Source organism: Bacillus cereus group sp. BfR-BA-01383 (assembly GCF_022663495.1).
Lineage (GTDB): Bacteria > Bacillota > Bacilli > Bacillales > Bacillaceae_G > Bacillus_A > Bacillus_A cereus_AU.
Map to the genome: position 1 here is coordinate 1 of NZ_JAKUFP010000018.1, position 57,671 is coordinate 57,671.

Consider the following 57,671-nt stretch of genomic DNA (forward strand, 5'->3'; position numbering starts at 1 on the left):
ATCAAACTCTCCAATAAAGTTAGTTTGTCTAGCATCTAAAAATAAAAATTGACGTTTCACGTTGTTTGTTTCGTTCAGTTTTCAAAGAACTTGTCCACCGCTTCAAAAGCGACTTCATCATATTAACATCTTCATTTTTCGATGTCAACTATGTTTTTTTAATTTCTTTTTTGTCGTTTTCTGCGTTTCCGCATCAGCGACGTTTATTAATATACCATCATGGTTTTGAAATAACAAGTGCTTTTTATAAAAAAATACAAAAAAATAATCTATCCTGCTTTCTTCTATAGAAGGACTCCTTATCCTTTCTACTGAAAACAGGTATTTTAATTGTATACCAACACATTCAGATCAACCAAATTGTATTTCACAATAACCTCCTAGATTTTCATTCTCTTCTATATTAAAGTTCATAATCATTTACCTCTCTATAGACTAACGATATAAATTAGCCGTAAGAAACGAATCCCTCACACATTAAAAAGCAACTCGAATGAACACTTTCCTTGCCTCTCCAATCCGCCATTTCACTTTCTACAAATAATGAAATCTCAACAAAAACATTAACTTAAGATTATTGTTAGAATTTTTTTACATTTAATTAATGAAAGATATCCATTTTTTGTTATATAGTAAGAAAGTGCCCACAAAACTATAAATACTAATGGAGGAATTATCTTATGGATAGGTTAACAAAGTTTTCATTAAAAAACCGCGCTGCTATTATCATCATGGTTTTTCTCATTTCCATACTCGGCGTTTATTCCGGTTCTAAATTACCTATGGAATTTTTACCAAGCATCGATAACCCCGCAATAACTGTCACGACATTATCTCAAGGGCTCGATGCTGAAACGATGACCAAGGACGTAACTGATCCCCTTGAAAAACAATTTCGTAATTTAGAACATATTGATGGCATCACTTCTTCCACACACGAGGGATTATCACGCATCGACATTGCATATACATCTAAGGCAAATATGAAAGACGCGGCACGTGAAGTCGAAAAAGCAATTAATACGATTAAATTACCTAAAGATGTGACTAAGCCTGTAGTTAGCCAATTAAATACTTCTATGATTCCACTCGCTCAAATTACCATCCAAAAACAAAACGGATTTTCAAAAGCTGACGAAAAACAAATCGAGAAAGAAATCGTACCACAACTCGAAAGCATTGATGGCGTTGCCAATGTCATGTATTTCGGAAAGTCAACTTCCGAATTATCCATCTTACTCGACCCTAACCAATTAAAAGATAAAAATGTAACATCAGAGCAAGTACTAAAAGTTTTACAAGGAAAAGAAACTTCCACTCCCGCTGGAGCGATTACCGTTAATAACGACGAATACAATCTTCGCGTCATCGGAGATATAAAAAATGTAAATGCCATTAAAAACATCACCATTACACCACAAGTAAAATTACAAGATGTCGCTCAAGTTGAACTAAAACAACATTACGATACAATCTCGCATATAAACGGGGAAGAAGGAACAGGATTAGTCATCATGAAAGAGCCGAGTAAAAACGCGGTGACAATCGGAAAAGAAATTGATAAAAAGGTTAAGGATATAAGCAAGGAATATAAAGATCAGTTTTCTATTAAACTTTTAGCCTCAACTCACGAGCAAGTCGAAAATGCTGTTACTAGTATGGGGAAAGAAGTAATCCTGGGGGCAATTGCTGCAACTCTAATTATCTTAATCTTTTTACGTAACTTCCGAACGACACTCATCGCTGTCGTCAGTATTCCATTATCTATTTTATTAACACTCTTTTTACTACATCAATCTAACATCACACTTAACATTTTAACTCTTGGTGGTTTAGCCGTTGCAGTTGGACGTCTCGTCGATGATAGTATCGTTGTCATAGAGAATATTTTCCGCCGTTTACAAAAAGAATCTTTCTCTAAAGATATCATTCTAGATGCAACGAAAGAGGTCGCCGTTGCAATTACCTCTTCTACTTTAACAACAGTCGCTGTTTTTTTACCTATCGGTCTCGCATCGGGAGTAATCGGAAAATTAATGTTACCTATGGTATTAGCAGTTGTATATTCTATTCTATCATCCTTAATCGTTGCACTAACAGTTGTTCCACTTATGGCTTTTTTACTACTCAAAAAAACAAAGCATCGCAAGACGAGTTCTTCACCACGATATGTCGCTACATTAAAATGGGCTCTTTCTCATAAATTTATCATTCTACTTACTTCTTTTTTATTATTTGCAGGATCAATCGCGGCCTACATAGTACTACCAAAAGCGAACATAAAGTCTGAAGACGATACAATGCTATCCGTTAATATGACATTTCCAGCCGATTATGATTCTGAATCTCAAAAACAAAAAGCCTTTGATTTCGAGAAAAAACTACTCTCTAATTCTGATGTCACAGATGTTATTTTACGAATGGGATCAAGCGCAGAAGATGCACAATGGGGGCAAACGACTAAAAATAATCTTGCTAGTATATTTGTAGTCTTCAAAAAAGGTTCTGACATCGATCAATATATTAAAGAATTTAAAAAAGAGCAAAAGGCTTTTGAGCCCGCCGAACTCGATTATATAAAAACGAGTTATTCAAGCTCTGGCGGTGGCAACAATCTGCAATTTAACGTAACAGCTACTAACGAAGCGAATTTAAAAAAGGCTGCTAACATCGTTGAAACGAAACTAAAGAACATGGATGCTCTATCTAAAGTAAAAACGAATTTAGAAGAATCTAAGAAAGAATGGCAAATTCATATTGATCAAACAAAGGCTGAACAACTAGGTTTAACACCAGAATTAGCTGCTCAACAAGTAGCATTCCTTATGAAGAAATCACCTATTGGTGAAATTTCAATCAATAATGAAAAAACTACTATTATGATAGAACACAAAAAGGAACACATTAATAAACAAGAAGATATTTTAAACACAAACATACTATCACCTATTAACGGACCAATTCCTTTAAAAGACATCGCGACTATTTCAGAAAAACAAACTCAAACAGAAATCTTCCATAAAGATGGGAAAGAAACAATTCAAATTACCGCAGAAGCTTCAAATGAAGATTTAAGCCAAGTAAGCGCAGAAGTAAACAAAGCGATAACTGACTTAGATTTACCTAGCGGCGCAAAAGTAAATATCGCTGGTGCCACTGAATCTATGCAAGAAAACTTTACAGATCTATTCAAAATCATGGGAATTGCAATCGGGATTGTATATTTAATTATGGTCATTACATTCGGGCAGGCGCGCGCTCCTTTTGCAATTTTGTTCTCCTTGCCATTAGCTGCTGTCGGCGGTATTTTAGGGTTAATCGTTTCACGAACACCTGTTGATATAAATTCCTTGATCGGTGCATTAATGTTAATCGGAATCGTCGTTACAAACGCTATTGTATTAATAGAAAGAGTGCAACAAAATCGGGAACACGGCATGGAAACAAGAGAAGCTTTACTAGAAGCTGGTTCCACTCGATTACGCCCAATTATTATGACAGCCATTACAACAATCGTTGCTATGCTACCACTCCTGTTCGGCCAATCCCAGGCAGGCAGTATGGTATCAAAAAGTCTAGCCGTCGTTGTCATTGGTGGTTTGGCAGTCTCAACGATTCTTACGTTAGTAGTCGTTCCCGTTATGTATGAACTATTAGATAAAATCGGGAGAAAAAGGCGCTCTCGTAGAAAAATAAGCACCTCTACAGAAACACCCGATATTTAAAGCAAAAAGGCGTTATCTTCACGAACGAAGATAACGCCTTTTTTTCTACCCATCAATATAATCATCCATTCCTTCTATATAAAAAACTCCCTACTTATAAATAGAGAGTTCTTCTTTACAACTTATGCCGCTTTTACTTTTTTCGTCGTTTTACTTTTTCTTTTCGTTCCTGTAAAACGCTTGTGTAATACAGATGCTATAAAACGTGAAATGATATTGAATAGTAATACCATAATAATTAATACAGCGGCAGATTTTGTCGCAATTAACTTTGCATCTGGGATAACCCCTTCAGAATTTAACTTCCAAATGTGAACCGCTAACGTTTCAGCTGGTCTAAATGGATTTAAAGGATGCGAAGGGCTCGATAAATCCGCTGCTGAATTTAAAATTGGAGATGTTAAACCCGCTGTGTAAATTAATGCTGCCGCTTCCCCGAATATACGACCCGCCGCTAAAATAATCCCTGTAATAATTTGTGGTAATGATGACGGAATAATAATACGAGCGATCGTTTGCCACTTTGTTGCACCTAATCCAAGACTTGCCTCTTTTACATTATGAGGAACTTCTGAAATCGCATTTTCACAAACACGTGTTAAACCTGGTAAGTTTAAAATAGTTAAAGCAAGAGCACCACCTATTACAGTGTATCCCCAACCTGTCATTGTAACGAACACTAACAAACCGAATAAACCAACAACAATAGAAGGTAAAGACGCCATTGTCTCAATACATAAACGAACAAAACTTAAAAACCGCCCTTGTTTTGCATACTCGGCTAAATATATTCCAGCACCTAACCCAAGAGGAATAGATATAACGAGCGTTATAACAAGCATATAGAAGGAATTGAATAACTGCGGACCAATTCCACCACCCGCTCTTGTATTGCTTGGTTCTCCAAACAAGAAATCAGGATCCCAAAATCCCCATCCCTTTTGTAAAATTTCAAACACTAAGAACACTAGCAGCGTTACAACTAAAGCCGCAACTGCATAAAAGATACCCGTCCAAATTTTATTTACCGTTCTTGCATTCATTATTATCGCTCACCTCTTTGCCCAATCGCTCGAATTACTAAAATAAACAGGAATGAAATAACAAGTAAAATCATCGCTAAAGTCCATAGCGCATTGTTCCAAGCAGTTCCGTTCAATGTATTTGTCATATCCATTGTCAAAATACCTGTTAACGTTGCTGTTGGACTATATATTCCTTCTGGTAATTTAATCGTATTTCCGATTACCATTTGAACCGCTAACGCTTCACCAAAAGCACGTGCTAAACCTAAAACAATACCTGTTAAAATCCCTTTTTTAGCAGCAGGAACAATTACTCGGCTAACCGCTTGCCATTTCGTTGATCCTAGACCATAAGAAGCTTCTAAATAATCAAACGGAACAGAGCGTATTGCATCAGAAGCGATACTAGCAATAGTAGGTAAAATCATGATACTTAGTACAATAATACCTGCAATTAAACTAAAACCTACTCCCCCAAATGAATCACGTAATAACGGAACTAAAATCGTGACCCCTAATAATCCGTATACAACTGAAGGAATACCAACTAATAATTCTAAAACAGGCTTCAATACTTTATTTCCAAACTTCGGCGAAATTAAATTCATGAATATAGCAAGAGCTATAGCAATCGGCGCACTAATAATAACCGCACCTAATGAAACCGCTGTTGAACCTACAATAAAAATCAAAGCCCCGAAGCTTCCTTCGTCAGCATTTGGATTCCATTTTGTCGATGTTAACATCTCAGTAAATGAGATACCACTTTGCGTAAAAGATTGAATTCCTTTACCGCAAATAAAAGCAATAATAGCTAATGTAATTAAGACAATTAAAATACCACAAAACGTAACAAGTGATCTTCCTATATATTCACTTTTTACGTAATTAATTTGTTTTTTCCCCTTCATCACAGGACAGACCCCACTTCACAGATTGAAATGAACAGGACTGGCCTTTCAGCCAGCCCCATAAATTTAATTACTTATTTAATTTAGACATTGGAATGTAACCCATATCTTCTACTTGCTTTTCAAAGTCTTTACCTTTTACATAGTCAATGTAAGCTTTTGTTGCTTCTTTCGCTTCACCTTTTGTTACCATATATTCGTAAGACCAGAATGGATATTTACCAGACGAAATGTTTTCAACTTTCGGTTCAGCACCATCAATTTTAACTGTTTGTAGTGCACCTTTTTTATCACCAACCATGTAAGACATTGCTAAATAGCTTACTGAGCCTGGCGTAGAATTGATCGCTTGCTCTACCGCACCGTTAGAATCTTGTGTTGTACCAGTTCCGTCATTAATTTTCGCGTCTTTCATAACCGTTTTTTCAAATGTAGCACGTGTACCAGATGAAGCTGGACGATTAATTACGTTGATTTTTTCATCTTTTCCGCCTACTTCTTTCCAGTTCGTTATTTTTCCAGTGAAGATATCTTGTACTTGTTGTACTGTTAAGTTATCCACTTTTACATCTTTATTTACGACAAGTGCGAATGCGATACCCGCAACTTTGTTATCTACTAATTCTTTTGCTTTTTCAGCATCTTTTATCTTATCTCCAGATGGAACATCTGAATTACCAATTTGTACTGCACCAGAAGCTACTTGGTTAATCCCAGTTCCACTACCGCCACCTTGAACTTGAATAGAAACTTTTGAATTTTTCTCCATGAATTTCTTTCCAGCTTCCTCCGCAAGAGGTAGAAGAGCTGTAGAACCAGCCGCTGCAATCGTACCTGATAATTCTTGTTTTGCATTATCGCTTCCTTTAGCAGCCTCTTTATCCGTACTTTCTGCTTTCCCACATCCGACTAATGCACCTGCCATAACTAAAGCTGCTAAAGAAAATTTAATACCTTTTTTCATAACCATGTCTTGTACCCCCATTTGGATTATCACTTTTCGAATTCATTTTCTTTCGAACACAAATTCATTGTAGGACAACAATATTATGTGAGTGTTAAGCAATTTTTAAGTTTAAGTAAATAGAGATAACATCCCGTAAAAGCTAGACATTCCAACATTTACAGTTAAAACAGCCAACAAAACCCACACTAACCACGCAGTATTGTAAATTTATTCTTAACAATGTAAATCCAATGTAAATATTTTTCTTTATTTTGCCCTTTAGATTAAAATTATATTTACAATTCCTTTATATTTTTCAACTTTTACACTCTTACTTTATTTACATTAAAAAAAATTTCAGTAATATTTTTTAGTACAACTAAATAAATTGGAACAATTCTAAAAATAATTGAATATTTTTAAAGTACTAATTGACAGCATCATCCGATGTAGTCTACTATATTACTAACAAAAAGTTTACCTAAGGAAACTTTTTAAACTAAAACTAAAAATATAGAGATGAGGTAACTTTTATGGCATCGGCTAATACTAAACCTCTTTCCGAATTTAGCACAGGGGAATTTGTACAAATTGAGAAGATACAATTAGAAGGAACTATGAAACGACGTTTATTAGATTTAGGGTTTATCCCTGGGGCAACGATTAAAGTATTACAGCGCAGTCCACTTGGAGATCCAGTCGCTTATCAAGTAAGCAACACAACTATCGCACTGCGTAAAGAAGAAAGCTCCCTTATTTTCGGGGTATTAATAGGAGATGATTTCAGATGAGCAAACATCGTATTGCTTTAGCTGGCAACCCGAATACCGGGAAAAGTACATTATTTAATACTTTAACAGGCTTAAAACAACATACTGGAAACTGGACGGGCAAAACTGTTTTAAAAGCTGAAGGGGAATATGAACATAACGGAAGTAAATATACATTAATAGATTTACCTGGAACTTACTCACTATATTCAAATTCTGCGGATGAAGAAGTAGCGAGAGATTATATTATATTTGAAAAACCAGAAGTAACTGTAGTTGTTATAGACGCAACTGCTATAGAGAGAAATTTAAATTTGGCACTCCAAGTGATGGAAATGACGAGCAACGTAGTCATTTGTATTAACTTAATTGATGAAGCCGAGAAAAAGGGAATCGTTATTGATGAAAAGAAATTAGCAAAATCACTCGGTGTACCTGTAGTTAAAATTTCCGCTCGTAACCGAGTAGGCATTGGTCATTTACTAAGTGTCATCGCGAAAGTAGCAAATAAAAAACTAATCCCAACACCAATTAAAATTACTTATAGCGAAAAAATCGAAAATATGATTCAGGAATTAGAACCACAAATTTATAAAGTGTTCGGTGATACGTATCCAGCACGTTGGATTGCATTACGTATATTAGATGGAGATAGAAATTTCTTAACTTCACTTCAAAAACACCATAACGAACCACTTGTAAGGGAGGTCGTAATCAATGGAATCTCACTCAGCCAGTAAAGCTCTTCCATTAGACTATATTATTCAACACGCTCAAACACTTTCAAAAGAAGATATACGAGATGATATTGTCGGAGATATTTATCGAACATCTGCGAGCATCTGTAAAGAATCTGTTCAATATACAAATACTGATAAATTGTATCGTTCTGAAAAACTAGATAAAATTTTCACATCTCCAATTTGGGGATTTCCAATTATGCTCGGTATTTTATCAATTATATTTTATCTTACAATTGCAGGCGCTAACGTGCCATCCGAGATGATTGCTGAATTTTTCGGCTGGGTCGAAGGATATTTAACATCTTGGTTCCAAGCAATGCATGCACCAGAATGGCTACATGGCGTTTTAATACTTGGTTTATTCCGTGGTACAGGAGCCGTTATTAGCGTTATGTTACCACCTATGGCAATCTTCTTCCCTATGTTTGCCCTATTAGAAAACTATGGATATTTACCACGCGTTGCGTTTAACATGGATCGTTTATTTAAACGCTCTGGCGCGCATGGGAAACAATCTTTAACTATGGCAATGGGGTTTGGATGTAACGCTGCCGCTATTATGTCAACACGTATTATCGAATCACCACGTGAGCGTATGCTTGCCATTTTAACAAACAACTTTGTCCCATGTAATGGACGCTGGCCTACATTAATCTTAATGGCCTCATTATTTATGGCTGCTGGATATACAGGCAGCATGCAAACACTTGTTACTGCTGGCGTTGTCGTTGGAATGGTTGTAATTGGCGTTATTGTAACTTTAACTGTTTCTTGGGTTTTATCAAAAACTGCTCTAAAAGGCGTTCCAACTCACTACACGTTAGAGTTACCACCATACCGTAAACCTAAAATTTGGAATACGATTGTGCGTTCAACACTCGATAAATCAATATATGTTTTAAAACGAGCTGTAATCGTAGCTGCACCCGCGGCTGTATTAACTTGGATACTCGCTAATATTTTCGTCGGTGACACAAGCTTACTTATGCATTTTGTAAACTTCCTAGATCCATTCGCTAAAATGTTAGGCCTAGACGGTTTCATTCTAGCAGCGTTCATTCTCGGATTACCTGCTAATGAAATTGTTATTCCAATTTTATTAATGTCTTACTTATCAACTGGTGCTTTAACTGAGATAGATGATTTTAACCAAATTAAAAATCTATTCTTAGAAAATGGTTGGACTTGGTTAACAGCATTAAACACAATGCTGTTCTCACTTCTTCATTTCCCGTGTGGAACAACACTAGTTAACATATATAAAGAAACAAAAAGTGCAAAATGGACATTTTTATCGTTTGCAATCCCTACCGTAATTGCCATTGTTGTTACATTCCTCTCTACACAATTGGTACATTGGTTAGGGCTTGTATAAACAAAACATATGTGAAGGTATCCCCCTTCACATATGCTTTGCGTAAAAGAAGCCTGAAATTATTCAGGTTTCTTTTTTTGCACATCAGTATTCCAAGGCTGTGCTCCATACGTTGTAATTTTTTTATGAATGAAGTATATAGCTCCCGGAAGAACCGCCATTAATATCGTGCAACTAATTCCCAATCCAGTAAACAACTTACATCACCTTATTTCACTCTCTTCGGTAATGCCGAACCTGAATGTTCAATTGTCGGATGAACATGAACGGTAATTTCAGCATTACTAAAATAATTTTCGCCTTGATCCCAATTCTTACTTATTTTTTTCCACTCTTTATAGTTATGCCGTTTATACACTTCTCCTAACGCTAATACATCTACCTTATATTTTTTTTGGACAAGCTTAATTGATTTTTGGATCCGCTTCTCCATTTCCTTTGAAATATCTTCCCTTAACTTCTTTTCGCTCATAACTTGTTTATGATCACTAAAATGCAACTCAGCCAAAGTCCCTTCCAGAGATAAATGAATATCAAACTTCGGTTTTGTAACATTTTTCGTAGATACTTTAATTTTTCGACGCATCTTATGAATTTCATATGTAATAAGTTGATCCTTTTTACGGATGGTAAAAAAACCTCCAATTTTTTTACCTATTATATAGTTCATTCCTAATGTTTGTTCTCCACTCAGGCTTCCCACACACTTATTATCCTTTCCACGAAATAAAGCTGCACCTTCCATTTGCACCCCTTGTTTTGTTAACCCTAGAATCGGTAACGCAAAGCTCTGGTTTGCAATCATTTTTTCCTGCACTTCACCAATTCTTGCAGCTTCAATCATTTGAGCATTTTTCGGAGGATGTTCAGCTAACATATCAATGTACTGTGCTGGTAAGTTTTCAGGCTTTGCACTTTGCTTTAAAATCGCCTCTGCATTTTTCTCAGAAACGAACAAACGAATATTTCTTCTCATCTCATGATCGCGAATATATACATCTAACGTATTTTGTAAAACATATGAATTCGAAAGTAATTCTTTAGAAAAAATTATCACTTGTATATGTGGAAAGAATAAAGAACGACTAATTTTTTTAGCGATAATTCGTATTTGCTCAAAAACATTATCCGCTTTCGCACTAACATTAATATAGTTCTTGCCGTCTCCATCCCCTTGTCCACCTTGCTGTGTTAACTTACTGGGAAGTACCATCTGATACGTCCCTTTCATAATCGGATTCGATTTCTTCTCCTTCACAATATCGTAGGCTGCACCTACTACAAACCCTCTTTCTTCTATCTCTTCTAATTCAGAACAGCCGCTCATAAATCCAACTAAAACCGTAACTATCATCATTTTAAGAAGGTGTTTCATTTCCACCATTCCTTCTTTTGATTTTATATACAATGAGAACAAGCAAAGGTACTAACACGATAAAACCCATATCAATCCAAGCTAAATATGTCCCATAATTCGATAAAGTATTCAAATTACCAGGTAGCATATTCACCATAAAAATAATTGGTGCACTGACGAAAATGAAAATATGCTTCTTCACTTTCGGAAACATAGCACAAAACAACAAAGAAGCTACGTCATAATACATTGCGGTCGTGTTATAAATAGTAATAATCCAAGTCGTAAAAAAAATCGCATCAAACCTTTCTAAAAAACCTCCTCCAATTTCAATTTCTTTCCCTAATTCAATTGTTGGATATGTTAATCCACGGGTTGTCATATATGTAAAAACACTAATACAAGTTAAATAAATTAAAATGTACGACAGCACGTTTACCATCACTGCTTTTGCAACTGCCATTGGCGCTTTTTTCGCTGTCTTATCGTTCAACAACACAGCATAAAACAGAGCTACCTCAAATCCAATAAACGTAAAAATAGAATTTTTAACTCCTACAGCATATTGAGTGATGCCCGTTTGAAAAGCCGGTAGTAAATTATCTATTTCCATTAAGTTCACATTTAATAAGGAAAGCAGTACTATCGCAATTAAAACGATAGGTAAAAACAAAACGTTTAACCTTAATAAAGCAGCCCTAGATCCAGCAATTCCATAAACCACAACTAATAAGAAAAAGAAGGATAACAATTGTATTGGTGTATCACTAAATAAATAAGTTTGTGAAATAATCGCAATCTTTCGGGATTCATATGCTGTCAAAGCAGCGAAGGTTAACACTAAAATGATACTAATCGTGTATGCAACAGGCTTTGTCAAGTGCGCACTCGTATATTGAACAAAATTTTGTTTTGGGAATAAAATAGCTACCCTTGTTACAAACCACCCTAAACATGCACATATCAATCCACCAAGAAGCAAAATAATCCAACCATCTGAAAATAAAGTTTGCATAGCAATATCTCGTGGCATAGATAGTGCACCTATACCAATAATTGTTGACGATACCGCAAAACCAAGTTCCCGAGATCCAATTTCTTCATCGCCATACTCAAATGGTTTCAATTATTCTCGCTCCTTTGGACGCAATGTAGAGTCTTTCGTTTGTAAATATTCCGGTCTCTCTTTCAACATCGATTTTGGCATACGAATAAGTTCTTCTTTCCAGTCTTTATAAAATGCAGGAGCAATCGGAGTTGTATACGGTACACCAACGCTTTTTAAATTCGTAATATGAACAGTAAGTGCAATAAGCGCTAAAATAATCCCATATAATCCAAAGGCTGTCGCAGCAAATACAAAGACAAAAAGTAAAATCCGAAACGTAATCGTAATACTATATACAGGCAGTGAGAATGTGGCAATTGCAGTAACTGCAATAATAATGACTAAAAACGGATTCACAATCCCAGCATTCACCGCCGCTTCTCCAATTACAAGACCACCTACAATACCAATCGTTTGCCCCATTGGCTTTGGCAATCTAATTCCAGCCTCTCGTATTAACTCCATCGTTAATGCCATCATTAATGTTTCGATATACGCTGGAAACGGAACCCCTTCTCGCGCTCCAGCAATTGAATAGGCCAATTTAGACGGAATAAGCCCTTGGTGGTATGAGACAAGCGCTACATACATCGCCGGTAACAAAACCGCCATAATACCAGAAACCATTCGTAAAATTCTCAATAACGTCCCAATCAGCCAACGCTCGTAATGGTCTTCTACCGATTGAAAAATATCAACAAATACGAGTGGTGCAATAAGAGCGAACGGTGATCCGTCTACTAAAATAGCCGCCTTTCCTTTCGCTAATGAGGCCACAATATTGTCAGGCCTTTCTGTGTTCAAAAACTGTGGAAATGGCGATAAATTATTATCTTGAATTAATTGTTCAATCGTACCTGTTTCAAAAATAACATCTGTCACTATTGATTGAAGGCGCCGATCTAGTTCTTTTACAATATAAGGGTTAATAATATCTTCTATATATACTAGGGTTACTTCTTTCTGTGATCGCTTCCCCATAATATAAGATTGAAACCGCAACTTCGGATCACGTAAACCACGGCGAATTAGCATTTTATTCACATTAATATCTTCATTTAATCCAACTCTCGGTCCACGGATTAAATCTTCTGTCACTGGAGGTTCTAGACTTCTTTTCTCCCAAGCCCTACTGTTAACAACAATAGCCGTTTGAATATTATCAATTAATATAACTGTGTCTCCCGCTAGAATTGCATTTATAATATCCGGAAACGTTGTCTTCATACCGACTTCTGCGATAGAAATAAAACGATCCAATAACGTTTGAACAACAGCTGCTTCTTTTTCTATTTCTTCATATTGAAGCGTACGAACTACATATTTATAAACATTATCCTTGTCTGTTAACCCACATAAAAAAATGACAGCACAGCGTGTAAAACTACCAGCAAGAGCAACTTCTCTAATTGTTAAATCATTAGGCGAACCTAACTCATCCCTAATTTCTTTCATAACTTCAAACAAGTTACCTTTTAACTCTAACAATTCCCCCACCTAACTTCCTTTTCAACAAGTTTTTAGTTAGATTCCGCTAATAGAAGGAAATATATACAAAAAAAGAGCTATCTCTTTTCAAAGATAGCTCCAACACTCGGATTACTTTTCTACTATTATATTGTCTGCCTTTATAGATACACTTTTCGTGAATCCACTAACTACAAACATCACAATCATATTAATTAACAATGCGACTATACCTACATTCAAATCTTTTATATACTGCGGGAAACTCGGAAACATTGTAGCTAAAGTAGAACCTGTTAAAGTGATGTATGCGACAACTAACAAACCAACCCCCATTCCTGCAATCGCTCCTTGCTTCGTAATCATTTGACGAGGAAACAAACTACATACAAGCGCAGGGAAAAGCTGCGTAACGATACTGTACCCCATTAAAAGAAGCGCACCTATCGTTTCTCCTCCTTTGAAGGTAAACAAAACGGCTACAAGCGTTACTACAGGCACAAATAATTTTGCCGCTTTAGCCACTTGTCTATCTGAAGCAGATGGAGCCATCGTTCGGTAAATATTTTTTGCTAACAATGTCGAAGCAGCCATAACAAGCATGGATGCTGGAACTAATGCTGTTAATACCCCTGCACTTCCAATAATTCCAATAAACCAAGGATCAAAGGTTTGTAAAGCAAGGCGAAATAATGAAAGATCTACATCCGCTCCCTTTAACCCTGGAACTTGCAATATAGCAGCAAATCCTGCAAAGAATACGAAAAGTAAAACTAAAGAATACAGTGGCATGATCGCCGCATTTTTCCGAAATACTTTTTCATTTTTTGCAGAGAAAGCAGAAGCAAATGTATGAGGCCACATATAGAAACCGAGAGCCGTTAATATAATAGTAGAAACAAACCAAGAAATACTCATTCCTTCGTCAGGTAAAGATAAAAATCCTGGTTTTGCAGCTTCTACAGCTTCGAACATCGGCTGCAATCCTCCGTAATAATGATACGGTAAATATATACCTAAAAACATAACAATAAATAGTATCATAATATCCTTCAAAGCAGCTGTCCAAGCCGAACCATGTATACCTGAAACCATTACATATATAGTTATAACAATAGCTCCAATCCAAACTGCAATAACAGGCGATACTCTTCCATAGGAAGCTTCCGAAACGATGATCCCTAATCCCTTTAACTGTAAAACAAGATATGGGATGATGGAAACAACACCTACAATTGAAACAATCAGTCCAAGCGCTTTACTTTTATATTTCTTCGCAAAAAAATCTGGCTGCGAAACAAGGTTATGTTCTTTTGCATATTTCCAAACTGGCGGCAATAAGAAATACGATAAAATATAAGCTAATGCACCATACCCTAAAATATAAAAAGTAGGAGCTCCTTTGCTATACGCCCAGCCACTTCCTCCTAAAAATGTAAATGTCGTATAAATTTCGCCTGCCATAAGAAGAAAAACGAAAATCGTTCCAAATCCTCTTCCTCCAACTGACCATTGCTCTAAATTCATATCTTTTCCATGTTGTGCTCGAATTCCTAAAAATAGTGCAAGAAATAAAAATAAAATAATGATAAGTAATGCCGTCATCATGCACCCCCCTTATTAGCAGGATCGAATACGTATACAATTCCCATACAAAGAGACGTAATGAGTACCGATAATAATACCCAAAATAATAAAAAAGGCATCCCAAGTACGTAAGGAGTGACCGAATTTGCAAATACTGGTCCAACTACTAAACAAAGAACTGGAATCAGTGCTAGCACGTGTATTTTCTTCATCTTATTCTCCTTTATTTATGAAATTCATAATGGATGATACAAAGATTTCCACTCCAATCGGTAATGCATCTTCGTCAATCGTAAAACGAGGATGGTGATGAGGATATACAATACCTTTCGCCTTATTTCCCGCTCCGATAAAAAAGAATGTCCCCGGTGCCTTTTGTAAAAATGCTGAAAAATCTTCTCCAGCCATCGTTGGCTGTAAACGAACAACCCGGTCTCTTCCATAAAGCTGTAATGCCGTCTGTTCAATCAGCTCTGTAACCTCATAATCATTTACAACTGGTCGATATCCATATTCATAAGAGAATGTATATTTCGCTCCATACGCTTCCGTAATACACTTTACAATCCGTTCAATCTTTTCTTCTGTTTCTTCTCGCAACTCATGTCTTAAACTCCGCACTGTCCCTTCAATCTCTGCTTGTTCTGGAATCACATTATGGGTTGTCCCAGCATGAAATTGCGTAACAGACACGACGAGAGAATCTAACGGATTCGTGAGGCGAGATACAATTTGCTGAATATGTGAAACAACTTGTGTACCGATTGCAATACTATCAACTGTTTCATGAGGGATTCCAGCATGTCCACCTTTTCCTTCTATTGTAATTTTAAAAACATCCGGTGCTGCCATCGCAGGACCATAAATTACACCTATTTTTCCAACTTCTAATGAGGCCCAAAGATGAGCACCAATAATATAATCCACACCTTCCATTACACCTGCCGCAACCATCTCCTCAGCACCGCCAGGGAAATTTTCTTCTGCATGCTGAAATAAAAAGCGAATTTCTCCTTTAACTTTTTCTCTTTCTTCTACTAACTTATGTACGACCCCAAGTAATATCGCCATATGCCCATCGTGACCACACGCATGCATCACACCTGAATATGTAGAAATAAAATCAAAATCATTTTCTTCATGAATAGGAAGAGCGTCCATATCAGCTCGAACCGCAATTGTTTTACCAGGTTTCTTACCGGTTAACTTTGCCATTACACTATATTTAGTAGGCCTTGAAACTTCTAAGTGCGGGATATTTCGAAGTATATCGAATACAAATTGAGATGTTTTTTCTTCTTGAAAAGATAACTCTGGATACTTATGAAAATGCCTTCTCCACTCAACCAACTGATTCTTTGACAAAATAAGTTCCTTTGCAACATCCATTTTTCTTCTCTCCTTCTTCACCAAGTTAAATGCTATTATAGCGTGAATTGTCATTTTTTAAAAGAATCTTCTGAATTTTCAATAATATGATCATAAAAATAAAAAGCCATCACAAGATGACTTTTCACTTTTATAATATAGTAATTGCTTGTTTCCCCATTTGCTCCCACGCTTTCTCAAACTCTGCTCGCGGAACAGCGAAACGCGGATTGTTTTTTAGAGGATCATTTACATATACAAAGTTTTGATCGTATCCAACCACTACTACACTATGCTCAAAATATGTAATTTTCACTTCACCAGAACTTGTATTCCATGTTTCAAAACTACTTTCAGCTAGCGGCTTAAACGTTGTATTAATAATAACCCATACTGGAGAGCCAGAACTAATTACCTTATATAGATCTTTCACGTCTCTATCTGTTAAATTAATTACTTTTTCAGGAACATATTTTTCTGCTAAATTAAAGATTGGTTTATTGTATACACCATATCCTGGTTCAGCTTTCGTATAAATATTTCCAACGAATCCCTCATAAGGATTTCCACGCAAACCATTTTGTTCAAATGGAACACGATGAATTTCGCTAGCAAGTTGCATCTTATCTACTTGTACACCTTTATATTGCAGCAACATAGCTAAACTTGTCACTTCACATCCACGAGGTAATTCTGGTAATTGTTTTATAAATGGAACATCTTCAATCATAGCCGCTTCTTTCATTTCAGATAGAAATTCTAAGCGTAGCACTTGCGCCTTTTGTATAATTTTATCTTTCCCTATAAAAAACGCAGCAGCTAGTATAATTCCAAAAACAAAAAGATATTTTAGCTTTTTCATTATAAACAAAACTCCATTAATTATTATTTTATAGACACAACTCTTATCATTGTACCTTTCTTCTTACTAGTTTGCTAGAAAGATTCTATGAATTATTGTTCACACTTATATCGTTATAAAATTCTAATTATTTTTAATAAAAAGAAAAAACAATATACTTTTTTGAAATATTTTGCTAAAATCAAAATTATTAACATAGTGAAGATATCACCTTGTTAATAAACATTCTTAGAGTATTTAGTCATAGTTCGTTTTTACATACTCCATTCATTTCATAACAAATAAACTGAGTATGTGTCACATCCCCCACTAATGATTAAAAACTTAGAATAAAAACCAGTTAACACATACAAGAAAATAACGGGGTGAGGCATATGAATCAACAAGTAGAACAAACAGATTTAAAACGCACAATGAAAAGTAGACACCTATTTATGATTGCACTTGGTGGAGTTATCGGAACTGGGCTATTTATGGGCTCTGGTCAAATCGTCCATAACGCTGGACCTGGTGGTGCTATTCTTGCATTTTTAGTTGGTGGATTTGTTATGTATTTAACGATGTTATGCCTTGGTGAATTATCTGTTGCTATGCCAGAAGCAGGTTCATTCCAGAGCTATGCAAGCAAATTTATTTCACCTGGTTTTGGATTTGTTGTCGGTTGGATGTATTGGTTAAATTGGGCTGTTACAGTTGGAGTAGAGTTAACAACTGTAAGTATTTTAATGAAACGCTGGTTTCCAGACGTTTCTTCGTGGATCTGGTGTGTTACATTTGCAGCAGCACTCTTCCTTGTGAACGCTTTATCAGCAAAAGCATATGCGGAAACGGAATTTTGGTTCGCAAGTGTAAAAGTCGCAACAATTGTTATTTTCATCGTACTCGGTGGTGCGGTTATGTTCGGTCTACTAGACTTTAACGGAAAACCAGCTCCGATGCTTCACAATTTCACTGAAAATGGCGGGCTATTTCCAAACGGTGCATTAGCTGTTCTTCTTACGATGATTACAGTAAATTACTCCTTCCAAGGAACAGAATTAATCGGAATCGCTTCAGGAGAAAGTGAAAACCCTGAAAAAACAATTCCAAAAGCAATCAAAAACACAATTTGGCGAACTCTATTCTTCTTCGTCCTAGCAATATCAGTTGTTGTAGGTTTGCTTCCGTGGCAAGAGGCTAATCTAGTCGAAAGTCCATTTGTACTTGTATTTGATGTGGCTGGTGTTCCATATGCAGCAGACATTATGAACTTTGTTATTATTACAGCTGTATTATCCGTAGCTAACTCTGGTCTATACGCAAATTCTCGTATGCTTTGGGCGATGGCAAAACAAGGAATGGCAAGTCCAGCTTTTACGAAATTAACTAAAAAAGGTGTACCGCTGAATGCATTAATTTTCAGTCTGATCTTTGCAAGTCTTTCTTTATTAACAAGTGTATTTGCGGCAGATACTGTCTTTTTAGTTTTAACATCTATTGCAGCAATGGCTGCCGTTGTCGTTTGGATGTCAATCGCAGCTTCACAGTTTTTCTTCCGTAGAAACTTCGTGAAAAATGGTGGCGACATAAATGATTTAAAATATCGCACACCACTTTATCCACTAGTTCCAATCGTAGCGTTCTCACTCAATTTCATTACATTTATTAGTTTAGCTTTTATTCCAGATCAGAGAATCGCTCTTTATTGCGGAATTCCATTTATGATTATTTGTTACATTTTATACCAAGTTAAATATAAAAAAGTTGTCACATTTGAACAGCAACGAACTATAACCGAAGAAATAAACTAAATATACAAAATATTCAGCTATCTTCCTTATAATAAGATAGCTTTTTTCTATTTCTTGGATATCTTGGTATAACTTTATTTATCTTAAAATTTTCACAATCACGTTTTTCTCTGGAAAATAGTTTACAATGTAATCAAGTTACAAATGATATTCACCTTAAAAAGTGTGCATTTGTGTCTATTTTTTAACAATATCACAAAAACTATTGCCTTCTATAAATTAATAGGTTTATATTGTTTTATTGGCATAGTTTCAATCCAAGGAGAAAGGAGATTTTCAATCGTGCAACTAAAGAAAACGTTTTGGAAGCTGGCTTCGCTTCTTCCGTTATCATTACTTCTGTTCCTCGGTGGCTGTGATAAGAAACTCGCAGTATTAAATCCGCAAGGACCTGTTGCAAAAGCACAATATGATTTAATTGTTTGGTCATTCGTGCTTATGTCATTAATTATCGCAATCGTATTCATCCTGTTTACAGTCATCTTGGTTCGTTATCGTGAAAAACCAGAGAATATGGACTATGAGCCACCTGATCAACACGGTAACACATTATTAGAAATTATTTGGACGCTTGTTCCTGTTATTATCGTTATCGCATTATCGATTCCAACAGTAAAAGCAACTTATGCTTCGGAAGAGGTTCCGAAAGAGTCCAAACATATTAAACCAGTTGAAATTTATGTTACATCTGCAAACTGGAAATGGTTATTTAGTTACCCGGAGGAAAAAATTGAAACCGTTAACTATTTAAACATCCCAGCTGGTGTACCAATTCAATTTAAACTGACTTCTGTAGGTCCAATGAATGCTTTCTGGGTACCAGAACTTGGTGGTATGAAGTATACAATGGATGGCATGATTATGGACTTATATTTACAAGCTGACAAACCAGGCTCTTACCTAGGGCGTAGCTCGAACTTCTCAGGTGAAGGATTTACTCACATGGAATTCGAAGTTGAAGCAAAAACAAAAGACAAGTATGACAAGTGGGTAAAAGAAGTACAAGAAACTGCTCCTAAACTAACAGAAGATAAGTACAACGAAATTGTTAAACCTGGTGTAGTTGGTCGTATGACATTCTCTAGTCATCACTTAAGTTATGTAGATCCAAAATCACTTGAATATTGTGATTACAACTACTATAAAAACAAAAAATAATAGCTATTATTCCAACAGATTGGAGTGAAAACATTGAAGCTTGATGAATTTTTTGTCACAGGTGACCCGATTATTTACGGCGCTGACGCATCTATCGTTCTTGTGACATTAGCGATTCTTTTCGTACTAACAAAGTACAAAAAATGGAGATGGCTTTGGGATGAATGGTTAACAACTGTTGACCATAAAAAAATAGGGGCCATGTATATTATATCTGCCGTTATAATGTTATTCCGTGGTGGTATGGATGGTTTAATGATCCGTGCACAATTAACATTCCCAGATACAACATATTTAAACGCTGAACACTATAACGGAATCTTTACAACACATGGTACAGTTATGATTCTTTTCATGGCAATGCCATTCGTTATGGGATTAATGAACCTTGTAGTACCATTACAAATTGGTGCTCGTGACGTTGCATATCCATTCTTAAATGCTTTAAGTTTCTGGTTATTCTTTATCGGAGCAATGTTATTCAACATCGCTTTCGTTATCGGTGGTTCTCCAGACGCTGGGTGGACTTCTTACTTCCCAATGGCGGGTACAGAATTTACTCCTGGTGTAGGAAATAACTTCTATGCAATTGCATTACAGATATCCGGTCTCGGTACGTTAATGACAGGTATTAACTTCCTAGTTACGATCTTAAAAATGCGTACACCTGGTATGACATTAATGAGAATGCCAATGTTTACTTGGTCAATCTTAATTACAACTGTTATCATTATTTTCGCTTTCCCAGTATTAACAGTTGCTCTTGCATTAATGACATTTGACCGTCTATTCGATGCTCACTTCTTTACGATGGCGAGCGGCGGTATGCCAATGTTATGGGCCAACCTATTCTGGGTATGGGGTCACCCTGAAGTGTATATCGTTATTTTACCGGCATTCGGTATTTTCTCTGAAATCATTAGTACATTCTCACGTAAACGTCTATTCGGTTACAGTGCGATGGTATACTCAATGGTTGCAATTTCTTTACTGAGTTTCGTCGTATGGCTTCATCACTTCTTCACAATGGGTGCAGGTCCAGCGGTTAACTCGTTCTTCTCGATTTCGACAATGGCGATTTCGATTCCAACCGGAGTTAAGATCTTTAACTGGTTGTTTACACTGTATAAAGGACGTATTCGTTTTACAGTTCCAATGCTTTGGTCATTGGCATTTATTCCAAACTTCGTAGTTGGTGGAGTTACAGGGGTTATGCTTGGAATGGCAGCAGCTGATTATCAATATCATAACAGCTACTTCCTAGTCGCTCACTTCCACTACGTATTAATCGCAGGTACAGTATTCGCTATGCTTGCTGGATTCACATTCTGGTATCCAAAAATGACAGGTCATATGCTAAATGAACGCCTTGGTAAATGGACATTCTGGATCTTTATGAGCGGATTTAACATCTGTTTCTTCCCAATGTACTTCCTAGGTCTAGATGGTATGACTCGTCGTATGTACACTTACTCTGAAAGTCTTGGATGGGGTTGGTTGAACCAAATCGCATCTGTCGGCGCAGTAATGATGGGTATCGGATTCGTACTTCTTTGTTACAACGTAATTTGGAGTGCACGTCACGGTGAACGTGACACAACTGGAGATCCTTGGGATGGCCGTACACTTGAATGGGCTACTCACTCTCCTGTACAACATTACAACTTCGCGAAACTTCCTGAAATTAAAGAAGCTGATGCTTTCTGGTTCATGAAGAAACGTGGAGAAACAGTTACACCAGCTGCAGAGGAATTAAAACCAATTCACATGCCAAGTAACTCTGGTGTGCCTATTATTATGTCTGCATTCTTCGGTCTTGCAGGTTTTGCATTAGTATTTAGCTGGTTCTGGATTGCAGCAATCGGCGGCGTTGGTATTTTAGGTTGCTTAATCTATCGTTCATTCGATTACGATGAAGGTTACTATATCAGTGTTGATGAAATTAAAGAAACAGAACATATAGCATGAGAGGTGAAATGACATGGCGGCTTTAGATAAAAGCTTACCTTTGGAATATCAATCCGAACAAAGCAGATTGAATATCCTAGGATTCTGGATTTTTCTTGGGGCTGAAATTATGCTGTTCGCAACACTTTTCGCCTCTTATCTAGTCCTTGCTGGTCGTACGGCAGATGGCCCAACACCAGCGCAGCTGTTTGAAGTTAAAACACTTTTAATTCAAACACTACTACTTTTAACAAGTAGTTTCACATGTGGTATCGCAATTCACGAAATGCGTAAGCACAACCAAAAAGCAATGCTTGGATGGTTCATCTTTACATTACTTTTAGGTGCAGGTTTCCTATTCTTCGAGATCGAAGAATTCATTATGTACATTGGTGAAGGCGCAACAATTCAGACAAGTGCTTTCTTATCTGGATTCTTCGTTCTTCTTGGAACGCACGGTGCCCACGTAACAGGTGGTATCATCTGGGCAACTTGTGTTATCATCCAAATTTTAAAACGAGGTTTAACACCAGTTACAGCTCGTAAAGTATTTATTATCAGCTTATACTGGCATTTCCTTGATCTTGTTTGGGTCTTTATTTACACACTAGTTTACTTGAACGGGATGGTGGCGTAGATGGCTCAAAATAACAATCAAGCAAACGGGCATGCGCATAGCGGATTCCCTTGGTCACACGTTTTCGGATTTATTTTATCGCTGGCACTAACGTTTCTAGCGTTATACGTGGCACTTTACACAAGCCTGCCACTTTCAACGATCTTAACAACTATTATCATAATGGCTGTTGCGCAAGCGTTGTTACAATTAATTATGTTCATGCATTTAAAAGAAGGAGAAGGAAGAGTTCAAATCCTTACAATGATATACAGTTTCTTCGTTGCAACTGCAACAGTTGGTTTAACTGTATGGATCTTCTTCTCAATGTAATGTACATGAAAAAGACTGCTGAGATTCCTCAGTAGTCTTTTTCTATTCCCTCCCCTATTACATCTACATTACGGAATTAACAACAAAATTATGTAAAATATACTTATTATGACAAATGTTAAGAAAAGTCTTTCTTTATGAAATCGAATCCATATGCGTTGCTTTTCTTCCTATTATATGGCTAAATAAGGACTATATTTATTTGAAGGGAGAGAACGCAATGGAACATCACACTTCTGTTCTATCACTTATGGTTGTCGTTGCAATCGCGTTTTTCGTTCCCCTTTTGTTACAACGCTTTAAATTAAAAGCACTTCCTGTCGTTGTTGCAGAAATTATCGCAGGAATCTTTGTAGGTAAAAGTGGATTTAACATCATTGAGCCAGATATGTGGCTTCAAGTCTTATCGACACTAGGATTTATCTTCCTAATGTTCTTAAGTGGTTTAGAAATTGACTTTTCGATCTTTAAGCAAAAAGGGAAAAAGAATACGACAAACGAACCAAACACATTCCAAGCAGCAAGCATTATTTTCTTATTTATTTTCATCTTATCTTATGCCTTATCATTATTATTCGTATGGCTAGGATTCGTAGACAATGCAATGTTCATGACTTTAATTATTTCAACTATTTCTTTAGGTGTTGTCGTACCAACATTAAAAGAAAATAACTTAGGAAAAACGGCAATCGGACAAATCATTTTATTAGTCGCTGTTATTGCAGACTTAGTTACAATGATTTTACTCGCTGTTTTCGTCGGATTAAATTCCGAAAGTGGTCAAAGCATGTGGCTTCTACTTCTTCTATTCGGTGCTGGTATTGTCATTTACTTTGTCGCAAGACGCTTTAAAAATATTCCATACCTAGAAAGCTTAAAAGCCGGTAGTGTACAAATTGATACACGAGCTGTTTTCGCACTCATCTTAATATTAGTTGGATTATCTGAATCAGTTGGTGCAGAAAACATTTTGGGAGCCTTTTTAGCAGGTGTACTCGTATCTTTATTATCACCAAATGAAGATATGGTTGAAAAACTTGATTCCATCGGATATGGTTTCTTCATCCCTATTTTCTTCGTAATGGTTGGTGTAAATCTAGAAGTATGGTCTATTTTTAAAGAGCCTTCTAGTATGCTAATGATTCCAATTTTAATTGTGGGACTCTTTATTTCAAAACTGTTGCCATCACTTGTCTTACGAAAATGGTACCCACGCAATATCGTACTCGGAAGTGCCATTTTATTAACATCGACACTTTCTTTAGTTATTGCAGCTGCACAAATCGGTGAAAAACTAGAAATCATTAGTCCAAGTTTATCAGCATCTCTTATTTTAAGCGCAGTTATTACTTGTATTTTTGCACCTATATTATTTAAAAAGATGTTCCCAAAAGTGGAAACACCAAAACCGAAAGTATCTATTATTGGAGCAAGCAGAATTACCCTTCCGTTATCACTTGATTTAAAACGCGAAGATTATGACGTAACACTATATATGATACGCCAAAATAAACTAGATGATGAGGAAGTGAAATCTCATGACTTCCCTATCGTTAAACTTGATGAAATTACAATTGAATCCTTAACTGAACAAACAGCATTTGATGTAGATCGCGTTGTTGTTGCAACAAGCGATGATGAACAAAACTTATTATTAGCAGAACATGCAAAAGAGTTAGGTGTTGAACATGTCATCGCAAGCGTAGAAGATCCCCTTCTACAAGAAAAAGCAACGCAAGAACATATTGCGGTATTCTCGACAATTAACTCTACACGTATTTTATTACGTGCCCTTATTGATAAGCCAAGTCTCGTTCGCTTAATTACAACAGCGAACGAAACAGTACGTGAAGTTGAACTGCGTAGCAATAAATATAACGGTGTTGCACTTCGTCGCCTTCCGTTTTTAGGTGATGTACTCGTCATTCAAATTTATCGTGGGAATAAAGCATTAATACCACATGGTGATACGAAGCTACAACACGGTGATATATTACTTGTAACAGGTTCAAAAGAACATATCGATACACTGAAAAGCATATTAGAATAGAAAAATGCCCCTCACATAATTGAGGGGCATTTTTTGCATTCTATATGGTAAAATGTTACTATCACATATTATGGGGATGAATCACAATGTCTATTGCAACTTTAGCTCTTTTATTATTAGCAGAAGTACTCGTCGCCATTATTCTTATCGGTATTAGTATTGAAATTTGTAGCTATGGCTGGAAAAAGTCAAATGGAGTCAAATACTCTTGCCTCTTACTTTCACTCATTCTTGGAACCGCTAGCATACTTGGACTTTTAGCTGCACCTGCATATTTCTTTTTACAACTTGTAGAAAATGGACTGTAAGAAAGGATGATACGATGATTACCATAAAACATATTGATGCATCTGAAACATATTTATTTCGTCAAACGATTTTGCGTCCCAATCAGCCCTTAGAAGACTGTAAATACCCTTCCGACTACGAAACAGACTCCTTCCACTTAGGTGGATTTCTAAACGATGCACTCGTTAGTATCGCTTCCTTCTCACAAGAAATATACCCCGACTTACCAAACGGTATCCATTATCGCCTACGAGGAATGGCAACATCACCTACATTCCGAAATCAACGCGCTGGAAGCTCCTTAATCCATAAAGCCGAACAAATCTTGCAAGAGCGTAACGCAAACATTTTATGGTGTAACGGCCGAATTACAGTAACCAACTATTACAAGCTACTCGGATTCCTGGAGCATGGTGAAATCTTTGAAATTGATAACCTTGGACTACATAAAGTAATGTATAAAGAACTATAAGAAAAGCTTTCCCATATTGGGGAAAGCTTTTCTTATAGTTCAATCTTCACTTTTTATCTTTTTCATATATATGTATGCAAACAAGCTAGGAATTAAAAAGCAAGCAAACATAATAAGTCCTGTTATACTAATTTCCTTTATCGAAATATCAGGTGTTGCAATGATACAAATAGCTAACATACCAATAACAAATGCAACAGGAATTAATAATAACTTCATGAAATAACGACGGGATACCCCTCCTGTATGCTCATACACTTCCACCGAATTTTTTAAATTAAAAAAGTTAATGACTACAATCCCGCCCATAAATACCATTAATAGGTCAGACACACTTTCATAGCCCGCACCTTGTAAAACGTAACGATAAAAAACAATACCCAGTATGACGATATTTTGTAAGATGAAAGCCAATCTAATATATTTTAACCCCTCGATCATTAAACTTTCATCTTTCACGATTTTCACCCTATCACTCCTGTTCCTCCCAAAATAAATCATCCAATGTTTTATCTACCGCATAACAAATTTTCAAACATAAATCTAAAGACGGATTGTATTTCCCCTTCTCAATTAAACTAATCGTTTGCCTTGTAATGCCTACTTTTTCTGCTAATTGTTGCTGTGTTAAATCTAACTGAACACGCGCGACTTTTATTTTACTTACAGCCATTCATGTTCCTCCTCTGCCTTTATTGTAACATATATATTCCATTAAGTAATTTATATTTTGCGTAAAGGGTTTTAGTTTCACTTTATTATACACAAAAAAGGAACCCCTCATAAGAAGCTCCTCTTCCATCTCTATATTATAAGAATAAATGACATCCAAATAAAAATGTAAATAAGTATAGTAACGGATGTACTTCCTTCCCTTTACCCTTCACAATTTTCAAGATTGGATATACTAAAAATCCAATTGCAATTCCATTTGCAATACTAGACGTTAATGGAATACCTATAAAAATTAAAAATGCTGGTAATGCATCTTCAAACTCATTCCAATTAATATCACGTATACTTTGCGCCATTAAACTACCTACAATAATTAATGAAGGAGCTGTAATAGCAGCTACACTTGATAAAGACGCGATAACAGGACTGAAAAATGCCGTTATAATTGTTAGTCCAACAACCACAATACCTGTTAATCCAGTTTTACCACCTGCAGCAATACCCGCTGACGATTCAATCGTCGCTGCTGTTGGGCTTGTTCCAAAGATAGAACCTGTCGTTCCGCCAATCGCATCTGCGATAAATGCTTTACCAAAACGCTTCTCCGTATTATCTGTAATTAAACCTGCTTGTTTAATTAAACCAAGTAATGCACCTGTCGTATCAAATAAAAGCACAAGTAAAAATGAAAATACAACACCATATAATCCGTATTCAACTACATCTGAAAATGCATTGATTGGATTTGAAACGATAATTCCTTCTGGTAAATGAGGCATCGCAACAATTTTATCTGCAAACTTCAGTTGCCCTGTAAAGAAGGCGATAACTCCTGTCACAAGCATACTAATAAATAATGCACCACTCACACGTAATGTCATTAATACCGCCGCTAAAATTAAACCAATTAAAGTTAATATAACGGCTGGAGAATGAAAATCACCAATCGTAACTAAATTTGATGGATGATCCACGATAATTCCAGAAAGGCGTAATCCAATGAACGCAATAAATAGTCCAATTCCACCTGCAATTGCATGCTTTAAACTATCAGGAATTGCAACAATTAGCTTTTGCCTAAATGAAGTGAAAGATAATAAAAGAAAAATGATACCTGTTACAAATACTGCTGAAAACGCAATGACATATGTAATCCCCTCTGCCTGTTGAACAACAGAATAAGCAAAATATGCATTCATTCCCATAGCTGGAGCAATAACGATTGGATAGTTAGCTAAAAACGACATACATAGCGTCCCAATAACTGTCGCAATAATAGTTGCCGTAAAAGCTTGATCAAATGGTACACCTGCATCAGATAATATTTTCGGATTGATGACAAGAATATACGCAAATGTAAAAAAAGTTGTGATGCCAGCTAAAAGCTCTTGCTTCACAGAAGTGTTATATTTTTGTAATTGAAACATGCTTATGTACCCTTCCTACATCTGAATTATTATTACATATTCTTTTCTTACTAGTATGTGAGAAAATATAATACTTAATCTTAACAATCAATAAAAAGAAGAGTCAATATATTCTCTAATAGTGAGAATTTTAAGTTTAAGTCTGACAAGTTCAGATGTAGTACAGTTCTTTATGATTATTTTTGTAGCATAACAGATAGAAATGTTTTATAATTTGAAATAGTTAAATATTTAGCGCAAACATTCAAATATCGGTCATTCTACAAGGGGGATTCTTCTTATGCAGCACTCAAACAAATCTGGAACTTTAAACCGTGGTTTAAAAGAACGACATATTACTTTAATGTCACTTGGTTCAGCTATTGGCGTTGGCCTATTTTTAGGATCCGCTTCTGCTATTAAACTAGCTGGCCCTTCTATTTTGCTAGGCTATATGATCGCCGGACTCGTTATTTTTTTCATTATGCGAGCACTTGGAGAAATGGCAATTGAACAGCCTGTTGCTGGTTCTTTTAGTAAATATGCAAATGATTATATTGGACCACTAGCTGGCTATATTACCGGTTGGAACTATTGGTTCTTATGGGTTGTTACTTGTATGGCTGAAATTACGGCAGCAGGGATTTATATGCAGTACTGGTTCCCAGATATTCCACGCTGGACTTGGGCACTCTTAGCTCTATTATTAATGAGCGCTTTCAACTTCTTATCCGTAAAAGTATTTGGAGAACTTGAGTTTTGGTTTGCTCTCATTAAAATTGTCACAATTATCTGTATGATAGTTGTTGGAGCTGGAATTATTTTATTCGGATTCGGAAATGGCGGAATCGCTACTGGTATTTCAAATCTTTGGTCACATGGCGGCTGGTTCCCAAATGGATTTTCTGGGTTACTGCTCTCTTTACAGATGGTGTTATTCGCTTATTTAGGGGTTGAACTAATCGGTGTTACAGCTGGTGAAGCTCAAAATCCAAAGAAAACACTCGCAAAAGCGATTGATAACGTATTTTGGAGAATATTAATCTTCTACGTCGGGGCATTATTCGTCATGATGGCAATTTATCCATGGAACGAACTTGGTGAGAAAGGAAGCCCATTCGTATTAACATTCGAGCAAATCGGTATCGCAAAGGCTGCTGGAATTATTAACTTTGTTGTATTAACAGCTGCACTTTCTTCTTGTAACGGTGGTTTATTTAGTACAGGCCGTATGCTATTTACTTTGGCACAACAAAAGAAAGCTCCTGAAAGATTTGGTCGTTTAAATAAAAACGGAATTCCAAGTCAAGGAATTATAGCAACTGCAATCGTTTTACTCGTTGGTGTTATATTAAACTATCTTGTTCCTGCAAAAGTATTTACATGGCTTACTAGCATTTCCACTTTCGGGGCAATTTGGACTTGGGGCGTTATTTTAGTCGCTCAAATTAAATTCCGTAAAGGATTGCAAACTGATAAAAAGGACAAGCTAACATATAAAATGCCTTTACATCCATTAAGTTCATATTTCTCACTCGCTTTCCTTGTATTAGTATTAGGTATAATGGCCTATTCGGAAGATACACGAATCGCATTGATTGTTGGCCCAGTTTGGCTTATCGGCTTAGCGATCGTATATTACATGAAAGGGTTTCATAAGAGTGATGAAACACCTAATTCAAAAATAAGTTAAACCTGTGATCTCTTCCTATTTACCGGGAAGAGATTTTTTCATTATTCACATAAATATTTCTCAATTAAATTAACGTTATCTTTACACTATTTAATATTTTCTGTCTTTCTTTCCTAAAAAAAATAGATTACATTATTAAAGCACATATATTTATTATTAGGGGGATTCTTCTATGAAGAATAAAAAATGGATTACATTTTCTTTAGCAGCAGCAATTACACTTAGTATAGGAAGTTCGTACATTCCGTCTACTTATGCCGAAAACTCCGTAGACCCATCTCCTGAGATTGCTGCAAAAGTTGTAAATCAAAACAACGGGAAGAAAGTATTATTTGATAATACGCACGGTCAAACAGCAGGGACGGCTGACTGGGTTATTGATGGCGGCTTTTCTGATTTCGGAAACGGCATTGCCCAGAACGGATATTATGTAAAAGAACTTCGTAAATCAACACCTATTACATACGAAGATTTAAAAGATTACAATGTATTTATCGTTCCAGAAGCAAATATTCCTTATAAAAAATCTGAACAAGACGCAATGTTACAATACGTAAAAACTGGCGGCAGTATCTTCTTCATTGCCGATCATTATAATGCAGATCGCAATAAAAACCGTTGGGACTCCTCAGAGGTATTCAATGGATATAGACGCGGTGCATGGGAGAATCCAGCAAAAGGCATGTCTAGTGACGAAGTAAATTCACAGGCTATGCAAGGAGTCGAAAGCTCTGATTGGCTATCCGATAATTTCGGTATTCGTTTCCGCTATAATGCAATTGGTGATGTTTCGGCTAAAAACATTGTGTCACCTGAACAATCATTCGGAATTACAGAAGGCGTATCATCTGTAGCAATGCATGCTGGTTCTACTCTAGCTATTACAAATCCAAAACTAGCAAAAGGGCTTGTTTACCTTCCAGAAAACCCGTCAAAATGGAATAACGCTGTTGATAGTGGTGTTTATAACGGCGGCGGTGTTGCAGAAGGTCCTTATGCTGCAATTGCAAAAGTAGGAATTGGAAAAGCTGCATTTATTGGGGATTCTTCTCCTGTTGAAGATGTATCGCCAAAATACGTTCGTGAAGATTCTGGCCAAACAAAGAAAACTTATGATGGATATAAAGAAGAAAACGATGCTATTTTGCTAGAAAACATCGTAAATTGGCTATCGAAGAAAGAAACATTTACAAGCTTAGACCAAGTCAACGGTTTACAGCTTGATGCACCTACAGCTCTACAAACATTCGAACAACCAAGTTTATCAACAGAACCACAACCAGAGCCTTGGAGTGCACCAAACGCAGGTTATCAATGGTTTAATACAAATACTTTTAAACCAGGATCATACGGTTATAACGGTGCGGTAACAGCAAACGATTATGTAATTACACACCCTAGCATTCTACCAAACAATGAAGTGTTCCAAATAAAGATTCAAGTAAATAACTTATTACCAAACACAACATACAATAACTACTCTTTAGGTATATTCACTACTGGCGGTACACAAGTAGCAAAAGTTCAAAATGCAAACGGTACTTGGCCATCTACTTTCGGATATAGCAATGTATTCTCTTTCACAACAAACAGCTTAGGCTCTGCTGAAAAAATTGCAAATGTGCAAATCAATCAAAATACAACTGGACAAGCAACGCTTCGTCTACGCCAAAATACAACAGCGAAATATAATGAGGCTGTAACGATTAACAAGAAATAATGAAAAAGGCAATCCGCATATGGATTGCCTTCTTTTCACTTCTCTTCTTTTGAGAAAAACATCCTTGAAATAACGATACCTATACTACCTACTATTAAGAATAACACTGCCCTGATCATCATTGATACTTCTGGTAAGTCTAGAAGGAATAGCTTCCCTATCGTTACGACTAACACGACTAAACCAGCATACAATATTTCATTCATGTTTCTATTTCTTCCAAGCCAAACTGCAAATAATGCATATACCATCCATAATAACGATACAGGTACGCTTATTATACTTCCATCTGTAGAAAGAACTTCACCGACTCTCGTAATTGCAACGAATACAATGACCATAAACGAATAGAGTGCTATAGAATAAACATATTTTCCAAAGCTCATTAACACATCTTTCGCTTGTTTCATGCAGGAATAAAATGTACCTATTAAAATAAGGTGAGCAACAAATCCAGATGAGAGGAATTGATCAAATGGGCTAAAAATCGTCTGTATCATTCCAATCGCGTAAATCGTTGCACTCACATACAATTTTATCTGTTGTTTTACTTTAATAGTAGTCATCATGCCGAGGAAACCTTGCAACAATAATACGATCGCTGCATTCACTAAACTGTATTCATATAAAATGGCTAAACTAAATGCTCCCATTGCGAAACCAAATAACAGATTTGTAAATGTAGAGTGTCTATTCTTCCTATATTCAAATACGAACATAATAGCATGCACGAGTGCACTAATGATTAATCCCCATGTTGTGAATTCTGGAATTTTTGCAATGGTTAATATAAAGAAAACGGCATTCGCACTAAATATCGCCAAGCGTGGTTCTAATATAAAACTTCTCTCCGTAAACATATGCCAAAATAATAGTAAATGAATCAAGCCATAAACAAACGTTAATTGTATTTGCAAATTCTCTACTAACATCGACATAACCGCAAAGAAAACAAAAAGGACAATCGCAGCAACAGCATAAGAAATCATATATAAATACTTATAATGATTTTTCAACGCATACCATAATAAACTAAGTGTTAATATCGTCTCATATCCAAAGAAAATGTAAGAATTAGGAGTCGTACTATTTAACAAGAATGGCACGAAGAAAGCTCCTACCGCTACGAAAATAATGAGATATTCCGACTGATATCTTCTCGCTAAATAAATGCCTAAAATAACCCATGCGATGTTGCAGGTAAATGCGACACTTGCTGGAATGAATCCATATAAATAATGTGCCGCAAACGTCGTTAAAACAATACCCGTAATACTCCCTCCAGCTAATACTAGCCCTAAAGCTTGCCGCTCTCGTTTAATTTGAACATCCCCTATATAATACAAACCGATAGATAGGGCGATACCAAACACAATTCGTATCGCTGGTGTTAATAAACCAGCATCTACCCCTGCTTTAAACAACCAAATAACCCCGAGTAACATAATACCGACAAATATGCGCGGCAACCACGTTTGGCAAAACTTAATAATATTGAATGGTTCCGGTTTAAAAGCAGATATATTTACTTGTTTTTCCTCAATTTCTTGCATGTTCTCTTTAATTGTAACTACACTTTCTTGTGATTTTTCATCCACTATCGGTTCAATATACGCTTTCTTTTCCTTACGAACATGTTGCTGAGCGTTTTCTACTTCTATTTCTCTTTGTTTCGCTTTCAATTCAGAAAGTGCTTCTTGAATCGTTTCTATTGCAGTTTCGAGTGCTTCTATTTTCTTATTCAACTCTTCCTTCATACGCTCCCCCCTCATCACCCATTCGAAACCTATATATTACCAATTATCTTTATCATACTCTTAGTCTATTCATTTTCAATAGTATTTTTCCAAAAAAAAGAAAGGTGTTTTCCGAAATAGGAAAACACCTTTTACTTATTTCTTCTTATTTAAAACAACACTAATGATAACACCAATACAAGCACCTATAATAGCTGGAACAATCCACCCAACACCTTCTGTATAAAAAGGAATGTATTTCAATACTGACGTCCACTCATTCATCATTACATTTTTATTAAAAATATCAATTGCACTAAATACCGCTACAGCCCCAACAGTTACTGTATATACGTATACATACTTTCCAATATACTGATGGAATAACCCTAAAATAATAAGCGTTAATGCAACTGGATAAATAAATCCAAGGATCGGTACTGATACTTTTAAAATTTGCGTTAATCCTAAATTCGCTAAGAGCATACTAGCAAAACTTAATATAAACGCCCAAATTTTATAAGATACTTTCGGAAATGCACTTGCGAAAAATTGACTACAAGATGTAACGAGTCCGATTGAAACACATAAACATGCGATAGTAAAAATAAGACCTAATAAAACAACTCCGCCTTGTCCAAATAATGTAGTCATAACTTGTGATAACACTTTCGCGCCATTATCAAACGTACCTAATGAACCACTAATTGAACCAACATATCCAAGGATGACATAAATAATAGATAATAAAAGACCTGCTCCAATACCAGCAATACTCATATATTTCGCTAACCCTTTATCATCTTCAATACCTTTTGCACGCAGGGCATTGGCAATCACAATACCAAAGATTAAAGCCGCTAGCGCATCCATCGTTAAGTATCCATCTAAAAATCCCTGGAACATCGGGGCTTGTCCATAATTACCAGCAGCTTCTTTCACACTACCAACTGATGTAAACATACTTTTTATAAATATAATGGCAATCATACATAATAATAAAGGCGTTAAAATTTTCCCAAATAAGCCCATTAATTTAGATGGGGATAAGCTTAGCCAGTAAACGATGCTAAAGAAAACAATCGTGTAAAATAGTAATATTCCGCTTCCCGCTTCTGGGAATAACTGGCCTGGTCCCATTTCAAATGCTAAACTTCCTGCACGTGGTATACCAAGACCTGGTCCGATAAACAAGTACACAATACACGGAAAAATAATTGCAAATGAAGGATGAACTCTCCCCGCTAATGTTTGAAAACTTCCCGCTTTCGCAATAGCAATAACACCTAATATCGGAAGTCCTGTTGCTGATATAATAAAACCTAACAGTGCAATCCATACATGTTCTCCTGCTTCATATCCAAGGAAAGGCGGAAATATAAGATTCCCTGCTCCAAAGAACATAGAGAATAACATAAGACTAATAAGTAAAATTTCTTTTTTCTGTAACAATTTCATTTCTTTCTCCTTCTTCAATTTCATCACGCATGAAATCTATTCCACACATAGGAAAAACGCGATAATCCGCTTCCTTACAAAGAAAACATAGTCCATAGTCTATCACAAAAGAATCACCCATTCTATAGCTATACCCCTTTTCCAATTTCTTCTGAAAAATCGACCTTTATTGACTTTTAATAGTTAATAAAGTAAACTATTAAACATACAAAACTATTCACTTTGTTTTTGTTTGTGTCAGGAGGAAAATTACATGGAATCAGCGATACAACTAGAAAAAGAACAACAAAGAAAAAAGAAACATCCTCCAGGTTTATACTTACTCTTCTTTACAGAAATGTGGGAAAGATTTAGTTACTATGGATTAAGAGGATTATTAACATTATATTTAACGACAGCTTTAGTAAGCGGTGGTCTTGGGTTTAGTCCAGCATGGGCACTCTCCATTTATGGATTTTATACTGGAGCCTGTTATTTCACCCCGTTAATTGGTGGATACTTAACAGACCGCTTCCTAGGTAAAAGAAAGGCTATCACAATTGGTGGTATAACAATGGCAATCGGTAACCTTACACTATTTTCCATGCAGAACCAAATCGGCCTATACCTCGGATTAGCGCTTATTATTATCGGTAACGGATTCTTCAAACCGAATATCTCTACACTTGTTGGAGAATTATATGAAGAACATGATCCAAAACGTGATAGTGCATTTACCATTTTCTATATGGGTATTAACGTCGGTTCATTTTTAGCTCCACTCGTTTGCGGATTTTTATCAGAAAATTTATTCAAAACAACAGTAGATGGCGTTGTTCATTACGGATTCCGTTACGGTTTCTTAGCGGCTTCAATCGGAATGATTATTGGACAAATTTTATTTACAACTCTATCTAATCGCTTCCTTGGTGATATCGGTAAAAAACCAACTCGCGATTTACAAACGACAGATGGACAACAAACAGTAGGAAATACACCGTTAACAAAAAAAGAAAAACAACGTACCGCAGTTATCGTCATTTTAACATGTTTCGTTGTCTTCTTCTGGGCTGGCTTTGAACAAGCTGGTAGTTCGTTAACATTATATACAAACAAATTTGTAGACCGCTCTGTGTTCGGATGGGAAGTCCCAACCTCTTGGTTCCAATCGGTCAATCCGTTATTTATTATTTTACTTGCTCCAGCCATTTCAGCACTATGGGCAAAACTTGCAACTAGAAAAAATGGGGACTTAAAAATCCCAACAAAAATGGGACTTGGTATGATCCTACTCGGTATCGGTTATATCATTCTCGTTATCGCTACGTTAAAAACAGGTAGTGATGAACATAACATTACAGAAAAAGCAAACCTACTATTTATCGTCTTTACGTATCTTTTCCATACTTTAGGTGAGCTATTCTTATCACCTGTTGGACTATCAATGGTTAGTGCACTTGCTCCAGTAAAACTTGCTTCTTTATTAATGGGAGTATGGCTAGCAAGCTCAGGTATCGCCAACATTTTAGGCGGACAACTTGCGAGCTTTACAACTTCACTTGGATATTCTGAAGTATTTACAGTAATCGGCGCTGCCGCGATTGTTTTAGGTTGTGTTTTATTATTAATTTCTAAAAGATTAGTGAAATGGATGGATTAAAAAAGATGAGGAATTTCTCCTCATCTTTTTTTATTCCTTCGCCTTCTTCTGTACAAAATCACCTGTCACAACATAACGCTTAGAATTATCCTTTACAGATACACACGTGATAAGCGTTATCTCATCTTTCCCATGATCTTCTACAACTTCCCATTTATCAGGAGTTACTTCAGATATGCCAGTAACCGCATACTCATATTCATTTTCATTATCATACAAATAAATTTTATCGCCAGTTTTCAAAGATGCTATATCACTAAATAAAACACCTTTTTTAGACATATTATGTCCTGCTAGCGCGTAATTCCCTTTTCCCATTACTTGATTTTCTTTTACTGTCGCTGCACCTGACAATAGGTTCTTCTCAGTAGAAGATTTTAAAACGGGAAGTTCTATTGAAACACTTGGAATCGAAATACGACCGATTACTTGTTTCTTATCTAACGATGCATTCGCTACTTCTGCTAAGTCTGGCTGATTAATTTTTGAAGCATCTACAAATTCCGTCTCATGCTTTTCATAATCCATCTTTTGAACAGCCTGTACATTTTCAGTCTGTTTCTTTTCAGCCTGATATCCATCATAAAATGGCTTTCCAATTAAAAAACCACCTACAACAAATAAAAGGATTGCTATTATACTATAAATTCTTTGCTTATTCATATACAATTCCTTTCCCTTACAAAATCTTACTCTATATAAAATGATAAGATAATATTGCTATATGTACAAGTGTAAGCTAAAAAGAAACCTTCTTGCTGATGCAAGAAGGTTTCTTTTTAAGCTAATTTATTTCTGTATAATGATACGTGGAATACTGTCATTTGAATCAAATAAATCAAATATACAACATATAAAGGGTATGCTGGAATATATAAATTTGCTACAGGTGTAAATATTAATAATCCTAGTGCACAAGGTAATACAAACCATAATGATACAAATGTTGTTCGACATGCCTTATCTGTAATATCCTTCTCGCGTTCATCCTCTTGAGGAAATAATAAAGGATACAATCGCAATGATGATTTTTTATATTTCTTCTTCTGCAATCTTTTAAAAAACGCTAATATGATAGCTACAATAAATATTAATGCAAATGGTACCCAACGTATCGTTATTTCAAATGGGAACTTTTCAGTTTTAATAACATCAGCAAACTGTATATAAAAATCATAAAACTCTACAAATGCCCAGCATGCCAATACACTGTAAAATAAATTTATGATATATGAAGCAACAATTCTATTCATCCTCTTCCCCCTCCTTATTTAAAACAAACACATCTTCCATCTTTAACTGGAATACGTCACAAATCGTAAGTGCGAGTAACAATGAAGGAACGTAATCCCCTTTTTCAATTGCAGCGATTGTTTGCCTTGTCACTCCAACTTTTTCTGCTAATACGCTTTGTGTGAAGTTAAAACGAGCTCTTAATTCCTTCACTCTGTTTAAAATGGTCAAATTTACCACCTCTCACTATTATTGTATGCTACACTTAACAAAATGTAAACTCAACTTAACATTATTTTTACAAAAAAAATCCAACTTTACGTATTGTAAAGTTGGATCACGTTTTAGTTTAAAATTGTAACTTTAACTGTTCTTCTACCCCAAGCATTAGCTGTCGCTGAATCCGGCATTAATAAATCAATAATATGACCTTTAATTGCACTACCAGTATCTCCAGCAATCGCTGTTCCATATCCTTCTACATATACAGTAGAACCTAACGGTATAACAGCTGGATCTACAGCAATTAATTTCATGTTTGGATTTGCAGTTAAATCATGCCCTAACTTAGATTTTACAGTTTCACCTGGTTTATAGCCATTTTCAGATGGATCAGCTGTATAAGCAGTTGCTGTTACATAAAATTCTTTTCCACCTTGAGCTGGTTTCGTGTCAGGCTTAGGCTTAGACTCTGACGCCGTATTTTTTGCTACAGGCTCTGCAGGCTTAGCTACTTCTGCTTTCGCTTTCGCTAAAGCTTCTTGCTCAGCTTTTGCAGCTGCTTCTGCTTTTGCACGCTCTTCTGCTGCAATTCTTGCTGCTTCTTGTTCACGAGCAATCGTTTCTTGTACTGCCTTCATATTCGATTCAATTTTAGCTTTCTCTTCTGCTGCTAAATTGATTTCGCTTGCAAGCTGATTATATTTCGCTTGAACTGTTTGTAAGTTATCTTGACGTTTTTTCAAGTTATCTTGCAAATCAGCTTGTGCTTTTGCTAATTTTTGCTTATCTACTACTAAAGATGCTTCTTTTTCGTCAATCGCTTTTTTATCTTCTTCAATTTGACGAAGATCTTGTTCTTGTAGACGTAAAATTTCTTTATCTGCATCTAAAATTGTAGATACTGCATTCATACGTTGTATGAAATCAGCAAAGTTTTTTGATTCTACAACAACTTCTACTACTAAACTCGTATTTGAGCTATTTTGAACAGAAACCATACGTTTTTTCATAATATCCTTACGAGCAAGGACTTTATCTTCTAAAACGATAATATCTGCTTTTTTTTGTTCAATCTGCTTATGTGTTTCATCGATTTTACGTTGAATAGCAGCTTGATCCTCTTTATTTTTTGCAATTGTATTATTTAAATTATGTAGTTCGTTTTCGATACCTTGAATTTCTTTAGTAACAGCTTGCTTCTCTTGCTCTTTCTTCTGCATATCTGCATCGTTTTGCTGCAATTGCTGTTGCATGTTGTTAAGTTTCTCGTCGTTTGACTCTGCTTTTACAGCGACTGTACTAGAAAGACCAATAATTCCTGCTAATACTAGACTACTGATTCGCTTAAAATAGTTCATAATCCGACTCCCTTCTTATACAGTTATACATGATTTATTTTACAGTTTGTTTACAAAACGATTAAATACAGTTTATTTTTCATGACAAAAAAAGGGAATTATGAATAAAATGTAATAGATTCTTAAATATTTAACAATTCCTATATTTAAAAATTATAAAAGATGCTAAAATCCAAATATAGAGAAAATATAACTTCTAAAGGCGGTTGAAATAAATACATGTTTACTCAAAAGAAATCACTCCAACATAAAATCGATCAATTAGAAGATCGTATACAAGAATTAGAAGCAGAATTAAAACAAAAAGATATTGAAAACCAAGAAACTATTTCTTCTATCCACAACCGTGTACAACGCGTTGTTCAAGAACATAAACTTGTAAATAACCAACACAATACACTCCAAAATTTAGTTCAACAATTGAGCTCATGTTTCGAAAATGTTTCAGCACGTACAACACATTCCAATGAATTAAATAATGAAATGTTACAGAAAGAACAAAGCTTAATCCAATCTATTGAAGAAATTATTGACTGCTCTAATGAAGGAAAAGAATCCGTCCACCGTTTACTTATTGTAATTAATAAATTAGGTGAACAATCTCAGCGCACATCTAATAGTATGAATCATTTAAGCGAACGCTCAAAAGAAATCGAGCAAATTGTAGAAGTAATTCAAAACATCGCAGCACAAACAAATTTACTTGCGTTAAATGCAAGTATTGAAGCCGCACGTGCTGGAGAGCACGGTAAAGGATTCGCTGTTGTTGCCAATGAAGTAAGAAAACTAGCGGAAAGTACAGCAGAAAGTACAAAAAACATCGGTAACTTAACGAAAAAAATTCAAGAAGAAATTGAAAAAGCATATGACAACACAAAAGATAATTTACATTTAGTCGATGAAGGTGTAGAGATGAGTGCCGATACAAACGCTAGAATTGAAAATATTTTAATCATGATTCAAACGTTACAAAATGGTGCTACAAATGTTATTAAAGCTATCGAAAACCAAAAATCTTGCAATGATGATATATTACGAGAATTCGCTAATACACAACAAATGTTCCAAAAATTAAACACTACTATTATGAATCATATTCATGATGCTGAAAAAGTCGATTCTCAATTGGCTCAATCTATTCAAAAACGGTAGTTTCTAATTAATAATAAAAATCCCTTATCTCCCATAAGGGATTTTTATTATATTCCGAATATTTATTTTTTCTCAATATTCATCCATATCTTGCTATAATGGAAAAGTTGTTTCTTTCGACTAATAAACAAGGAGGATGTTATGGAACAATTTTACTACATTTTAAAATATTTAATTCTCGGCCTGTTCCAAGGACTAACGGAACCAATTCCGATTTCTTCAAGCGGTCACCTCGTTTTAGCACAACATTTGCTAGGACTAGAAATAGAAGGATTTAGCTTCGAATTACTTGTTAATTCAGCTTCATTATTAGCTGTATTACTTATTTATAGAAATGATTTAATTCGTCTAACTAAGAATGGCCTATCTTATATATTTACAAGAGCAGAAGATGCAAAATCAGATTTCTTCTTTATTATTTATCTTATTATTGCCACCATTCCAGCAGGTGTCATTGGTGTTTTATTTAAAGATTATATCGATCAGTACTTAAAAGGTGTAAAGATGGTTGGGATTTCCCTTCTCATTACTGCTATCGGCCTTTGGATTATTAGAAACTTACGCGGACGTAAAAATGATGGTGACCTTTCTATGAAAGATGCAATCATCGTAGGATTAGCTCAAGCTTGTGCACTAATTCCTGGAATAAGCCGATCTGGTGCTACCATCGTAGCAGCAATGTTTCTTGGTATGAAGCAAGAAACGGCTCTTCGTTTCTCATTCTTACTATACATTCCTGTTAGCTTAGGTGGTTTATTACTAAGTATTACAGATATTGCAAAAGATCCAAATCTAGACACATTATTCGTGCCATATATCGTTGCATTCATCGCAACATTTATCATGACATATATTTCATTGAAATGGTTTATGAACATTATGGCAAAAGGAAATTTAAAATATTTCTCTTTCTATTGTATTATCGTAGGTGTACTAACTATCATTTTCTTATAAAATAATAGTTAACACTCTTTAAAGCAAGTCATTCTATTGAAATGGGATGACTTGCTTTTTTTATATTCCAATTTTAAATACGTTCCATTATTTACTTTGAATTTTCTGAATAGTATAATATTAATTGTTCTCATTGTTTTTTATTACTATCGAAAAAGAGGTGTTCGTATGTTTATCGTTACTAAACTTATTCATATTAAATATGGCTATGAAAATGAAATATTTCATTCACTTAAACAGCATTCTCCCTCATATGGAACACACGGCTTTATTAACATAGAATTTTCACAGATGCCTCGTACAGATAATAGTGCCGAATATATGGTTCGTATGTTATGGAAAACTCAACAAGATTATCATGAATGGCTTTCTCAAAGAAAGGATGATAAAACTTGGAAACACCAAATACAAAATTACATCCTTTCTTCAAAATCCAATGCTGCCTATATGCAATAAAAGCCCTCTTACTGCTCCCATACAGTAAGAGGGCTTTTCCTTATGCATACACTTTCTTTTCTTGACAATGCAAACGAATAACATGCTTATTTTGTTGAAATATATCATGTGTTAGGCGAATAATAATAAAGTTTCGTTTTATTTGATTGTCATGAACAAAAATCTGTTCCCCCTCCTGAAAATGCCAAGCACTTTCAAAATTCGTAATATGACCCCCACTTACCGAAAAAAGCTCATATTGCATATCATGTACCCTCTTCCAACTCAATTCATCATAATATATTAATATTAAACTAATTATAACTTAATATGAGTACAATTTGTAATTTTTTCTATTTCGAACTATTTCAACTTTGTTTTCAATTCTTTTTAGCGCTATAATGATAAACGAAATTCAATTGAAAGGAGCTTCATTTTGACTGCATATTTATTTCCAGTAAAAACAGCATTTATTTTATTTCCTATTTTAGCAATGTTTCTCTTAATTCCTTTTTTAATATTTAATTATCGAAAATACGGTTATTTAAATAAATGGCGCTCATTTATTTTATATTCCTTATTACTCTACTTATTAAATGCCTATTTCCTTGTTATTTTGCCATTACCACAAACGTACGATACTTGTAGCCTACAACCGGCTAATACACAGCACATGCAACTCTCACCATTTTATTTCATACAAGAGATTAGTAATCATACATCGGCAATTTTAACGAAACCAGCTACTTATTTCTACTTATTAAAAGAATCTGCATTTTTACAAGTTGCTTTTAACGTTCTATTAACCGTCCCATTCGGCATTTACTTACGTTATTATTTCCGACGTAGTTTCTTACAAACTATTTGTATTTCTTTTTGTCTTTCACTATTTTTCGAACTAACACAGGTAACTGGATTATACGGTATATATAATTGTGCCTATCGCTTACTCGATATCGACGATTTGTTTTTAAACACATTAGGAGGAATCATTGGTTTTATTATCGCACCAATATTCACGTACTTCCTTCCGAAAGCAAGCGAATTAGATAGTCATATTGATTTGGAAACGAAACCAGTTGGGTTCGTTCGTCGCCTTATCGCGATGCAAATTGATTGGATTTTCTTATCTATCGTTGTACCTGTCATTAAAAACAAAGGAAATTCTTTCTTCATTTCTAATATTCAATCTTACACCAATATATACGAACTCATTTTCATAACGTGTTCGATCTTTATTTACTTTATTATCATTCCGTACTTTACGAACGGAAAAACAATTGGGAAGGCATTGCTTCGTATTTACGTGAAAGGAAAGTCAGATCGTATTACGATGAGGGAACTATTCATCCGTTACGGTATATTCTACTTTATTTTAGGTGGAATCAATTATATTCTTTCTAGTAGCTCTATCTTAAATCTTACAGAGCCTTTAGTATTACTAGTTATATTGTTATTCCAATTCGTAATTAACGGCCTATTTATTATTCATGTTTTATTACATGTATTTAGCCGTGATAAGTTACTATTTTACGAGCGTATTAGTCAAACAAGAAATGCAATTATACTAAAAAAAGCTGACAAATAATTATTTGTCAGCTTTTTTCATACTCAGGAATAACTTTTCTGCATACGGATTTAAAAACATTCCCATTTCATCTAGCGACTTTCTCACTTGTAAAAACGAATGAAATTCTGGATATATATCTGGTAATTGCTTATACGATAATGTATGCATTTTCCCCCAATGTGGACGTCCTTCATACTTCAGAAAAATTTTTTCCACTTCACCAAAATAAGCAGCATATTTCATACCTTTATACATATGAACAGCGATATACGCTGAATCCCTTCCGTAGGCTGGACTGAGCCATATATCATCACCTTTCACATAGCGGCATTCGATCGGGAAGTGCACCTTATACTTTTTCTTTTCAATAAGATTTGAAATTTCTTCTACAACAGTCCTCATATACTTTGAAGGAACACTATACTCCATTTCATAAAATGGAACCGTACGTGATGTAGCAAACACTGCATAGCTTGGACCAATTATTTTTGTATTTGGTACAGTCTTAGCAGATAACCGACTTACTCCTTTACTTATAGAAGGAAACCATTTACACCCCTTAGATAACAAAGAGAACATTCTATTTTCAAGTAACTCCACTTTTAATTTATGCCATTTCAAGTCACTTTCTTTACTCATTGTTTCATTTGTAAATTTCACTTGCACTTCATCTGAATAAGGAAAGATGAAAAATTCAAAATGACGATTCTTCTTATATTCTTCTAATTTGTTCATTACAGTAGAGAATGACTGTTTTTCACTTTCATAAACGAGCGAATATGCTGGAATAACCTTCAATTTTATCTTTACAATAATACCTAGCATTCCAAGCGACAGCTGAAATGCTTTCCAATATTCGACGTTTTCGGTTTCCGAACAAACTATACTCTCACCTGTTGATAAAACTGCCGTAATCTCTATAACTTGTGTTGATAAACTACCAAAGGTAACACCCGTCCCATGCGTTCCCGTACTAATCGCTCCCGCAATAGATTGTGAATCAATATCCCCTAAATTTTCTTGTGCATAACCTTTTTCCTCAAGTAACTTCCCTAGATCATGTAACTTTGTTCCTGCCCACACTTCAACAGTCATCTTCTCTGTATCAATATTCGTAATGCCCTTTAATTCATCTAAAGAAACTAAAATTTCTTCTGTTTGCACAAGAGGTGTAAACGAATGCCCTGAACCGACAACACGAATTTTCTTCCCTTTTTTTCGTGCAAGCTCTACAACTTCTACTACATCTTGTATACTTTCTGGATACATTGTATAATGCGGCGTTCCTTCTACATTCCCTGTCCAATTTCTCCATTTTTGTCCCTTTATAGAAAGCATTGGCCATCCCCCCGATATGTTGAATACTCCCCTACAATCTCTCCTTTTTTAACACGATATAAAAAAGGAAACCGCTCACATAACTCTCCAGCTTTACTATGGCGAAACAAGATAGAATCTCCTATATCTACTCGTTCTTCACCGTTATAAAAAATTGGCGTTTGTACCTCGCCAGCACCTTCTAAAGTTAATAATTTTGCACCACCTGGTCTCCAAACTTCAGGCTCTTTATCTTTACCAACTGCTCCTGAAGCAATATATCCACCACCTAGGCAAGTATAAATAAACGGAGCTGGTTTGCGCACAACTGGTAAAGCAAATCCGACAGCAGGATGAAATTGTACTTCTTTATAATAATCAAACAGTTTTGGAGAATAAAAAGCAGAACCTATTGTAATCTCTGAAACTGAATTATCTTGCTCAGTTGTTTTTATACTTCCTGTTCCTCCTCCATTTACAAACCTTAGTTCAATACCAAGATTTTGGATTTCTTTTACGATATGTCCCCTTTTTTCTTTAACCTCTAGCACTGATTTCTTCTTTAAATACGAAATCACTTTACTTTTCATCCATTGATTCGGTATATGATCCCCCACCCCGGCAATTTGAGCTTCGTACCCCATTACACCATCTAGTATTAAATATGATGATTCCTTCACCCTTTTAACTATTTTCAAAGCGACTTGTACATCTTTTACCGGGGATCTTTTTACACCAAAATGAAATTGAAGAAAAAGACTACTCATATCAATATCCAAACAAACACGAAAACACCCTTTAGACTTCTCAGCAATTTTTTCTAAATAAACAATATGATCTTCACAATCCACCATACAAGTTATAATGAACCCTTTCTTTGTTAGTAAACTAATTTCATGTAAAGCTCGTTCATCATAAGCAGGGTACCCTAACAATAAATCATTAAAGCCTTGTTCTATTAAGAACAAAGCTTCTCTAGGTGAAAAACACATAATACCTTGAAATCGATCATTTGCAGCTAAAATTCGTTTCATAATTGGAACAGATCGTAATGATTTACTCGCTATACGGATTTTCTTATCTCCACTTAACTCTATAATCAATTGAATATTCCTCTCTAAAGCCACTTCATCTAAAAATGCACACGGTAATGGAACTTCCTTAAAAATTCCTCTATCCACATTTTTCTCTCCTCTTCTATATATGTCTTATACATATTGGAAAGAAAGAATGATTTTCCTGTTTTCAAATAAAAAAAATTTCTTCTGCACGAAGAAACTTTTTTGAGAGATGCTCTATTTTTACATTTGACCTTTCGCCAATACTTAACGATTTCCGTACGTATCAAACCAAAGCTGAATATATCCAGCCGTTACACGCTGCGCTTCCATTAATCGCTTACCAGTCATTGGTGTAACTTCAACACGCCATTTGTCCGCATAACTTTGTGATACAGCAGCTTTTACAAACCAACTTTTCGTATTACTATTTACAATTCCAGGGTAATCTTGCTTAGCAGCCACTGCTGCCCCATGAATCCAATCTTCGGGGTTCATACCTTTCCAATTCCAATATCCATTTCCGTCCGTTACTTTATAGTTATCTTTAATTGTATCTACAAAGTTTTCATATTTAGAGTGGAATCCTTGTGGATAAGAAATATTCGTAAAGTTTGCTGCATGCATCGGTTGATTTACATCTCCTAAATAATGAAGAGATAACCCTAAATAGAAGAATGCTTGTTTCATATCTTTATTTTTATATGACTCACCAGCTAGTTTGAAATACTTTGCTCCCGTTTCCTTTGCTTGTTTTGCAAATGGAATATATGTACTTCCATCATCTGGATCATAGAAATGCGATGCAAATGTACTATTATCATAATAAGGATTTTCATAGTCAGCAGAATAAATACCGTTCTCTAAATCTGTACGCCATTCATTTAATAGCGCAACTTGATCTTGTTTTACAATTGTCGTATTACGAGACATGATATCAATTGCACGATTTACAATCCATAAATGAGAATTTACACCTTCTGAATGTTTATCTTCAGCAGACCAATACTGAATAATTTGCACTCTATTTCCTCCATCATTTTCATGTGCAAATGCTACACTTTGTAACGGAGCTACTAACGTAATTGCTGCTGCTAAAGCAAGAACTTTCTTTTTCATCTGAAATCCTCCATTTTATAATTAAGTTATTGTAAATATTTTGTTAGGATCCTACGATGTCTTTCGGTTAACCTATGATTAGAATATCCCACCTTTCATCGAATTTCTATTATTAAATCAAAATATGTAAATGTTCATATTGCTATAACTTTATACATAGTGAATGTAATGAATGCACTTACATTGTAATAAAGTATTATTAAGCTACTGCAAATGTTTGTCTAAAATAATGTAAAAAAAGAGTAAAGCAATTACATGCTTTACTCTTTTTTCTATTCGATAATATACTCGGCAGTTGCACATTAACTGTCAATTTATGAATAAACCCAAACACTAATCCAATCCCGATAAATATGTATAATATCGTAAATATCTTCCCAAAATCAGTTTGAGAACTAAAATCTTTATCTCCTACAGTTGTCAATGTCACCACACTAAAATACAAAGCATCGAACTTCCCCTTCCAAACAAGAATACCTTTAGTTAAAGGAAAGTCTATCACCTTTCAGTATAGAAAAAAATTAGCCCTTTTCTATTTCTAGAAAAGGGCTAATTTCTTCTATTATATATTACTTAGGTGAAACAAGAATTTTAACTTGTGTTTTATCTTTTACAAGTGCTTCAAATCCTTCTTCAACAACTTGATCCACTGTGATTTTTTTCGTAATTAATTTCTCTGCTTGAATTTGACCAGAGCTAATTAATTTAATAACAGCTGGGAATATATGACGATATCCAAGAATACCGATAACTTCTTTTTCTTTTAATACAAGGTTATTCGGAGTAATTGTCGCATCTTTTTCCCATACACTAACAATTACAGTTTGTCCTTCAAAGCTTGTACTTTCAATCGCTTGACGAAGTACAACTTCAACACCTGTTACTTCAAAGCTGACATTTACACCTAAGCCATTTGTTAAGTTGCGAATTTCTGCTAGCACATCTTGAGTTGCTGGGTTTAATACGTAATCAGCACCTACTAATTTAGCTAGCTCTTGACGTTCTTTAGAAAGTTCCACTGCGATAACAGGAGTTGCTCCTGCTGCTTTTGCTGCTTGGATTACAAGAAGCCCAATCGGACCACAACCAAATACAGCTACAGCTTCTCCCTCTTTTAATTTACTTTGACGTACTGCATGAACTGCTACTGCTGCTGGTTCTACAAGCGCACCTTGTTCATACGTCATTTCATCTGGAATATGATGAACCATATTTTCTGGTACTACTGTATATTCAGAGAAACCACCGCCTTCCCCGCCAAGACCGTGGAAAACAAGTTGTTCACAAACATTGTAATGTCCATGTTTACAAGCTTCACATTTACCACAAGAATAAATCGGTTCTACAACAACGCGGTCTCCCACTTTATGAGATGTAACTCCTTCACCAATTTCTACTACCTCACCACTAAACTCATGACCTAAAATAACCGGTGCTTTTACGTGTGTTAATGGATGTTCTTCTGTCGGAATAAAGATAGGCCCTGCTAAATATTCATGCAAGTCTGTCCCACAGATACCACACCATTTAACTTTAATCTTAACTGCTCCTGGTCTTACAGTTGGTTCTGGTACTTCTTCTACTCGTACATCACGTTGATTATGCCAAAGTAATGCTTTCATTTTATACATCCCTCTCTATGTATATACTTAACCTGGTGAAGTTTACAAATCTATTATAATACTACCATCCATATATTTCAAAAAAACAATCTCATTTCCACTAATTTTTAACAAATAACGTTCACTATTTTGTCACTTTGTACTTTTTTCCACATCTGTTAATTCAATTTCATTGCAGTTGAAATTAGCATTATGCCATAATAGCATAGGAGAGGTGAATATCGCTTGAAATATTTTATTTACTTTATTGTTATCGTAGCGTTTTTAGATACATTTTCACAATTACCTATTATGAGTACTTTCGCTCAAAGTCTTGGGGGAACCCCTCTTGTTATCGGACTAGTTGTCGGTATGTACTCATTCGCTAATATGATCGGTAATATTATTGCTGGAGCCGCTGTCGATAAATTTGGAGCAAAAAAAATCCTTTATATAAGCATGGGAATTACGAGTTTCATAGTCTTGTTATATACCGTTGTTCAAAGTGGTGAACAACTATTAGTTGTGCGCTTTATGCACGGTTTTAGTGACGGATTTTTAATTCCTGCTGCCTTTACGTTTTTATCAAAGCAAACAAATTCAGCAAGGCAAGGTAAGGCAATGGCTCTATCTGGTGCTGCTGTTGGAACAGCGGCAATCGTAGGACCTGCTTTCAGCGGCATTATGAAAGCGACAGCTGGTATAGAGTGGGTTTTCATTACGATTTCTATTTTAATGGCCCTTGGTACAATCGTATCTCTATTCTTCTTACCAAATAACGTATCAAGAAAAGATACATCAAGAACACAAATGATGAACAAAGAAGATATGATTGAACTATTGAAATCAGAACCGTTATTGCAAGCATATATCGGTGCTTTCACACTAATGTTTTCACAAGGGATTGTCACTTATATGTTACCAGTAAAAGTTGAGGCGTTAGCACTTAAAGCATCTACAACAGGCATGATGTTAAGTGTATTCGGAATTACCGCTATCCTCTTCTTCTTACTGCCAACAAATCGTATTTACGATCGATTTAATCGTTCAAAACTAATGCTAATCGGGATTGCAGTAATGGCACTAGCATTATCTTTACTTGGATTATTTGCAACAAAAAGCATGCTCTTTATCGTTATGATGATTTATGGAATTGGATTCGCTATCCTCTTCCCAGCAATTAATGCTTTACTTGTTGAAAATACGACAGATGGTAACCGTGGGAAAGCATTCGGATTGTTTTATGCATTCTTCTCATTAGGAGTTGTTGCTGGTTCCTTTACAGTTGGAGCAATCGGAGCATCTCCTAGTGCTAGCTTCGTTATCGGAACTGCATTCTTATTAACATTTGCTGGATTGATTTATATAAGAAGCAAAGTAAAAAGCAAAGTAAAAGGCAAAGTAAAAGGCAAAGTAAAAGGCAAAGTAAAAAAGACGATGATGGGTTAATTTCATCATTGTCTTTTTTCGCCTAATATATATTACTTTTGTGTATAACCAAGTAATACTGTAAATAAACTTATGTATATAATCAATACTACCGTCTTCCTTTAAGAAAGAAACTGAATAAATACCGACGATACTTCGACAATTTCCTCGGAAATATTTCCTTTCCCCACATAATTTGATAGACTACACATGAACCAACAGTTGTATTACATGAGCTAAAATAATAACTTACTGTACAAATTTTAAAAGCACACTCTTCATATGAAGAATGTGCTTTTATATTATTAACGTTTAATCCAAACAGCGCCCGCTGACTTATCCTCTGCTTGTCCAACAACTTGGAATTTAAGTCCAAGGTTTGGAACTTTTCGTCCTGCATCCGCAATTTGTTTATTACTGTATACTTTTGAATCATCAAACGTTGTAACACCTTGTAAGCCAGCATAATTAAACTGCCCGCGTGTTAATGAATTTACACTCCATGCTGGCGTTTGATCCAATGAAAATGCAGCGTCTGCAATTTGCATGCCCGTATTACCATACACTGGTTTCCCGTTTAAATTACCAACGAATGCTTCTGGATGAGAGTCAACAACACCAAGGAAACCTTCACCTGGATGTACCCCAACCCAGTTATCTTTGAAACTATCATCTGCATACCAAACGACAAGACCTGTATTATACACCGGACCTCTTCCCGCTTTTAAGCCATTATCTGATCCAGCATAGTTTCTCCACTCTAAATAATAATAATGAGGCTTCTGTTCTGTCCCATCAGAAACAACAAATCCATTTAACTTCATTTTAGACTGTCCTTCTGCGTCATCTAAAAATACTACTTGTCCATCAACTGTTACATTTACATTATCCATCGCGAAACCTTTATATGTTAAAGCTGGATCTGTAATATAGTCGAATTGTAGTTTCACTTTCTTTCCTTTAAATTGACTTAAATCGTATGATTTATCAATCCACTTTCCATCGGTTGTATCTTTATCATCTTGTACTATCTTCTCTCCTAATCTATCAATCAATATTTTCGTTCCATCTTCCGTTACAGCATGTACTTCGATGAAATCGCACTCTGCTTCTAACTCATAATTTGCTTTATAATCGAATTTTACGTTTGTTCCCTTTGTTAAATCAAAGAACGGTGTTTCTAATGTTGTATGCATATCATCGCCTCTTGTACTATAATATGCATACTTTCCAAATCCCGGCTTAATTGTTTCAACACTCTTACTTGGTAAGTTCACACGAACAACGCCTGGACGATTTGATTTTGTAACACTTTGATCAATATATGTAGGAACTCCTACACCACGCTTAATTTTATCGTAATCTACCTCTAAAATTTTTGCCCAGTTTCCACCCATATTCTTTTGTAAGAAGTCTTTATTTTGCGGCGAAAAACTAGTTGGCTCTGTTCCAGCAATTTTCCCTGTCCAACTACCTCCACTCATTAATGACCAAGCTTCAACAGGTGAACCATTTCCAGTATATTTCGTGTCATATTCATCCGGTAAACCAAGGTCATGTCCAAATTCATGTGCAAACACACCTACTGCTCCATCTTCTGGTTCAATTGTGTAATCATGTGCTGCTACTTTTCCACCCCAATAATCTACCTTTGATTTTGTACCTTCAATCGCTACTGGATCTATTGCTAATTTTGAACGATGTGACCAGATTGCATCATCACCTAATTTACCGCCACCAGCTTCTTGACCAACACCAGCATGAATTACCATTAAATGATCAATTACACCGTCAGGTTCATTTTGATTCCCATCTCCATTTGTATCATATCTATCGAATTGGTCAAATTGAGATAAATCTAGTCCTTTCTCAGCAGCTGCATGTAAAGCTTCCTTCACTAAATCACGTGCACCTTTTGGCCCTTTATTATCGTGACCACTACTACCATCAGCTCCATAATCGGATGCCTTTCCTGGAACAGTTAGCCACTCCGTTACATATCCGTCTGTCGTATAACTACCGCCAGACTGCTCTTCATAGTATTGTTTAAACGTTTTTACTTTTGAACCATCAAATAATGTATAAGGCTCATTACCGAACAACATTTTTTGATAATGTTCTCTACTAAAGTCTTTCGAATACATGTAACCTGGCGTTTGATCGATATTATTGTGCTTATAATCACTGAATTCAACGAGTAACACTAACACTTTATCATTACGGACAGGTCCATTATACGGAGCTTGCTTTGCTTTAGACGTTGGGACTTGCCCATTCAATTGCTTTTTATTTGGCTCTGGCTTTTTCTCAGAGCTAACATTTTTTTCAGCCTTCTTTACGTTTTCCTTTTCTTCCATCTTTTTTTCTTTTACTTTTTTCGTGAAATCAGATACTTCTTGCGAGTGATCATCTGGAAGAATTTCTTTATTCGCCTGATCCCCTTGTTTCTTTTCAATATATTGCTCTACAGCTTTTTTCGTCTCTTCTTTAGAAGATGCTGGATTAATTGTTCCTCTTTCTTTCAACGCTTCCGCTAAACGATCTTCTTGAATTAAATTATGATCAATTGGCGTCGTAGAAATATTTTCTTTTGCTTTCACTGGCGTTTCTGCGTATGCTAACGGAGCACTCAATACAGCTGTGTATCCAATGGTTGCCGTAATTGCTAATGACGACAACACTTTAAATGGCGCTTTTCTTCTCATTCTATTTCTCTCCTTTTATAAAACTTAAAATTCAGATAAATAAGTGCATTTTAATCGAAATCCCTACTTTCTGCCCTCCCTATATAAAAAGGCATAATTCTATAAACGTTAAGCTTTCTGGTATAGAATCATGCCCTCCAGTTTTCTGGTCAGACCCTCTACCTTTTATGTCGAAATATGAAAAATAAAAAGTGATTTGATATATATTAAATAGCTTATATAACAAATTTAAAAGACAATATGCACAATTGCATGAAAATTCTTTTAAATGAAGCGGAACTTTAATCAGAGGGATGTTTTGTCCATCCCCCTCTGATTATTAGCCTTCACCAATCGGGCTTTTACGGGCAGTTATCTCCCACCTAACTTCCTCGCATATGCCGAATTTTGAGGTGGGAATTTTACCGCCCACAAATAACGGGATAAAAAAAGAACCCTAGTCAATTAAACTAGGATTCTCGATTTTCTATTATTTCTCTTGTGTTTTTTCCCAATCAGCTAAGAATTTCTCAATTCCTTGATCTGTTAATGGGTGTTTCACTAATGAAGCAATTACGTTTGCTGGGATTGTTGCAATATGTGCACCATTTAATGCTGCGTCTGTTACGTGAACGCTGTGACGTACAGATGCTGCAATGATTTCTGTTTCAATGCCGTGAATTGCAAAGATTTCTGCGATTTGGCGAATTAAGTCCATACCGTTATGACCGATATCATCTAGACGACCTAAGAATGGTGAAACGTATGTCGCACCAGCGCGAGCTGCAAGTAATGCTTGAACTGCTGAGAATACTAGTGTAACGTTTGTACGAATTCCTAAATCTGAGAATGCTTTTACTGCTTTTAAGCCTTCTGTTGTCATTGGAACTTTTACAACAACGTTTGGAGCGATTTTTGCTAACTCTTTTCCTTCTTCAATCATTTTATCAGCTTCTAAGCTAATTACTTCTGCGCTTACAGGTCCTTCAATAAAGCTGCAAATTTCACGAATACGTTCATGGAAATCTACGCCTTCTTTTGCTACAAGTGATGGATTTGTCGTTACTCCAGCTACTACACCTAATGCATTTGCCTCTTTAATTTCGTTAATGTTTGCTGTATCAATAAAGAATTTCATTTGTTATTCTTCCTTCCTAATTTTCATTTTATATTTATTTGTTTTTCTTAATAAGCTCTAATTCAATCGGAATAAATTTGTCCACTTTTTTACCTTGTGTTATCTCTTTTGCTGTTTGCATCGCCTTCTCTCCGATTAATTCCGGTTTTTGAGCGACTGTTGCAGCCATACGCCCATCGTTAACCGCTTTCACAGCATCTTCTGTTGCATCAAATCCAACAACAACTACATCTGTTTTTCCAGCAGATTTTAATGCCTCAATTGCCCCTAATGCCATTTCATCGTTATGAGCAAATACCGCTTTAATATCGCTATTCGCTTGCAAAATATTTTCCATAACAGATAAACCTTTTGCACGATCGAAATCAGCTGCTTGTTTTGCTACTACTTTTAAAGACTTATCAGCTACGTTATGGAATCCTTTCCCGCGCTCACGAGCAGCAGATGATCCAGGGATTCCTTCTAACTCAGCAACGTTTGCTCCTTCACCAACTAATTCACGAATGTAATCACTAGCCATTTGACCACCTTCGATATTATTAGAAGCAATGTGAGAAACAACTTTACCTGAATTCGCAACGCGGTCAACTGTAATAACAGGAACATTCGCTGCATTCGCTGCACTTACCGCTGAAGCAACAGCATCTGAATCGGTTGGATTAATAACAACTACATCGACACCTTTTTGAATTAAATCTTCAACATCGTTTGTTTGCTTTGCTGCATCATTTTGCGCATCAACAGCAATCAATTCAATGCCGCTATCTTTCGCTTTCTTTTCTGCACCTTTTTTTAAAGTCACGAAAAACGGATTATTTAAAGTTGAAACAGAGAATCCAACTTTAATAGTTTTATTTCGACCTTTATCGCTAGAATCCTTTGCCCATTCTGGTGGTTCCATTGAACAACCAGCAGTAATGACCATAATACATGCAACGAGTATAAGTAACCATTTCTTCATGAACTGTCCCTCCATTACGCTTCTTTTCGACGATCAATTAATACAGCTAGTAAGATTACAAGCCCTTTTACAACTTGTTGGAAGAAAGAAGATACACCTAATAAATTTAAACCGTTATTTAGTACACCGATAATAAGTACACCGATGAATGTACCAATAATCCATCCTCTTCCTCCTGAAAGGCTTGTTCCACCTAATACAACTGCTGCAATTGCATCTAATTCGTAAGAAGTACCTGCAGTCGGCTGTGCAGAATCTAGTCGTGATGTTAAGATAATACCTGCAAGCGCTGCCAAAACCCCGGAAAGACCGTAAATCATTACTTTAATTCTCGTAACATTAATACCTGATAGTGCTGCTGCTTCTTCATTTCCGCCAATCGCAAAGGTACGGCGACCAAATGTTGTTTTCTTCAAAATGAAGTACAATACTGCGAAAGCGATCATCATTGTAACAGCTGGTACCGGAATACCAAGAAAATAACCGCGGCCAAACATTTGGAACATTAAATGATCACCAAGACCAGTGATCGGACGTCCGTCCATATAAACAAGCGTCAACCCGCGAAAAATAGTCATTGTTGCTAAAGTCGCAATAAACGGAGCTACTTTTCCCTTCGCAATAATGATACCGTTTATAACTCCCATTACAAGACCAGCTAATAATCCAACTGCCATTGCAAGGAACGGATCCATGCCACTTGCCATCATTCCAGCAACAAGTGCACTTGATAATGCTAAAATAGAACCTACCGATAAGTCAATACCCCCTGTTAAAATTACAAAGGTCATTCCGAATGCAATGAGTGCATTAATCGATACTTGACGTAGTATATTAAATAAATTTGGAATTTCAATAAATGCCGGATTTAAAGCTGTAATTACTACGATAATTAACACTAAACCGATTAAAGAACCGAGTTGTTGTAATACATTCCCCTTCTTAGCCATACCTTACTCTCCCCCTGTAGCTAGTGCCATAATAGACTCTTGCGATGCCTGATCTTTCTCTAAAATACCACCGATTTTCCCTTCATGAATGACGAGAACGCGATCACTCATTCCTAAAACTTCTGGAAGCTCAGACGATACCATAATAACGGCATCTCCTTGCTCTGTAAGCTTATTCATAATAGAGTAAATTTCTTTTTTAGCTCCAACATCTACACCTCTCGTTGGTTCATCTAATATGAGTAGTTGCGGATGAATACCGAGCCACTTTGCAATTACAATCTTTTGCTGATTTCCACCTGAAAGGGATTTCACCGGTTGCTCTCCGTTAGCTGCTTTCACATTAAGCAGCTTCATCATGTCCTCTGTAAATTGCTGCTCTAGTGCGTTACTTAGAACACTTCCCTTTGAAAGACTTTCTAAATTTGGTAACGCTAAATTTTCTCGAATTGAGAAATCTAACACTAACCCTTCTGATTTTCTGTCCTCTGTAATAAAAGCAATTCTTTGTCTAATCGCATCTATCGGACTATCAATCTTTACTTCTTGTCCATTTATAAAAATTTGTCCAGAGTCTAACGGTTCATATCCAAATATCGCTTTCATAATATCCGTGCGACCAGCTCCCATCAAACCAGCTACACCAAGAATTTCACCTTTTCTCACTTGAAACGAAACATTTTCAAATTTCCCCTTTTTCGTTCCGTTACGCATTTCAAAAATCACTTCGCCAATTTGACTATTTCGCTCTGGGTAGCGTTCACCAATGCTGCGCCCCACCATCATACTCACTACTTCATCAAATGACGTTTCTGGAATTAACCTCTTTCCTACGTATTCTCCATCACGTAAAATCGTAATGGCATCACATATTGAGAAAATCTCTTCCATACGGTGCGAAATGTAAACGAATGAAACACCTTCTTTACGTAACTTATTTATAACTGTAAAGAGCGTTTCAATTTCACGATCCGTCAGTGCCGCAGTTGGTTCATCCATAATAATAACGCTCGCGTTTGTCATTAAAGCTTTCGCAATCTCGATAATTTGCTGTTGTCCAACCGATAATTCGCCAGCTAACATAGCGCCTTTTACATGCAATCCTAGCTCCGCTAATTGCTGCTGTGCAAGTGCGTTCATTTGACGAGTACGTAAAATACCTGTTTTCCCATACATTAACTCTTTACCGAGATACATATTTTCAGCTACTGTTAAATTCGGCAATATGTTCAATTCTTGATGAATAAATGCAATGCCGTACTCTTCAGCTTCTTTCGCATTTTTAAAAGTACGTTCTTGTCCATCAATCGTGACTGTTCCACCATCTTTTGTATATACACCTGTCAAAATCTTCATGAGCGTTGATTTACCCGCTCCATTTTCCCCCATCAATGCATGAACTTCCCCTGTTTCAATCATAAACTGTGCATTCTTCAAAACAGGATTACCATTGAACGCCTTTGAAATATTTTTCATTTCAATATGCATTCTCATCACTTCCCTTTATTAAAAAATCACACCTGCATGTAGAATAACATTGGCATAAGGCGTAGCCTCTCCTGTGCGAATAATTGCCTTTGCTTTCTTCGTATGCTCTTTAAATTGTTCATGAGATACATATTCAAATGCTGGCTCTTTTAATCGCAGCTCAATCTCTTTATTTACTTCCGCATTATTGATAATAACTTCTTCTGCTAACAGCACTTTTTCAATTGTCATATCATCAGCTACAACTTGTAATACATCTAAAAAACTTGGTTTTCCAATCTCAACAGCTAAATCAATTCGCTTTACTCCGTCTGGAATCGGTAATCCGCAGTCTGCAATTACAATCGTATCTGTATGTCCAAGTGAAGCAAGGACTGCTGCGATTTCGCTATTTAATACACCATGCTTTTTCATCCAATAATCACCTGCACTTCACGTACTCTATCTCTCGTTGGCATACCGCCTTGTGCACCAAGTTTCGTTACAGAAAGACCACCAGCAATGTTCGCAAAACGAATTGCTTTTTGAAGTGTTTCTCCTTCAGAAAGTGCAACTGCTAACGCGCCGTTAAATGTATCCCCCGCTCCTGTCGTATCCACTACATCAACAGCAATACTTGGAACTTGAACAACTTCCGTTCCGTTATGGAAACGAACACCGCTAGAACCTTCTGTCATCAGTAGTTTATTTGGATATTTAGCCAGTAAATCTTCAATTGGTGATGTGAAATCATCTAATACAATACGACACTCATGCTCATTTGGCGTAATATAAGTCG

General features: G+C 35.8%; 52 protein-coding genes and 2 pseudogenes (1 of these 54 running past the window's edge). 20 read left to right on the plus strand and 34 right to left on the minus strand.

Translation table 11 applies throughout. The features are described from left to right. The first annotated feature begins 680 nt into the window (after positions 1-680). Positions 681-3,725: an efflux RND transporter permease subunit gene (locus MR065_RS16715; protein WP_242214451.1), complete on the plus strand. Its 3,045-nt coding sequence runs from the start codon at positions 681-683 to the stop codon at positions 3,723-3,725. A 122-nt stretch (positions 3,726-3,847) separates the two neighbouring features. On the opposite strand, the gene pstA is transcribed toward MR065_RS16715, so the two are convergent. From pstA to MR065_RS16730, 3 genes are all read right to left on the minus strand, one after another. Next, on the minus strand, positions 3,848-4,768 hold the full coding sequence (gene pstA / locus MR065_RS16720; RefSeq protein WP_242214452.1) for a phosphate ABC transporter permease PstA: 921 nt from the start codon (positions 4,766-4,768) through the stop codon (positions 3,848-3,850). Positions 4,769-4,770: 2 nt separating this feature from the next. Beyond that, entirely contained in the window at positions 4,771-5,661 is an 891-nt protein-coding gene (pstC, locus tag MR065_RS16725) for a phosphate ABC transporter permease subunit PstC (RefSeq protein ID WP_242214522.1), read from the minus strand. 70 nt (positions 5,662-5,731) lie between these two features. Further along, positions 5,732-6,631, minus strand: a complete 900-nt coding sequence (locus tag MR065_RS16730) for a phosphate ABC transporter substrate-binding protein PstS family protein (protein ID WP_242214453.1) — start codon at positions 6,629-6,631, stop codon at positions 5,732-5,734. Between the two features lie 509 nt (positions 6,632-7,140). On the opposite strand from MR065_RS16730, the gene MR065_RS16735 reads away from it, so the two are divergent. The 3 genes from MR065_RS16735 to MR065_RS16745 are packed head-to-tail and all read left to right on the plus strand — an operon-like array spanning position 7,141 to position 9,495. After that, positions 7,141-7,398: a FeoA family protein gene (locus MR065_RS16735; RefSeq protein WP_242214454.1), complete on the plus strand. Its 258-nt coding sequence runs from the start codon at positions 7,141-7,143 to the stop codon at positions 7,396-7,398. Beyond that, the gene (locus MR065_RS16740) at positions 7,395-8,117 is read left to right on the plus strand and encodes a FeoB small GTPase domain-containing protein (RefSeq protein ID WP_242214455.1); all 723 of its coding nucleotides are present in this window, start codon (positions 7,395-7,397) and stop codon (positions 8,115-8,117) included. The genes MR065_RS16735 and MR065_RS16740 overlap by 4 nt, the downstream gene beginning before the upstream one ends. Further along, the gene (locus MR065_RS16745) at positions 8,095-9,495 is read left to right on the plus strand and encodes a nucleoside recognition domain-containing protein (RefSeq protein WP_097905237.1); all 1,401 of its coding nucleotides are present in this window, start codon (positions 8,095-8,097) and stop codon (positions 9,493-9,495) included. Before MR065_RS16740 ends, MR065_RS16745 begins: the two co-directional genes overlap by 23 nt. Before the next feature lie 59 nt (positions 9,496-9,554). Here MR065_RS16745 and MR065_RS16750 read toward each other — a convergent pair whose 3' ends face one another. The 8 genes from MR065_RS16750 to MR065_RS16785 form a co-directional block, all read right to left on the minus strand. Next, positions 9,555-9,692: a hypothetical protein gene (locus MR065_RS16750; RefSeq protein ID WP_000493986.1), complete on the minus strand. Its 138-nt coding sequence runs from the start codon at positions 9,690-9,692 to the stop codon at positions 9,555-9,557. 11 nt (positions 9,693-9,703) lie between these two features. Continuing rightward, positions 9,704-10,870, minus strand: a complete 1,167-nt coding sequence (locus tag MR065_RS16755; protein ID WP_242214456.1) for a Ger(x)C family spore germination protein — start codon at positions 10,868-10,870, stop codon at positions 9,704-9,706. Continuing rightward, on the minus strand, positions 10,854-11,978 hold the full coding sequence (locus MR065_RS16760; RefSeq protein ID WP_242214457.1) for an endospore germination permease: 1,125 nt from the start codon (positions 11,976-11,978) through the stop codon (positions 10,854-10,856). The genes MR065_RS16755 and MR065_RS16760 overlap by 17 nt, the downstream gene beginning before the upstream one ends. Beyond that, positions 11,979-13,457, minus strand: coding sequence for a spore germination protein GerLA (gene gerLA, locus MR065_RS16765; RefSeq protein ID WP_242214458.1), 1,479 nt, complete (start codon positions 13,455-13,457; stop codon positions 11,979-11,981). It abuts the gene before it with no gap. A 102-nt stretch (positions 13,458-13,559) separates the two neighbouring features. Continuing rightward, complete coding sequence (locus tag MR065_RS16770) at positions 13,560-15,032, minus strand: sodium:solute symporter family protein (RefSeq protein WP_242214459.1); 1,473 nt, start codon at positions 15,030-15,032, stop codon at positions 13,560-13,562. Further along, positions 15,032-15,226, minus strand: a complete 195-nt coding sequence (locus MR065_RS16775) for a DUF3311 domain-containing protein (protein WP_242214460.1) — start codon at positions 15,224-15,226, stop codon at positions 15,032-15,034. The genes MR065_RS16770 and MR065_RS16775 overlap by 1 nt, the downstream gene beginning before the upstream one ends. Position 15,227: 1 nt before the next feature. After that, the gene (locus MR065_RS16780) at positions 15,228-16,403 is read right to left on the minus strand and encodes an amidohydrolase (protein ID WP_242214461.1); all 1,176 of its coding nucleotides are present in this window, start codon (positions 16,401-16,403) and stop codon (positions 15,228-15,230) included. Between the two features lie 130 nt (positions 16,404-16,533). Continuing rightward, complete coding sequence (locus MR065_RS16785; RefSeq protein ID WP_242214462.1) at positions 16,534-17,244, minus strand: C39 family peptidase; 711 nt, start codon at positions 17,242-17,244, stop codon at positions 16,534-16,536. Between the two features lie 374 nt (positions 17,245-17,618). On the opposite strand from MR065_RS16785, the gene MR065_RS16790 reads away from it, so the two are divergent. From MR065_RS16790 to MR065_RS16825, 8 genes are all read left to right on the plus strand, one after another. Further along, complete coding sequence (locus MR065_RS16790) at positions 17,619-19,034, plus strand: amino acid permease (RefSeq protein ID WP_242214463.1); 1,416 nt, start codon at positions 17,619-17,621, stop codon at positions 19,032-19,034. Positions 19,035-19,316: 282 nt separating this feature from the next. Then, entirely contained in the window at positions 19,317-20,192 is an 876-nt protein-coding gene (locus tag MR065_RS16795) for a cytochrome aa3 quinol oxidase subunit II (protein WP_242214464.1), read from the plus strand. Positions 20,193-20,225: 33 nt separating this feature from the next. After that, complete coding sequence (gene qoxB, locus MR065_RS16800; RefSeq protein WP_141436478.1) at positions 20,226-22,160, plus strand: cytochrome aa3 quinol oxidase subunit I; 1,935 nt, start codon at positions 20,226-20,228, stop codon at positions 22,158-22,160. A 13-nt stretch (positions 22,161-22,173) separates the two neighbouring features. Further along, positions 22,174-22,776 (plus strand): cytochrome aa3 quinol oxidase subunit III, encoded by a 603-nt coding sequence (gene qoxC, locus MR065_RS16805; RefSeq protein WP_000729319.1) that lies wholly within the window; start codon positions 22,174-22,176, stop codon positions 22,774-22,776. Further along, positions 22,777-23,088 carry a cytochrome aa3 quinol oxidase subunit IV gene (gene qoxD, locus MR065_RS16810; RefSeq protein WP_002174911.1) on the plus strand — a complete coding sequence of 104 codons (312 nt, stop codon included), beginning with the start codon at positions 22,777-22,779 and terminating at the stop codon, positions 23,086-23,088. It begins immediately after the preceding gene. Between the two features lie 220 nt (positions 23,089-23,308). Continuing rightward, positions 23,309-25,138: a monovalent cation:proton antiporter family protein gene (locus MR065_RS16815; RefSeq protein ID WP_098269191.1), complete on the plus strand. Its 1,830-nt coding sequence runs from the start codon at positions 23,309-23,311 to the stop codon at positions 25,136-25,138. Positions 25,139-25,224: 86 nt separating this feature from the next. After that, on the plus strand, positions 25,225-25,446 hold the full coding sequence (locus tag MR065_RS16820) for a DUF4022 family protein (protein ID WP_097905247.1): 222 nt from the start codon (positions 25,225-25,227) through the stop codon (positions 25,444-25,446). Between the two features lie 14 nt (positions 25,447-25,460). Then, on the plus strand, positions 25,461-25,898 hold the full coding sequence (locus tag MR065_RS16825; RefSeq protein WP_242214465.1) for a GNAT family N-acetyltransferase: 438 nt from the start codon (positions 25,461-25,463) through the stop codon (positions 25,896-25,898). Positions 25,899-25,937: 39 nt separating this feature from the next. Here the strand turns inward: MR065_RS16825 and MR065_RS16830 are convergent, their stop codons facing one another. The 3 genes from MR065_RS16830 to MR065_RS16840 form a co-directional block, all read right to left on the minus strand. After that, on the minus strand, positions 25,938-26,366 hold the full coding sequence (locus tag MR065_RS16830) for a hypothetical protein (protein ID WP_242214466.1): 429 nt from the start codon (positions 26,364-26,366) through the stop codon (positions 25,938-25,940). 4 nt (positions 26,367-26,370) lie between these two features. Then, positions 26,371-26,571: a helix-turn-helix transcriptional regulator gene (locus MR065_RS16835; RefSeq protein ID WP_242214467.1), complete on the minus strand. Its 201-nt coding sequence runs from the start codon at positions 26,569-26,571 to the stop codon at positions 26,371-26,373. Between the two features lie 136 nt (positions 26,572-26,707). Next, on the minus strand, positions 26,708-28,000 hold the full coding sequence (locus tag MR065_RS16840; RefSeq protein WP_242214468.1) for an NCS2 family permease: 1,293 nt from the start codon (positions 27,998-28,000) through the stop codon (positions 26,708-26,710). Between the two features lie 280 nt (positions 28,001-28,280). On the opposite strand from MR065_RS16840, the gene MR065_RS16845 reads away from it, so the two are divergent. Beyond that, complete coding sequence (locus MR065_RS16845) at positions 28,281-29,672, plus strand: amino acid permease (protein ID WP_097905251.1); 1,392 nt, start codon at positions 28,281-28,283, stop codon at positions 29,670-29,672. Between the two features lie 172 nt (positions 29,673-29,844). Beyond that, complete coding sequence (locus MR065_RS16850) at positions 29,845-31,392, plus strand: DNA-binding protein (RefSeq protein WP_242214469.1); 1,548 nt, start codon at positions 29,845-29,847, stop codon at positions 31,390-31,392. Between the two features lie 35 nt (positions 31,393-31,427). Here MR065_RS16850 and MR065_RS16855 read toward each other — a convergent pair whose 3' ends face one another. From MR065_RS16855 to MR065_RS16865, 3 genes are all read right to left on the minus strand, one after another. Further along, the gene (locus MR065_RS16855; protein ID WP_242214470.1) at positions 31,428-33,149 is read right to left on the minus strand and encodes a DUF2339 domain-containing protein; all 1,722 of its coding nucleotides are present in this window, start codon (positions 33,147-33,149) and stop codon (positions 31,428-31,430) included. Positions 33,150-33,284: 135 nt separating this feature from the next. Beyond that, positions 33,285-34,586, minus strand: a complete 1,302-nt coding sequence (brnQ1, locus tag MR065_RS16860; RefSeq protein WP_242214471.1) for a branched-chain amino acid transport system II carrier protein BrnQ1 — start codon at positions 34,584-34,586, stop codon at positions 33,285-33,287. After that, positions 34,549-34,707 carry a hypothetical protein gene (locus MR065_RS16865; protein WP_170952783.1) on the minus strand — a complete coding sequence of 53 codons (159 nt, stop codon included), beginning with the start codon at positions 34,705-34,707 and terminating at the stop codon, positions 34,549-34,551. Before MR065_RS16865 ends, brnQ1 begins: the two co-directional genes overlap by 38 nt. 132 nt (positions 34,708-34,839) lie before the next feature. Between MR065_RS16865 and MR065_RS16870 the strand changes: the two genes are divergently transcribed. After that, the gene (locus MR065_RS16870) at positions 34,840-36,225 is read left to right on the plus strand and encodes a peptide MFS transporter (protein WP_242214472.1); all 1,386 of its coding nucleotides are present in this window, start codon (positions 34,840-34,842) and stop codon (positions 36,223-36,225) included. Positions 36,226-36,255: 30 nt separating this feature from the next. Here the strand turns inward: MR065_RS16870 and MR065_RS16875 are convergent, their stop codons facing one another. From MR065_RS16875 to MR065_RS16890, 4 genes are all read right to left on the minus strand, one after another. After that, on the minus strand, positions 36,256-36,888 hold the full coding sequence (locus MR065_RS16875) for a class A sortase (protein ID WP_242214473.1): 633 nt from the start codon (positions 36,886-36,888) through the stop codon (positions 36,256-36,258). Between the two features lie 116 nt (positions 36,889-37,004). Further along, on the minus strand, positions 37,005-37,478 hold the full coding sequence (locus MR065_RS16880) for a DUF2178 domain-containing protein (RefSeq protein ID WP_242214474.1): 474 nt from the start codon (positions 37,476-37,478) through the stop codon (positions 37,005-37,007). After that, on the minus strand, positions 37,471-37,689 hold the full coding sequence (locus MR065_RS16885; RefSeq protein WP_000154019.1) for a helix-turn-helix transcriptional regulator: 219 nt from the start codon (positions 37,687-37,689) through the stop codon (positions 37,471-37,473). The genes MR065_RS16880 and MR065_RS16885 overlap by 8 nt, the downstream gene beginning before the upstream one ends. A gap of 113 nt (positions 37,690-37,802) precedes the next feature. After that, entirely contained in the window at positions 37,803-39,038 is a 1,236-nt protein-coding gene (locus tag MR065_RS16890) for a 3D domain-containing protein (RefSeq protein WP_242214475.1), read from the minus strand. Between the two features lie 630 nt (positions 39,039-39,668). On the opposite strand from MR065_RS16890, the pseudogene MR065_RS27755 reads away from it, so the two are divergent. The 3 genes and pseudogenes from MR065_RS27755 to MR065_RS16905 all read left to right on the plus strand — a co-directional run. Continuing rightward, positions 39,669-40,190: pseudogene (locus MR065_RS27755) on the plus strand (methyl-accepting chemotaxis protein); the annotation flags it as partial. 141 nt (positions 40,191-40,331) lie between these two features. Then, complete coding sequence (locus MR065_RS16900) at positions 40,332-41,144, plus strand: undecaprenyl-diphosphate phosphatase (protein ID WP_242214476.1); 813 nt, start codon at positions 40,332-40,334, stop codon at positions 41,142-41,144. A 168-nt stretch (positions 41,145-41,312) separates the two neighbouring features. Continuing rightward, a complete protein-coding gene (locus MR065_RS16905; RefSeq protein ID WP_097905259.1) occupies positions 41,313-41,600 on the plus strand; it encodes an antibiotic biosynthesis monooxygenase family protein in 288 nt (95 codons plus the stop codon). Positions 41,601-41,640: 40 nt separating this feature from the next. On the opposite strand, the gene MR065_RS16910 is transcribed toward MR065_RS16905, so the two are convergent. Beyond that, the gene (locus MR065_RS16910; protein WP_242214477.1) at positions 41,641-41,844 is read right to left on the minus strand and encodes a hypothetical protein; all 204 of its coding nucleotides are present in this window, start codon (positions 41,842-41,844) and stop codon (positions 41,641-41,643) included. Between the two features lie 171 nt (positions 41,845-42,015). On the opposite strand from MR065_RS16910, the gene MR065_RS16915 reads away from it, so the two are divergent. Next, positions 42,016-43,167: a VanZ family protein gene (locus tag MR065_RS16915; RefSeq protein WP_242214478.1), complete on the plus strand. Its 1,152-nt coding sequence runs from the start codon at positions 42,016-42,018 to the stop codon at positions 43,165-43,167. Here the strand turns inward: MR065_RS16915 and MR065_RS16920 are convergent, their stop codons facing one another. The 5 genes and pseudogenes from MR065_RS16920 to bdhA all read right to left on the minus strand — a co-directional run bounded on the left by MR065_RS16920 (position 43,168) and on the right by bdhA (position 48,265). Then, the gene (locus MR065_RS16920) at positions 43,168-44,487 is read right to left on the minus strand and encodes a D-arabinono-1,4-lactone oxidase (protein WP_242214479.1); all 1,320 of its coding nucleotides are present in this window, start codon (positions 44,485-44,487) and stop codon (positions 43,168-43,170) included. After that, a complete protein-coding gene (locus MR065_RS16925; RefSeq protein WP_242214480.1) occupies positions 44,475-45,647 on the minus strand; it encodes an amino acid deaminase/aldolase in 1,173 nt (390 codons plus the stop codon). The genes MR065_RS16920 and MR065_RS16925 overlap by 13 nt, the downstream gene beginning before the upstream one ends. A 144-nt stretch (positions 45,648-45,791) precedes the next feature. Beyond that, the gene (gene cerA, locus MR065_RS16930) at positions 45,792-46,643 is read right to left on the minus strand and encodes a phospholipase CerA (RefSeq protein WP_242214481.1); all 852 of its coding nucleotides are present in this window, start codon (positions 46,641-46,643) and stop codon (positions 45,792-45,794) included. A gap of 199 nt (positions 46,644-46,842) precedes the next feature. Continuing rightward, a pseudogene (locus tag MR065_RS16935) lies at positions 46,843-47,094 on the minus strand (potassium channel family protein); the annotation flags it as partial. A 118-nt stretch (positions 47,095-47,212) separates the two neighbouring features. Further along, the gene (bdhA, locus tag MR065_RS16940; RefSeq protein ID WP_097905265.1) at positions 47,213-48,265 is read right to left on the minus strand and encodes a (R,R)-butanediol dehydrogenase; all 1,053 of its coding nucleotides are present in this window, start codon (positions 48,263-48,265) and stop codon (positions 47,213-47,215) included. A gap of 225 nt (positions 48,266-48,490) precedes the next feature. Between bdhA and MR065_RS16945 the strand changes: the two genes are divergently transcribed. Further along, positions 48,491-49,693, plus strand: coding sequence for an MFS transporter (locus MR065_RS16945; RefSeq protein ID WP_242214482.1), 1,203 nt, complete (start codon positions 48,491-48,493; stop codon positions 49,691-49,693). 284 nt (positions 49,694-49,977) lie between these two features. Here the strand turns inward: MR065_RS16945 and inhA2 are convergent, their stop codons facing one another. The 7 genes from inhA2 to rbsK all read right to left on the minus strand — a co-directional run. After that, positions 49,978-52,377, minus strand: a complete 2,400-nt coding sequence (gene inhA2, locus MR065_RS16950; RefSeq protein WP_242214483.1) for a M6 family metalloprotease immune inhibitor InhA2 — start codon at positions 52,375-52,377, stop codon at positions 49,978-49,980. 469 nt (positions 52,378-52,846) lie between these two features. Then, positions 52,847-53,494: a fructose-6-phosphate aldolase gene (gene fsa, locus MR065_RS16955; protein ID WP_000667666.1), complete on the minus strand. Its 648-nt coding sequence runs from the start codon at positions 53,492-53,494 to the stop codon at positions 52,847-52,849. Between the two features lie 34 nt (positions 53,495-53,528). Beyond that, positions 53,529-54,455, minus strand: a complete 927-nt coding sequence (gene rbsB, locus MR065_RS16960; RefSeq protein WP_098269210.1) for a ribose ABC transporter substrate-binding protein RbsB — start codon at positions 54,453-54,455, stop codon at positions 53,529-53,531. 14 nt (positions 54,456-54,469) lie between these two features. Beyond that, positions 54,470-55,405, minus strand: a complete 936-nt coding sequence (locus MR065_RS16965; protein WP_242214484.1) for an ABC transporter permease subunit — start codon at positions 55,403-55,405, stop codon at positions 54,470-54,472. Positions 55,406-55,408: 3 nt separating this feature from the next. After that, positions 55,409-56,893 (minus strand): ribose ABC transporter ATP-binding protein RbsA, encoded by a 1,485-nt coding sequence (rbsA, locus tag MR065_RS16970; protein WP_242214485.1) that lies wholly within the window; start codon positions 56,891-56,893, stop codon positions 55,409-55,411. A gap of 18 nt (positions 56,894-56,911) precedes the next feature. Next, a complete protein-coding gene (rbsD, locus tag MR065_RS16975) occupies positions 56,912-57,307 on the minus strand; it encodes a D-ribose pyranase (protein ID WP_242214486.1) in 396 nt (131 codons plus the stop codon). Next, on the minus strand, positions 57,304-57,671 hold the end of the coding sequence (rbsK, locus tag MR065_RS16980; protein ID WP_242214487.1) for a ribokinase. Its footprint extends 529 nt past the window's final position; only the last 368 of its 897 coding nucleotides appear in the window; the start codon falls outside the window, past its right edge — the gene reads right to left on this strand; it ends in the stop codon at positions 57,304-57,306. The genes rbsD and rbsK overlap by 4 nt, the downstream gene beginning before the upstream one ends.

Excerpts from the sequence above, each read along its gene's own strand:
- MR065_RS16715 (WP_242214451.1), top strand. The coding sequence starts at position 681 with ATGGATAGGTTAACAAAGTTTTCATTAAAAAACCGCGCTGCTATTATC.
- pstA (WP_242214452.1), bottom strand. The coding sequence starts at position 4,768 with ATGAATGCAAGAACGGTAAATAAAATTTGGACGGGTATCTTTTATGCA.
- pstC (WP_242214522.1), bottom strand. The coding sequence starts at position 5,661 with ATGAAGGGGAAAAAACAAATTAATTACGTAAAAAGTGAATATATAGGA.
- MR065_RS16730 (WP_242214453.1), bottom strand. The coding sequence starts at position 6,631 with ATGGTTATGAAAAAAGGTATTAAATTTTCTTTAGCAGCTTTAGTTATG.
- MR065_RS16735 (WP_242214454.1), top strand. The coding sequence starts at position 7,141 with ATGGCATCGGCTAATACTAAACCTCTTTCCGAATTTAGCACAGGGGAA.
- MR065_RS16740 (WP_242214455.1), top strand. The coding sequence starts at position 7,395 with ATGAGCAAACATCGTATTGCTTTAGCTGGCAACCCGAATACCGGGAAA.
- MR065_RS16745 (WP_097905237.1), top strand. The coding sequence starts at position 8,095 with ATGGAATCTCACTCAGCCAGTAAAGCTCTTCCATTAGACTATATTATT.
- MR065_RS16755 (WP_242214456.1), bottom strand. The coding sequence starts at position 10,870 with ATGAAACACCTTCTTAAAATGATGATAGTTACGGTTTTAGTTGGATTT.
- MR065_RS16770 (WP_242214459.1), bottom strand. The coding sequence starts at position 15,032 with ATGACGGCATTACTTATCATTATTTTATTTTTATTTCTTGCACTATTT.
- MR065_RS16775 (WP_242214460.1), bottom strand. The coding sequence starts at position 15,226 with ATGAAGAAAATACACGTGCTAGCACTGATTCCAGTTCTTTGTTTAGTA.
- MR065_RS16780 (WP_242214461.1), bottom strand. The coding sequence starts at position 16,403 with ATGGATGTTGCAAAGGAACTTATTTTGTCAAAGAATCAGTTGGTTGAG.
- MR065_RS16785 (WP_242214462.1), bottom strand. The coding sequence starts at position 17,244 with ATGAAAAAGCTAAAATATCTTTTTGTTTTTGGAATTATACTAGCTGCT.
- MR065_RS16790 (WP_242214463.1), top strand. The coding sequence starts at position 17,619 with ATGAATCAACAAGTAGAACAAACAGATTTAAAACGCACAATGAAAAGT.
- qoxC (WP_000729319.1), top strand. The coding sequence starts at position 22,174 with ATGGCGGCTTTAGATAAAAGCTTACCTTTGGAATATCAATCCGAACAA.
- qoxD (WP_002174911.1), top strand. The coding sequence starts at position 22,777 with ATGGCTCAAAATAACAATCAAGCAAACGGGCATGCGCATAGCGGATTC.
- MR065_RS16815 (WP_098269191.1), top strand. The coding sequence starts at position 23,309 with ATGGAACATCACACTTCTGTTCTATCACTTATGGTTGTCGTTGCAATC.
- MR065_RS16820 (WP_097905247.1), top strand. The coding sequence starts at position 25,225 with ATGTCTATTGCAACTTTAGCTCTTTTATTATTAGCAGAAGTACTCGTC.
- MR065_RS16825 (WP_242214465.1), top strand. The coding sequence starts at position 25,461 with ATGATTACCATAAAACATATTGATGCATCTGAAACATATTTATTTCGT.
- MR065_RS16835 (WP_242214467.1), bottom strand. The coding sequence starts at position 26,571 with ATGGCTGTAAGTAAAATAAAAGTCGCGCGTGTTCAGTTAGATTTAACA.
- MR065_RS16840 (WP_242214468.1), bottom strand. The coding sequence starts at position 28,000 with ATGTTTCAATTACAAAAATATAACACTTCTGTGAAGCAAGAGCTTTTA.
- MR065_RS16845 (WP_097905251.1), top strand. The coding sequence starts at position 28,281 with ATGCAGCACTCAAACAAATCTGGAACTTTAAACCGTGGTTTAAAAGAA.
- MR065_RS16850 (WP_242214469.1), top strand. The coding sequence starts at position 29,845 with ATGAAGAATAAAAAATGGATTACATTTTCTTTAGCAGCAGCAATTACA.
- MR065_RS16855 (WP_242214470.1), bottom strand. The coding sequence starts at position 33,149 with ATGAAGGAAGAGTTGAATAAGAAAATAGAAGCACTCGAAACTGCAATA.
- brnQ1 (WP_242214471.1), bottom strand. The coding sequence starts at position 34,586 with ATGAAATTGTTACAGAAAAAAGAAATTTTACTTATTAGTCTTATGTTA.
- MR065_RS16865 (WP_170952783.1), bottom strand. The coding sequence starts at position 34,707 with ATGGGTGATTCTTTTGTGATAGACTATGGACTATGTTTTCTTTGTAAG.
- MR065_RS16870 (WP_242214472.1), top strand. The coding sequence starts at position 34,840 with ATGGAATCAGCGATACAACTAGAAAAAGAACAACAAAGAAAAAAGAAA.
- MR065_RS16875 (WP_242214473.1), bottom strand. The coding sequence starts at position 36,888 with ATGAATAAGCAAAGAATTTATAGTATAATAGCAATCCTTTTATTTGTT.
- MR065_RS16880 (WP_242214474.1), bottom strand. The coding sequence starts at position 37,478 with ATGAATAGAATTGTTGCTTCATATATCATAAATTTATTTTACAGTGTA.
- MR065_RS16890 (WP_242214475.1), bottom strand. The coding sequence starts at position 39,038 with ATGAACTATTTTAAGCGAATCAGTAGTCTAGTATTAGCAGGAATTATT.
- MR065_RS16900 (WP_242214476.1), top strand. The coding sequence starts at position 40,332 with ATGGAACAATTTTACTACATTTTAAAATATTTAATTCTCGGCCTGTTC.
- MR065_RS16905 (WP_097905259.1), top strand. The coding sequence starts at position 41,313 with ATGTTTATCGTTACTAAACTTATTCATATTAAATATGGCTATGAAAAT.
- MR065_RS16910 (WP_242214477.1), bottom strand. The coding sequence starts at position 41,844 with ATGCAATATGAGCTTTTTTCGGTAAGTGGGGGTCATATTACGAATTTT.
- MR065_RS16920 (WP_242214479.1), bottom strand. The coding sequence starts at position 44,487 with ATGCTTTCTATAAAGGGACAAAAATGGAGAAATTGGACAGGGAATGTA.
- cerA (WP_242214481.1), bottom strand. The coding sequence starts at position 46,643 with ATGAAAAAGAAAGTTCTTGCTTTAGCAGCAGCAATTACGTTAGTAGCT.
- bdhA (WP_097905265.1), bottom strand. The coding sequence starts at position 48,265 with ATGAAAGCATTACTTTGGCATAATCAACGTGATGTACGAGTAGAAGAA.
- inhA2 (WP_242214483.1), bottom strand. The coding sequence starts at position 52,377 with ATGAGAAGAAAAGCGCCATTTAAAGTGTTGTCGTCATTAGCAATTACG.
- fsa (WP_000667666.1), bottom strand. The coding sequence starts at position 53,494 with ATGAAATTCTTTATTGATACAGCAAACATTAACGAAATTAAAGAGGCA.
- rbsB (WP_098269210.1), bottom strand. The coding sequence starts at position 54,455 with ATGAAGAAATGGTTACTTATACTCGTTGCATGTATTATGGTCATTACT.
- MR065_RS16965 (WP_242214484.1), bottom strand. The coding sequence starts at position 55,405 with ATGGCTAAGAAGGGGAATGTATTACAACAACTCGGTTCTTTAATCGGT.
- rbsA (WP_242214485.1), bottom strand. The coding sequence starts at position 56,893 with ATGCATATTGAAATGAAAAATATTTCAAAGGCGTTCAATGGTAATCCT.
- rbsD (WP_242214486.1), bottom strand. The coding sequence starts at position 57,307 with ATGAAAAAGCATGGTGTATTAAATAGCGAAATCGCAGCAGTCCTTGCT.